The following is a 55,489-nucleotide window of genomic DNA, read 5'->3' on the forward strand; positions in this document are numbered from 1 at the left end:
GCGGGCTACATTCCCGTCGGCTTCGATCATTTCGTGCTGCCGGGCGATCCGCTTGCCGCGGCGGCCAAGGCGGGGCGCGTCAACCGCAATTTCCAGGGCTTCACCGAAGACGACGCCCCCGTCCTCCTCGGCTTCGGGGCGAGCGCGATCAGCCGTTTTCGAGGGTTGATCGTCCAGAATGAAAAGCGCGCCGGCCCCTATCGCGACCTGATCGGCGAAGGGCGGCTTGCCGCCGTGCGCGGCGTCGCGGTAGCCGATGAAGACCGCCTGCGCGGCGCGATCATCAAGGCGATCCTGTGTCAGGGGCGCGCCGCGCTGCCCGCGGCATGGGCCGATGCCGCGCGCCCGGCGCTCGCGGACGTCGCGCAGCGCGGACTGATCCGCTGGGATGGCGACGAACTGGTGCTGGAAGAGGGATCGCAGCCTTATGCCCGCACCATTGCGGCGCGCTTCGACCGCTTCCGCGGCACCATCGCCCCTGCCGATACCGCCGCCATCGCGCGCTGATCGCGCGCCGCGCTTCGCCGGAACAAGAAAGGCCAGCTCTCGGGGCGCGAGAGCTGGCCAGCAGCAGGTTGTTCGGGGCTTCGGGTGCCGGGGTCAGCCCTTGCAAGCCTGCTTGTTCTTGTTGCCGGGAAGGCTGCAATTATAGGTCACGGTCTTGCCGTTCGCCTGCTTCGCCTTGACCATATGGCCGGTGGGGCGGGCTGCGGCGACGCGCTGCGGTGCGGCCTTCGGCTTGGCGGCAGCCTGCTTGAAAGGCTTCGCGGCGGGCTTGACCGCGGTCGTCGCGGGCTTCGCCGTCGTGGTTGCTGCAAAACTCGGGGCGGCGATCATCATCGTCGCGGCCAGGCCGACGCCGATCAGGGAACCAAAACGTGCCATCTCTATTACTCCGGATGTTTCTCTCACACGGCCCTGGTCAACGCGACGGGGTCGGCGGGGAAGCAGGACGTCCAGGGCGGGGTCTGGGTGGACAGGGGGTGATCCCGCCTTGGACAAACCCCTGTTAGACCGGCGAGGCCGACGGGGTGATGGCCGCGACATGACAATATGGTAATTTGCGCGCCAGCATCCGGACGGCCGGTCGTGTGCATATCGGGACCATGCTCGATGGGAGAATCCCCGTGACTGCGCACGCCGACACGGCACCGATCGCAGAACCCGCCGCGCCGGCCGCGCGCCGCCGCAGCATCCCGCGCGGCGTCCGGCTGGCGCTCGCCGGCCTGCTGCTTGCGATGCTCGCGCTCGGCGATTTCTATGTCTGGGCGGGCTATTATCACGGACCGCTCTATCGCGATCTGGCATCGGCTGCGGCCGGGCCGCATCGGCCCGCGATCGTGATGCTGTCGGGCGACATGGGGAACAAGATCGGCATGACCCCGCCGGTGTCGCGGCGGATCAATCGCCGCGGCTATGCGGTGGTGACGGTCAATTCGCTCGCCTATTTCTCGCCGCGCCGCACGCCGCAGGAAGCGGCGACGCTGATCGAGAATGCGATGGCGCGGGCGATGCGGCTCGGCCGCACGCGCCGCGTTGTCCTGATCGGACAATCCTTCGGTGCCGACATGTTGCACGCCGGCCTCGCTGCGATGCCCGCGGCCGACCGGACACCGATCAGCGCCGTCATCCTGATCGTTCCCGGTCATGACATCATCTTCCGCGCCTCGCCGATCGAACTCGCCGGTCTCGAAATCCCCGACCAGCTCGCCTTGCCGACCGCATCGCAGCTCGACTGGGTGCCGCTCACCTGCATCTGGGGCACCAAGGAAAGTGACAGCCTGTGCCCCGAGCTGACCTTTCCCGGCCTACGCAAGATCGCCTTGCCAGGCGGCCACAAGCTGCAATCCGACGACGCGGCGCTCGAAGCCGCAATCTATCCTGCCATTGCGCACGCGACCGACCGGATGCGCGCACCGTCCCCCCGGAGGAACTGATATGAAGGCTCTGGCGATCGCCCTGCTGCTCGGCGCCGCGACCGGCATTCCTGCCGCGCCGCCCGCGGCCAGCCCCCTCGGCGTCTGGCAAAATCCCAAAGGCACCATTTTGGTGCGCACGCGCAATTGCGGTGCAATGCTGTGCGGCAATATTGTCTGGGCGAGCCCCACCGCGCTCTCCGACGCGCGCGACGCCGGTGTCACCGCATTGATCGGCACCGAATTGCTCAGCGACTATCGCGCGACGGGTGCGGGGCGCTGGACCGGGCAGGTCTATGTGCCCGACCAGGGTCGTCGCTTTTATTCGACGATCGAGGTAAGGACTCCGAACAGCTTGCGAATTTCGGGTTGCATCCTGGGCGGGCTGATCTGCAAGCATCAGGAGTGGACGCGTCGATGACGGTTTTCGGGGGCGTACAATCCTGGACCTCGCGGCATCGCCGGACGCTGTCGATCGCAGCGGCGCTGATCGTCGCGGCGCTCGGTTTCACCGCGCTCTATCATTTGCTGCATTCGGTGCGCCCGCACGCGATTCGAGAGGCCTTTCGCGCGGTGTCCAACGCGCAGATCGGATTCGCGCTGCTGCTGACCGCGACCAGCTATCTGCTTCTCACCTTTTACGATACCGGCGCATTGCGCGTCATCGGCCGCAAATTGCCCTGGCGCACGGCCGCCCTCGCCTCCTTCACAAGCTACACGCTCAGTCACAATCTGGGCCTGGCCCTCCTGACCGGCGGCTCGGCGCGCTACCGCGTCTACCGCGCCGCGGGGCTCAGCGGCGGAGAGGTCGGGAGCGTGATCGCGCTCGCCAGCCTGAGCTTCTGGAACGGCGTCGTTCTGCTCGCGGGTCTGGCGGCCATGGCGAGTACCCAGTTGCTGCCGATTTTCGACATCGGCCTGTCGCTGCACTGGCTGCATCTCGGCGGGATGGTCGTCGCGACCCTGTGCCTCATCCCGCTGCTGCTCCGCCATTTCGGGCTGACCGCGCTCGACATCGGCGGATGGCGCACCCCGATCCCGGACCTGAAGACAAGTGCGTCGATGACGCTCGTCGCCGCGCTCGATCTGGCTGCGGCCAGCGCGGCGCTGTTCGTGCTGCTGCCGGCGCCCGACCCCGCCGCCTACCCCGCCTTTTTCCTTGGCTATGCCTTCGCGATCATCGCGGCGCTGATCAGCCATGTGCCCGGCGGGCTCGGCGTGTTCGAGGCGGTAGTGATCGCGATGGTCCCTGGCGACAAGGCGCAGCTCCTCGCCGCGCTGCTCGCCTATCGCGTCATTTATTATCTGCTGCCGCTGCTGCTCGCAGCGCTGCTGCTTGCCTGGCACGAAAGCAAGGCGTGGCACGCCCCGGCGCGCCAGTTCGCCGCGGCGGGCGAATCGCTGCTCCGCGAACTGGCACCCCCGCTGTTCGCCGCACTCGTCTTCGCCGGTGGCCTGATCCTGCTCCTGTCGGGGTCGACCCCCGCCGAAGCGGGGCGGATGCACGATTTGCGGCATATCCTGCCGCTGCCCTTCGTCGAAGCATCGCATATCGCAGCCAGCCTGTCGGGCACGCTGCTGCTCTTTCTCGCGCCCGGTCTTCTGCGCCGCCTCAACGGGGCCTTCGTCGCGACGCGCGCGCTGCTGCTCGCCGCGGCGATCTTTTCGCTGACCAAGGGGTTCGATTATGAGGAGGCAGCGATCCTCCTTGCCATCTGCGCCGCGCTGCAATGGAGCCGCCCCGCCTTTTACCGCAAGACTTCGCTGATCGACGCACCGCTGTCGACCGGCTGGATCGTGGCGGCGCTGATCGCGATCCTGGGGTCGGCCTTCGTCGGTTTCTTTGCTTACAAGCATGTCGATTATACCAGCAGCCTGTGGTGGCAATTCAGCTTGCGCGGCGACGCGCCGCGCTTTCTGCGCGCGAGTTTCGGGATCGCAGTCCTGATCACCGGCCTCGCGCTGTGGCGGCTATTCGCGCCGTCGGCCCGCACGGTGCGCGATACGCCGGTGGGGTTCGATGCGCTCCAAACGGCGCTGGCGCTCAGCGACAGCACCGATGCCTTTCTGGCCTATACCGGCGACAAGCGCTTCCTGCTCGCCGATGAGGGCGACGCCTTCCTGATGTACCGGGTGCAGGGCGGCAACTGGATCGTGATGGGCGATCCGGTCGGCAAAGAGGATCGCTGGGCCGATCTCTTGTGGAAGCTGCGCGAGATGGCCGACGCAGCGCAGGGACGCATCCTGCTCTATCAGATCAGCGCGGCGTGTCTGCCCCAGGCAATCGACCTCGGGCTGTCGATCGTCAAATATGGCGAAGAAGCACGCGTCGAGCTTGCCCGCTTCACCCTTGCCGGACCGCAGGCAAAGACGCTGCGCCACGCCGAGCGCCGCGCAGTGCAGGACCGCGCCGAATTCGCCGTAATCGCCGCCGCCGAGGTTCCCGCGCATCTTGCCGAACTCAAGGCCGTGTCGGACGATTGGCTGCACGCGAAAAAGCAGCGCGAAAAGGCGTTCAGTCTCGGCAGCTTCGATCCCGCCTATATAACGCGCTTTCCCTGCGCGGTGGTACGGATAGACGGGCGGATCGTCGCTTTCGCCAATATATTGGCGACCCCCAATGGCGCCGAAATGTCGGTCGACCTGATGCGCCATGTGAAAGACGTCCCCTATGGCGTTATGGATTTCCTGTTCATTCGCCTGATGCAGCATGCGCAGCAAGCGGGCTATCGCTGGTTCACGCTCGGCATCGCGCCCTTGTCGGGCATCGAGGGACGCAAGCTTGCGCCCGCATGGGCGAAGGGCGCCGCCTTCGTCTTTCGCCATGGCGAGATGCTCTATGGTTTTGAAGGCTTGCGCAGCTACAAGGCGAAATTCGCGACCGATTGGCAGCCGCGTTACATCGCAGGACCCCGCGGCATGGCCTTTGCGCAGGCGATGGCGGCGGTGCACCAGATCGTCTCGCGCGCGCCGGTTCGCAAGGATACCCGCGCGCCCATTGCAGCGACGGCTTGATCGGGGGCAAGATTACCGCAGTTTCATCTACACGCCATCGGGCGGTGGGACGCGGCCTGCTACGCCGGTCCAATGGACCCGCCGCGCATCCGATCCATGCCGCCGACGGCCTTGTTGATCCTGCTGCTGGCGGGGATCGTTTTCCTGTCAGCGCGGCTCTATGCCTCGCCGCATTCGCGTGGCGGGGGACAGGTGGGGGGATTGACCTTCGAAGCGGAGCCTGTCCGGCGCCACCAGCCGATCGCGCTCGTCGTCACCAGCGTCGAGGACGGCGGGCCGGCCGCGAAAGCCGACATTGCGGCGGGCGACCGGATCGACCGGATCGATGGCCGCCCCATCGCGTCGGCGGCTGATGCCGCCGCGCGGCTACGCCGCGACGCGCGCAAGGGGGTGACGCTGCGAATTCGCCGTGGCATCCGGACAAGCTATAAGCATCTTCCCGCGACGCGCGGGCCACAGCCGGGGACAGTGCATGTCGCAGAAAATATTGCTCGTCGAAGATGACCGGACGACCGCCGAATTCATCAGCAAGAGCCTGACCGGCGAAGGCTTCGTTGTCGATCATGCCGCCGACGGCCGCGACGGCCTGTTTCATGCAACCGATGGCAGTTACGACGCGATCATCCTCGACCGCATGCTGCCCGGCATGGACGGCATGGCCCTGCTCGCGGCGATGCGCGCCGCGCAGATCGCGACGCCGGTTATCATCCTGTCGTCGCTAGGCGCGGTCGATGCGCGGGTCGAAGGGCTGACGTCGGGCGCCAATGATTATCTGGTCAAGCCTTTTGCCTTCTCCGAATTGCTGGCCCGGCTCAAGCTGCTCCTCGCCAAGCCCGGCAACGGCCCCCAGGTCGAAACGGCACTGTACTGCGAGGATCTGGAAATGAACCTGCTCAACCGCCGCGTGACGCGCGCTGGCAAGCGGATCGAACTGCAGCCGCGCGAGTTTCGCCTGCTCGAATATCTGCTCCGCCACAAGGAGCAGGTGGTGACGCGCACGATGATGCTGGAGGGGGTCTGGGAATATCATTTCGACCCCGGCACCAATGTCGTCGATGTTCATGTCAGCCGGCTGCGCCGCAAGATCGACGACGGGTTCGCAACGCCGCTGGTCCATACGATCCGCGGCGCGGGCTATATGCTCGGTGACGCGAGCTGACGGCCTGATGCGCGCAGGCTTCTTTCAATCGACGATCGTCCGCCTGACGCTGGCGCTGGTGATCGCGCAGGTCGCGGCGCTGGCGCTCGGTCTGACGATCATCCACCGCTTCACCCAGGCGACGATCATCGACGACGCGCGCATCGCCGCCGAAGTCGCGCGCGACGATTTTGCCGAGACCCAGCGCCAGCAAGGGCCCGAAGCGCTGGTTCAGGCGATCCGCGACCGGCTGACCCGGCGCGACGACCGCAACTTCGTTGTGCTGTTGAAGGCGCCCGACGGCACACGCGTCGTCGGCAATCTCAGCCAATGGCCGGCGACAGTGTCCGACCATGAAGCGTGGCGCGAAATCCGCCTGTTCCGGCAGGATGCGGCCGAGGCCGAACCGATCGGGTTGATTACCACGCCGCTTCCCGGCGGCTATGCCCTGCTGACGGGCGAAGTGCTCGAGGCGCAGGTTCAGCTCGCGCGCGCCAGTCAGGCCGCCTTTCTGTTCGCCCTCGCGGTCGGCATCACGATCGCCGGAATCGTCGCCGCGTTCGTCGCCTGGCTGCTCGGGCGGCGCATCGACGTCTTTTCGCGCGCCGCCTCCGCAATTGTCAGCGGCCGGCTCGACGCGCGGGTGGAGCGCGACCGGACCGGTGACGCCTTCGACCGGCTCGGCGTATCGATCAACGCGATGCTCGACCGGATCGAAACGCTGGTCGGCGAGCTGCGGATGCTCACCGATTCGATGGCGCACGATCTGCGTTCGCCGGTCGCGCGGATGAAGGCGAAGCTGGAACAGGCGCTGGGCCGCGCGCGCGACCCCGAAACGACGGCCGCGCTCGCCGGTGCGATCGACGAGGCCGACAGCCTGCATCGCCTGCTCGACACCGCGCTGGAGATCAGCCGCGCAGAGGCCGGGATCGGCCGCGACCAGTTCACGCGCTTCGCACTCGCGCCGCTGCTCGAAGACATGGCCGAAGTCTATGGCCCGCTCGCCGAGGACGAGGGTTTTGCGATCGCGGTGACGGCACCCGTCGATCTCGACGTGGTCGCGCACCGTGAAATGCTGGTCCGCGCGCTGTCGAACCTGATCGACAATGCCCTGAAATACGCAGCCGGCGGCACCCAGATCCGGCTGACCGCAGTCCGGGAAGCTGGCGATGCAATCGAACTGGCGGTAATCGACGACGGTCCCGGCATCCCCTCCGACCGCATCGCCGAGGCGGCGCGACGCTTCGTCCGGCTCGATCCCGCACGCGGCGGATCGGGTGCCGGGCTGGGATTGTCGCTGGTCGAGACGATCGCGCATATGCACGGCGGCCGAATGACGATTGCCCCGGCCGAGCCCCACGGTACCGTCGTCACGCTTCGTCTGCCGGTCATCGCGCCGGCCGCCTGATCGCCGCCGCCCCGAAGACTTCGAATTGACGCCGAAGCCGAGGCCGAGGCAGCCCTGCTCGGCGGCGGCGGGCACCTCTGGCACCATAGCGGCGGGGCTCGGCAACAAGGCGATCGCGCGGCAGCTCGACGTCAGTCCGAACACCGTCGAGGTGCACCGCGCCAATGTCATGCGCCAGTCGGGCGCGGCGAGCGTCGCCGAGCTGCTACGGCTGCGCTTTTCGGTCTAATTCGCGCGGGGGCCGGAGCGCCAATTCCGTCCATTTCGGAGCTTGAAGTCCGCCCGCCTCCGGACAGCGAGACAGATTGGCCCCTATAAGAGAATCGAACGGTCCGTCGCCTTTGTGTTGGTCCCCAAGGGCGATCCGTTCGACCGCGCGTGCCATCCCCACCTGGCCGCGCATCCCAGCCGGGCCGGCGGAGGATGTTCCACTTCCGTCGGCTCGGCCCCTTCGCCGGACCTCCATAGATAGATGGGCTAGCCCGTGACGAGCGCGCGCTGTTCCGGGCGGCCCATCGACAGCAGGATCGGGTCCGCCGCCTGACGCGACATGAAGTCGGCCTTGCCTGCAATCCCCTGCCATTCGATGCCGATCAATGCCTGCGCGATCGCGCCGCCCAGCGTATCGCCGGGGCCGGGCAGGATGATCACGTCGGGCGCATATTCCTTGACCGCGACCTGCACCGACAGCGCAAAATCATAGGGCGCAAGGATCTGATGCCCGAAGGTATAGTCCCACATGCCCCAGGGATTGCTGGAAAAGCGCCGCCAGATATGACCACGGCCGTCGACCATCGGCAGGTCGGGCATGCCGAACAGTGCCGGAGGCAATTCGACCTTCGCCTTGTCCGAGCTGCCGACCATCAGCGGCGTATGAAAGGGGCCATGTCCCGCCAGCCGCAGCGGATCGCGGCCCGGCGTCGGCGGCGCCTCGGCAAGCAAGGCGGCCAGCCCCTCTTCATTGCCCGCCAAGACAAGCATGCCGGCAAGGTCGATCGAAAGCGCGAGCGCATGACCCGGGCGCGCGGCGATGTCGGCGACGAGCGCCAGCAGGCTGGCGCGCAGCCCCGGCACCGGGCGCCAGTCTTCATCGACGATCTGCACCAATATCTGTCCGCCCGGCCCGTGCGTCTGGCTGTTGAGACCCATGGCGTTGGCGATGCGAAAGCCGTCCTCGACCGACACCGCGCCGCCAAGCGCGAGCGCGCTGTACCAGCCCATCGAATTGCCCGCGACCGCGACAATGTCGTATCGGTCGCGGTCGATGCTGAGCCAGTCGAGCAGGGTCGCGGTGTAGATCAGCGGGGCCGCGACATCGCCGCGCATGTGCGTCGCGACGCTGAAGCGATCGGCGCCGTCGAGTTCGCTGACCGTCGGCTGGCCACGCTCGCGGCGCTGGGCGTCGAAACCGGCGATGATGGCGCCGAAGCGCGCGCCGTGCAGCCGTGCGATGCTGCCAAGCTCGCCCTTGCCATAGGTGCCGCGGCCGGGGGCGACGACAAGCGCAGTCTTCTTCGCCGCCGTCATGCCAGCAGCTCCTTCGCGGCGGCGTGGATCGAATCGCGGCTCGGCAGCGTCACCGTTGCCGCCTTGCCCAGCGGGATGAAACTGTCCTCGGCGGCAATGCGCGCCAGCTTCTTCTCCGGCGTGCGCTCGGTTAACAGCGCCATCAGCGCCTCGCTTTGCGAACCGGTGACCCGGCATTCGTCGACGATCAGGATGCGTTTCGCCTCGCCGACCGCAGCAACGAGCTTGTCGGCATCGACCGGACCGAGCCAGCGCAGGTCGATCACGCGCGCCTTGACGCCGTCGGCGGCGAGCAGCTTTTCGGCCTGCCGCGAGAGATAAGTGCCGTTACCATAGGTCACGATCGCCAGATCGGTTCCGTCGCCATGCACGCCGACATCGCCCAGCCGGATCGGCGTCCCTTCGCCGGGCGCTTCATAGGCGCTCGTCCACAGGCCATCGCCCTCTTCGTGCAGGTCGCGCGTCATATAGAGCGCGATCGGTTCGATGAAGACGACGACGCGCTGCTCCTCGCGCGCCAGCCGCACGCATTCGCGCAGCATCTGCACGGCGTCGCGCCCGTTCGACGGCACCGCCAGGATTACGCCGGGAATGTCGCGGAACACCGCCAGGCTGTTGTCGTTGTGGAAGTGGCCGCCGAACCCCTTCTGATAGCCGAGCCCGGCGATCCGGATCACCATCGGGTTGGTGTACTGGCCGTTCGAAAAGAAGCTCAGGGTCGCCGCCTCGCCGCGGATCTGATCCTCGGCATTGTGGACATAGGCGAGGAACTGGATTTCGGGCATCGGCACGAAGCCGTTGTGCGCCATGCCGATCGCGAGGCCGAGGATCGCCTGTTCGTCGAGCAGCGTGTTGATCACGCGCGCCGAACCGAAGCGCTGATGCAGCTTGGCGGTTACATTGTAGACGCCGCCCTTCGGCCCGACATCCTCGCCCGCGACGACGATCTCGGGATAAGCGAGCATCAGATCGGCGAGCGCCCAGGAGAGCAGCCGCGCCATATGCATCGGCTTGTCCATCTGGTTCGCGTCGCCGGCGAACAGCGCCGCGCGCTCGTCGGTCGAGGGGCGATTGGCCGGCGGGCGGTCGATCTTCGGCGGAACCAGGCTCTCCATTACTGCCGTGGCGGTGGTCAGCTTGGGGCGGCGGATCGCGGCTTCGGCCTGCCGCGCCAGCGTTGCGCCGATCTCTTCATAGGCATCGGCGACTTCGGCGGCGGACATCCATCCCTGTTCGACCATCAGCGCCGCCCCCGCGAGCAGGGGATCGCGCGCCTCGTCGGCTTCGATCAGCGCCTTGGGCAGATAGGCACCCTGCACGTCCGACCCGGCATGTCCGTAGAGCCGCACCGTTCCCATATGGAGAAACACCGGCTTACGCGTGCGGCGCGCGAAGTCGGCGGCCTCTTTTGCGCCCGCGTAGGCCGCGACAAGGTCGGTGCCGTCGCACTGGATATAATGAAGCCCCGCACGGTGGCGGAACTGCGCCTCGATCCACCCCGTCGGGGTGCGTGTCGAGATGCCGATGCCATTGTCTTCGCACAGGAAGATAAGTGGCAAAGGCGTGCCCTGAAAGGCCGACCAGCCCGCGGTATTGAACGCGCCCTGCGCGGTCGAATGATTGGCCGACGCATCGCCGAAACTCGCCAGCACCACCGCGTCTTCGGGCAGCGGGAGGCCGCACATGCCCAGTCGCCGCGCGATACCGATCGAAAAGGCGGCGCCCACTGCCTTGGGCAGATGCGACGCGATCGTCGATGTCTGCGGCGGAATCGCGAGCGGCTTCGACCCGATGACCTTGTGCCGCCCGCCCGAAATCGGGTCCTCGGCCGAAGCGGCGAAGCTCAGCAGCATGTCCCAGTCGGGGGTCTGTCCGGGGAGCTGGCGCGCGCGGTGGAGCTGAAAGGCGTTCGAGCGATAGTGGAGGAACGCCATGTCGGTGACGCGCAGCGCCGCCGCGACCGCGGCATTGCCCTCGTGCCCCGACGATCCGATGGTATAAAAGCCCTCGCCGCGTGCCTGCAGCGTCCGCGACAGCCGGTCCATCTGGCGACTGGTGAGCTGCGACAGGAAAATGTCGGTGGCATCCGACCGCGTCAGCCCGGCATGCGCGGGATCGGGCGCATCGGCGCGGCGAGCGAGCGTTCCGCTCGCCAGCGCGCCGAGAAATTTTTCATGTACCGCCTGTGCCGCGTCCACGCTGTCCTCCTGCCGGTGTTCCGGTTGCCCGTGCAACCATTTGCCGCCGCCTCGCGCAGCTAGAACGCGGGCTGCGGGCGTGCAAGCATCCTCTTGCGTCGGTGCTGCGCCTCGCGCTACCACCGCAGCGCGATGGTGCAGCGGGGCGAGGCCACAATTTCAATATGATGTCGATCTGGATCGCCCAGGCGTCGGCCGCCGCCGCCGCACCCGATCAGGGCTGGCTGCTCGATCCCGAACTCGTCGATCCGGCTTATGGTCAGACGGTTGCCCGCGGCGATATCCAGACGGCCTTTCCCGCGCCGCCGCCGCCGCCCGAGGTTCCCGACTGGCTGAAATCGCTGTTCGAAGCGATCGGCCGATTCTTCGAATGGAGCGCGCCTGCGCTGAAGCCGATGCTGTGGGGCGGCGCAATCTTGCTCGTCCTGCTTATCCTCTATTTCACGGTCCCCGCCTTTGCGCGCTGGGTCAACGCGTTACCCTTCCTGCGCAAGACCGGAGCGGGCGCCGAGGCGGAGGAGGCGGGCGCGGTCGAAGCGGGTGCGGCGCGCGCGCTGCTGGCCGAAGCCGACGCGCTCGCCGCCGAGGGGCGCTTTGCCGAGGCGGTTCATCTGCTGCTCTATCGCAGCGTCGAGGATATCAGCGCGCGGCGGCCGGGGCTGGTGCGGCCGGCGATGACGTCGCGCGAGCTGGCGGAGGCGCAGGATTTGCCGGGGGTCGCGCGCAAGGCATTCAGCCGCATCGCGCGCTCGGTCGAAATCAGCCTGTTCGGCGGACGGTCGATCGACGCGGCGGCGTGGGACGCGTGCCGCGGCGCCTATTCGGAGCTGACGGTACCGAAGAATTGGGCGCGCGCATGACGGGGCGCAGCGACCGCGACAACCCCTTCGACCCGCGGCTGATCGCAGCAGTGGTCGCGGTGGGGGTCGTCGCCTTCATCGCGCTGTGGGCGCTGGTTGCGCTTGGTCCGCAGCTGTCGAGCGGCAATGACGGCGGCGGGCACGCGCTGTCGAAGGCGGCACCCGGCTTCGCGGGCATCGTCGACCTCGCCGAGCGCGCCCGCGCCGATGTCGAGCTGCGCCGCAGCGTCGAGACGGCAACCTATGACGACGACAAGCCCCTGCTCGTCCTGACGCCCGCCGCCGATACCGATGCCGAAGATGTCGCCGATATGCTGGCGAAGCAGGGCAATGGCCCGGTTCTACTCGTCCTGCCCAAGTGGCGGACGATGCCGGGCACCGGCGAGGGTCACAAGCCGGGCTGGGTCGGTTTCGGCGTGCCGCTGCCCGCCCCCACTCGCCTGCTGCCGCAAAGCTATTTCGGGACGGTCGAGATCGCGATGCCGCAGGCGAAGGCGCAGAGCGTCACCGCCGATGTGGCACGGCGCCGCTTTGCCGTGCCGCTGCCGGCCGGTGCCCAGACGGTCAGCGGCGCCAGTCTCGAGACGCTGATCCCCGGCGCGAACGGCGGCGCGGTGCTGGCGCGGACGACCAACCGCGAATTCTATGTTCTCGCCGAGCCCGACCTCCTCAACAATCTGGCCTTTGCGTCGCGCGACAAGGCGCTTGCCGCCGCCATGCTGATCGACGCGGTCGGCGAGGATGCGGAAGCGGCAGGGCTCGCCTTCGACCTGACGCTCAACGGCTTCGGCGGCGGTCGGTCGCTGCTGCGCTTCGCCTTCGTCCCGCCCTTCATCGGGATCACGTTGTGCCTGATCGCCGCCGGCCTGCTCGCGCTGTGGCAGGCGTGGGCGCGCTTGGGCCCCGCGCTGCGTCCGGCGCGCGCGATTCCGATTTCCAAACAGGCGCTGATCGCCAACAGCGCCGATCTGATCCGGCAGGCGCGCCGCGAACTCGATGGTGCCGATGCCTATGTGCGCAGCCAGCGCGGCGCGATCGCACGCCGGTTGCACGCCCCCGGCGGTCTGAGCGCCGAGGAAACCGACGCGTGGATCGATCGCCATCTGAAGGCGGATAGCGCCTCTTTCGCCACTCTCGCGCGCCGTCTCCCGCTGGCGCGCAACACCCATGAATTTCTGGCAGACGCGCAGGCGCTGCACGACATCAGGAAGGAATTATTGCGTGACGGCTGACACTATCGAGGGCGTCCAGGCGCTCGGCGCCGCGATCGAGGGCGAAGTCGCCAAGGTCGTGTTCGGGCAGCAGGATCTGACCCGCATGGTCACGATCGCGTTGCTTGCTGGTGGCCATGTTCTGCTCGAAGGCCCGCCCGGAACCGCCAAGACGCTGCTCGCGCAGGCTTTCGCCCGCGCCGTCGGGCTCGATTTCGGGCGCATCCAGTTCACCCCCGACCTGATGCCCGGCGACATATTGGGATCGAACCTGTTCAACTTCCAGACGTCGAGCTTCACCCTGACCAAGGGTCCGATCTTCACCGAGTTGCTGCTTGCCGACGAGATCAACCGCACCCCGCCCAAGACGCAGGCGGCGCTGCTCGAGGCGATGCAGGAACGGCGCGTGACGATCAACGGCGAGCCGCACCCGATGAGCCCGCGCTTCACCGTACTGGCGACGCAAAATCCGATCGAGCAGCAGGGCGTCTATCCGCTGCCCGAGGCGCAGCTCGACCGCTTCCTGTTCAAGCTGGTCGTCGATTATCCCGACGCCGACGAGGAGCGGCGCATCGTGGCCGAACATGGCGGGCGCTTCAAAAGCCCCGTGGTCTCCGATTTCGGCGTTGGGCAGGTTGCCGACGCCGCGACGATCGGTACCGCGATCGACACGATCGCGACCGTCCGCCTGGCCGACGAGATCGTCGACTATATCGTCCGGCTGGTGCGCGCGACCCGCGAAAGCGCCGACCTCGAATGCGGCGCGAGTCCGCGCGCGGCGAGCCTGCTTGCCCGCGCCGCCTGCGCAGCCGCCGCGCTCGACGGCCGCGACTATGTGATCCCCGACGACGTGCAGCGGCTCGCCGGCGGCGTATTGCGCCACCGCGTGATCCTGTCGGCCGCGGCGGAGATCGAGGGGCGCGGCGTCGAACAGGTCGTCGCTGCGCTGCTCGACCGGGTGGACGTGCCGCGGTGATCTACCCGACGCGGCGCGCGATCTATCTGCTGCTGCTCGGCGCCCCCGTGGCGCTGGCGCTCGGCCTGCTGCGCCCGGACCTTTGGCTCTTCGCGCTCGGCTGGATCGCGCTCGTCGCCCTGGGGCTGCTCCTCGATACGCTGACCGGCGCGGCGCCGCGCAGGCTCGCGCTCGACGCCCGGTTCCCGCTGCAGATCGGGGTCGGCGAGCCGTTCGAAATGATGCTTGCGGCGCGCGCGCCAGCCCTTCCGCGCCGCGCCGAGTTCGCGCTGTCGCTCGACGACCGGCTGGCACCCGGTGGCCGCATCGCGGCGGCTTTCGAAACGGTGGGCGAAGGCGAAGATGCCGCGCTCGCCCATCGGCTAGCGCTCACCGCCTCGCGACGCGGACAGGCGGCGGTCGATGCGCTTTGGGTGCGCTGGGCAGGACCGTTCGGCCTGGTCTGGAAACAGCGTCGCTTCGCGATCGACCGCGCGATCAGCGTCGTGCCCAACATGCGCCTGGTTACTGACGAAGGCCGCCGCCTGTTCCAGCGCAACAGCTGGTTCGGGCTCCGCCAGCAGAAGCTGCGCGGCGAAGGCCATGAATATGAGGCGCTGGCCGAATATCAGCCGGGCATGGATCGGCGCGCGATCGACTGGAATGCATCGGCGCGGCACGTCAAGCTGCTTGCCAAGGAATATCGGGTCGAGCGCGACAACCGCGTCGTGCTGGCGATCGACGCCGGTCGCACGATGGCCGAGCCCGTCGGCGCGATGCCGCGCGTCGATCGCGCGGTATCCGCGGCGCTGCTGCTGGCCTATGCAGGGCTGAAGCTCGGCGACCGGATCAGCCTCTTTTCCTTTGCCGCCAAGCCGATCGGCATGACCCCCGCCTATGTGCACACGCAGGATTTTCCGGCGCTGCAACGCGCGGCGAGCCGCATCGATTATGCGCCGGTCGAGAGCAATTTCACCCTCGCGCTGTCGACTCTCGGCGCCGAACTCAACCGCCGGTCGCTGATTATCCTGTTCACTGAATTCACCGATGCGACGAGCGCCGACCTGATGATCCGTGCGGCGGGCCGGCTGGTCAAGAAGCACCGACTGCTGTTCGTCGTCATCAAGGACGAGGAATTGGAGGACGAGGAACGCCGCCGTCCCGAAAGCGGATCGGACGTCACGCGCGCCAATGTCGCCGCGGCGATGCTGCGCGATCGTCAGCTGGTTATCGCGCGGCTCCAGCGGCTGGGCGCCGACGTCATCGAAGTCCCCGCCGATGCGATGGGCGCACATGTCGTCGAAGCCTATCTGGGCATCAAGCGGCAGGGGAGCCTGTGATGGAAACCGCGCGCGCGAGCGACGCCCCCGGCTTCTCGACCAGTCGTTTTCGCGCTGAGCGCGAGGCCGACTGGATCGCCTTCGACAGGCTGCTCGGCCGTCTCGAGACGCGCGGCGCCAAGGCGCTGTCGAGCGACGAACTGCTGCAGCTCCCGATCCTCTATCGCGCGACGCTGTCGTCGTTATCGATCGCGCGCGCGACGATGCTCGACAAGGCCCTGCTCGACCACCTCGAAGGGTTGGCGATGCGCGGCTATTTCCTGATTTACGGCGTCCGCGAAACGCGGCTCAGCCGCCTGCGCCGCTTCTTCCTTTACGACTGGCCGGCGGCGGTCCGCGCGGTGTGGAAGGAAACGTTGATCATCGCGCTGATCATCACGCTCGGGGCGCTGACAAGCTGGTCGCTCGTCGCGCATAATCCCGAATGGTATTATAATTTCGTCCCCGACGAGATGGCCGGCGGGCGCGACCCGCGCGCGACAGTGGAGTTTCTGCGCTCGACGCTGGGTCACGGCAAGGCGGGGGGCGAGGATGAGGGCGCGCTGCACGTCTTTGCGACCTTCCTGTTTACCCACAACAGCCGCGTTTCGATCATGTCCTTTGCGCTCGGCTTTGCCTTCGGTGTTCCGACGATGATGCTGGAATATTATCAGGGGATCGGGCTGGGCGCGATGCTCGCGGTCTTTTCCGCCAAGGGGCTGGGCGTCGATTTCGGCGGCTGGCTGTTCATCCACGGCACGACCGAATTGTTCGCCGCAGCCCTGTCCGGAGCGGCGGGGCTGCGGATCGGCAGCGCGGTCGTCTTTCCCGGCGCCCGCTCGCGCCTCCAGGCCGCCGCCGAGGCAGGCCGCACCGCGGGCAAGGTGATGGTCGGCGTCATCCTGATGCTGCTCGCCGCCGGCCTGCTCGAAGGGTTCGGGCGCCAGCTCATCACCGATACCGTGATGCGCTATGCGATCGGATCGCTGATGCTTGCCTTCTGGCTCGCCTATTTCTACATCCCGCGCCGCGAGAATGTCGCTTGAGCGCGGCGGGTAATCTGCGGATGCGCGCGGCGCAGGAAAAGAAGCTGCGCGAATTCGTGACGCCCGAAGGAGTCGATCTGCAATTGCGCATCGCAAGCGCGGCGCTCCGGCTCGGCGCGCTGCTGATCGACCTGATCCTTATCGTCCTGACGCTCATTTTGTTCACTCTGCTGATCCTCTGGGCCGGGCTGGCGTCCAATTCGTCGATCGCAGTGACGGTCTGGCTGCTCGGCGCCTTTGTTCTGCGGACCTTCTGGTTCATCGGCTTCGAACTTGGCACGCGTGCGGCGACGCCCGGCAAGCGGCTGATGGGCATTCGCGTCGTCGCGCGCGACGGCGGCCGGCTCACCGCCGATGCAGTGGTCGCGCGCAACCTGATCCGCGAGCTTGAGCTCTTCCTCCCCCTCACCATGATGGGCGTCGGCGCGGCCGAGGATATGGTATCGGGCTGGACCGCGCTCGCTGGGGTCGCCTGGTCGCTGACGCTCAGCCTGTTCCTGCTTTTCAACCGCGACCGGATGCGGATGGGCGACCTGATCGCCGGAACCTGGGTCGTGATGGCGAAGCGCGCGAAGCTTGACCGCGACATCACCGCCGATGGCGGCGGGGTCGACGCGATCCGCTTTACCGACGCCGAACTCGCCGTCTATGGCATCTATGAATTGCAGGAACTGGAGCGCGTGCTGCGCGGCGCCGATCCGCGCGCGATGCGCGATGTCGCCGACACGATCCGCGGCAAAATCGGCCGCCCCGTCGCCGAAGAGGATGACGTGTTCCTGACGAGCTATTATCGGCAGCTCAAGGCCCGGCTCGAACGCGGCTTGCTATTCGGAAAACGCCGAGAGGATAAATATGCCAGCGAATGATGCCCTGTCCGTTGCCGAAGCGTTGCACCGCCGCCGTTCGGTGCGCGCCTTTTCGGACCGCCCGATCGACCGGGCGGTACTGGCACGGATTTTTGCCGACGCGCAGCGCGCACCATCGGGCGGCAATCTGCAGCCGTGGCAGGTGACGGTCGTTACCGGTGAGCGCTGGGAGCGCGTGAAGGCGGCGGTGGCGGCGCGGATCGCGATGGGGCGCGACGGCCAGCAACCCGAATATGACATCTACCCGCGCGGACTGACCGACCCGTGGGAAAGCCGGCGCTTCGGCGTCGGCGAGGCACTCTACGCCTCGCTCGGCATCCCGCGCGAGGACAAACCGGGCCGGCTCGCTCGGTTCATGGAGAATTACCGGGGTTTCGGCGCACCGGTGATGCTTTTCCTTCATTGTTCACGCATCATGGGACCGCCGCAATGGGCCGACATGGGCATGTGGCTCCAGTCGGTGATGCTGTTGCTCGTCGAACATGGCCTTGCAAGCTGTCCGCAGGAATGCTGGGCGATGTACGGCGCGACGATCCGGCACGAACTGGAACTGGGCGACGACCAGATCTTGTTCACCGGGCTGGCGATCGGTCATGCCGATGCGGCGGCACCGGTGAATCAATGGCCGGTTCCGCGCGCCGAACTGGATGAGGTGATCGATTGGCAGGGGTTTTGAGGATGGTTTTGCGCGGCAAGACGGCGGAACTGACGGCTGTGACGGCGACGGGGCTGCTGCTCGCCGGCTGCGCCGCGATTCCGAAAGCGGCGGCACCACCGCCCGCCCCCGCGCCGCAACCGCCCGCCGCAACACCGCCGCCGCCGGCCCCCGCGCCGACGCAAGGGTGGGACGACCGCGCGCTCGATCGCGGCGCTTGGCGCTATGATGCCGGCAGCCGCAGCGCGATCTTCGCACCGACCGCCGGCGCGGCGCCGCTGTTGACCATGGCGTGCAGCGGCGGCGCTATCCGGCTGACTGCCGCGCTCGACGGCACCGTCGCACTGCGCACCAGCGCGGCCACCGACCAGATGCGCTTCGACGGCGGTACGGCGATCGTACCGAGCCGCGATATCCGGCTCGACCGCATCGCCTTCAGTCGCGGCCGCTTTGCGCTCGAAGCCGCGAACGGCCGGGCGCTGACGCTGCCCGTCCAGTCCGAAATCGGCCGCGTGATCGAGGATTGCCGTTAGGCAGCCGCGCTAGGCGCCGAGCCGCACCGTTCCGCCGCGGATCCAGCCCCAGCGGCACGGTCCCTGATATTCGCGCGCGCTGCTGATCGAACGGCCGACGCCGCACATATCCTCGTCGGTGCCGGGGGCCGCGAAGACGATGCCGAACCAAGCGTCGTCATCGGTTGCCTCGCACACCGACACCTTCATCGCGCCGGGCAGCCTGGCCTTCACGGCGCGCGTTTCGCCCGGCGCCCAATAGACGTCGGTGCCGCCGTCCTTGACGCGGCTGATGCTGGAGCAGGCGGGAAGCGTCGGGCCTTCGGTGCCGGTCATGACCGCGCGCGTCGCGAGCGGCGGGCCGGCGACCGCAGGGGCATTGTCAGCGGGCGGTGCGGGCTGCGAGCAGCCGGCGAGCGGCAGCGCGGCAAGCGCGAGGGCGGCAAGGATCGAACGGAGGTTCAGAGGGCTTTTCATCCTTCGAAACTAGCCGCCGCCGCCGCCGTGCGCAACGCCCGTCGGCAGCGTGCCGAGCGGCGCATTTTTGCTTGGGTTTTGCGGCCGCCGACCCTATATAATCGGCATGACAGACACCCCCGCGAGCGGCGCGAGCGAAAGCGCCCCCAAGCAGCCCAATCAGAACAGCTACGGCGCCGATTCGATCAAGGTGCTGAAAGGCCTCGACGCGGTGCGCAAGCGGCCTGGCATGTATATCGGCGACACCGACGACGGGTCGGGTCTGCATCACATGGTGTTCGAAGTCAGCGACAATGCGATCGACGAGGCACTCGCCGGCCACTGCGATCTGGTACTCATCACGCTCAACAGCGACGGATCGGTCAGCGTCGAGGACAATGGACGCGGCATCCCGACCGGCATCCATGCCGAGGAAGGCATTTCGGCGGCCGAGGTCATCATGACCCAGCTTCACGCGGGCGGTAAGTTCGAGAACACGAGCGACGACAATGCCTATAAGGTGTCGGGCGGTCTGCACGGCGTCGGCGTATCGGTCGTCAATGCGCTCAGCGAATGGCTCGAACTGACGATCTGGCGCGATGGCGAGGAGCATTGGATGCGCTTCGAGCATGGCGATTCGGTTGCGCCGCTCAAGGTCAACGGGCCGGCGCCTGCGGGCAAGAAGGGCACCCGTGTCACCTTCATGGCATCGACCGATACCTTCAAGAATGTCACCGAGTTCGATTTCGAAAAGCTGGAACATCGCTATCGCGAGCTCGCCTTTCTCAATTCCGGCGTAAGGATCAAGCTGGTCGATGCCCGCCATGCCGAACATGTCGTCCACGACCTGTTCTACGAGGGCGGGATTGCGGCCTTCGTCAAATATCTCGACCGCAACAAGAATCCGCTGCTGCCCGATCCGATCGCGATCAGCAGCGAGCGCGACGGCATCGGCATCGACGTCGCGCTCGAGTGGAACGACAGCTATTATGAAAATGTCCTCTGCTTCACGAACAATATCCCGCAGCGCGACGGCGGCACCCACCTCGCCGCTTTCCGCGCGGCGCTGACGCGCACGCTCAACGGTTATGGCGAAAAATCGGGCCTGCTGAAGAAGGAAAAGGTCAGCCTGACCGGCGAGGATATGCGCGAAGGCTTGACCGCGATCGTCTCGGTCAAGCTGCCCGATCCGAAATTTTCCTCGCAGACCAAGGACAAGCTTGTCTCGTCGGAAGTACGCCAGCCGCTCGAAAGCCTGATGGCCGACCGGATGACCGAATGGCTCGAGGAAAATCCCGCCTACGCCAAAGCGGTGATCCAGAAGGTGATCGACGCCGCCGCGGCGCGCGAGGCCGCGAAGAAGGCGCGCGAATTGACCCGGCGCAAGGGCGCGATGGATATCGCGAGCCTGCCCGGCAAGCTTGCCGACTGTCAGGAACGCGACCCCAGCAAGTGCGAACTCTTCCTCGTCGAAGGGGATTCGGCAGGCGGCAGCGCCAAGCAGGGCCGCGACCGGCATGTGCAGGCCATTCTGCCGCTGAAGGGCAAGATCTTGAACGTCGAGCGGGCGCGCTTCGACCGCATCATTTCGTCGAAGGAAGTCGGCACGCTGATTCAGGCGCTCGGCACCGGGATCCGCGACGAATTCAACATCGAAAAGCTGCGCTATCACAAGATCGTGATCATGACCGACGCCGACGTCGACGGCGCGCATATCCGCACGCTGCTGCTCACCTTCTTCTACCGCCAGATGCCCGAGATCATCGAGAACGGCCATCTCTACATCGCCCAGCCGCCGCTCTACAAAGTCGCAAAGGGGCGCAGCGAGGTGTATCTGAAGGATGACACCGCGCTTGAAAATTACCTCGTCGATGCCGGGATCGACGCGCTGATGCTCGAGACGTCTGGCGGCGCACGGTCGGGTAACGATTTGCGCGGCCTGATCGAGCATGGCCGACGGCTCCGCGCGCTGATGCGTTACGTCCCCCGCACGCTCGATCATGGGCTGGTCGAGGCACTGGCGCTGGTCGGCGCCCTCGATCCCGCGCTCGATACGGCAGGACGCCACAGCGCTGCGGCAACTGCCGCGAGCTGGCTCAATGCCGCCGAGCGCGCGCTGACCGGCGGCGCCGAAGCGGTGTGGACCGTCGAGGCGGTCGAAGGGGGCGGCTATACGCTCGAACGCCGCTGGCGCGGGGTGAGCGATCATCACGCGATCGACGCCGGTTTCCTCGCGAGCCAGGAGGCGCGCCGCCTTCACAAACTCGCCGCCGAACAGGCCGAAACCTATGGTGGCCCCGGACGGCTGGTGAAAGCCAGCGCCGCTGCGGTCGTCGAGTCCGACAGCGATGCCGAGGGCGAGGATGGCGAGGCACCGACCGCCGCGAGCGCCGCCAAGGCCGCGCCGGTGACGCGCCCGTCCGAATTGCTCGATGCCATCTTCACGCACAGCCGCCGCGGCCTGTCGATCAGCCGGTACAAGGGACTGGGCGAGATGAATGCCGAGCAATTGTGGGAAACCACACTCGATCCCGCCAACCGCTCGCTGCTGCGCGTCGAGGCCGAACAGGCCGATGTCGCGCATGAAATCTTCGAGCGGCTGATGGGCGACGAGGTCGAGCCGCGGCGCGATTTCATCCAGACCAACGCGCTGTCGGTTGCCAATCTGGACGTCTGAGGCACCAAACCACTAGGCGCAGAATCAAACCGGCACGGCGCGGGCAGCTTGCAAGCCGCCCGCGCCGCTGCTTTGAGCGCTCCACCTGAAACGGGGGAGGCTGCGCATGCGGCGCGTGATGGCGATGAGTTTGGCGTTGATGCTGGCGATGCCGGCGGTGGCGCAGGATCAGTTCGGCGGCGGCGAAACCGAAATCGGCAACGGCACGGCAAGCTATTACGGCCGCGAACTAGCGGGCAATCGCACCGCGAGCGGCGAGCGCTTCGACCCCGATCAGATGACCGCAGCGCACCCCACGCTCGCCTTCGGCAGCAAGGTCCGCGTTACCAACCTGTCCAACGGCCAGAGCGTGATCGTCCGCGTCAACGACCGCGGCCCCTTCGGTGGCCGCCGCGTCATCGATATTTCGCAGGCCGCGGCAAAGGAAATCGGCATGCACCGCAGCGGCACCGCCAAGGTCAGCCTGACGCTCGTCGCCGACCAGGATTAATCGAACACCGACCAACCCGCCGCATAGGCGAAATGTTCGAGCGCGAGCGCGCCGACGAGCGATGTTCCGGCTTCGTTGAGGCCCGGCGACCAGACCGCGATCGATCCCTGCCCCGGTGCGATGCACAGGATGCCCCCGCCCACCCCGCTCTTGCCGGGCAGGCCAACGCGAAAGGCGAATTCGCCCGAATTGTCATAATGGCCGCACAGCATCATGATCGCGTTGATGCGCCGCGCGCGGTGCGGGTCGAGAAGCTGTTCGCCGGTGCGCGGGTCGCGGCCCTCGAAGGCCAGGAACAGGCCGGCCTGCGCCAGCTGGCGGCAGCTCATCGACAGCGCGCATTGGCGGAAATAGACCGACAGCACCGTCTCCACCGGATGGCGCAGCGTCCCGAAGGCGTCCATGAAATAGGAAAGGCTGCGGTTGCGCGCGCCCGTGTCATTTTCCGATCCCGCAACGCCGGTGTCGATCACCACACTTGCGTCGCCCGCTCTGGCCCGCATGAAGGCGACGATCTCATCGACCGCCTCGTCGGCCGAGCGACCGTCGATCAGCCGGTCGGTGGTCGCGATCGCCCCGGCGTTGATGAAGGGATTGCGCGGCACTCCCTGCTCGCTTTCGAGCTGGACGATCGAGTTGAAGGCACTGCCCGACGGCTCGCGGCCGACGCTGTCCCATAGCGAGCTGCCGACCCGGCGCAGCGCAAGGGCGAGCGTGAACACCTTCGACACCGACTGGATCGAAAAAGCCTCGTCGGCGTCGCCCGCGGTGTGGACCGTTCCGTCAGGGAGCGCGAGGGCAAAGCCGAAGCGGTCGGGATCGGCCCCGGCGAGGGCGGGGATATAGTCGGCGACCTTGCCCTGGCCGCGGTGCGGCAGCGCAGTCTGATAGGCTTCGGCGACGCAGCGGGCGAGATCGGGCATGCCATTTTCCTAGCGACTTCAGACGGAATTGCACTTAGTTTCGTTTTTTGATAAATATTCGCCATTCTGGAAATAATGAGTCACAAGGAGAGAGACATGACCGAAGCGCACCGCCCCAAGGGGCTATCGAGCGCGATCAGCTATCGCGACAGCAAGGCGGCGTTCCGCTGGCTGGAAGAGGCATTCGGGTTCGAACCGCTGTTCGTGCTGCTCGATGCCGACGGCAAACTCGCGCACAGCGAAATGGGCTATGGCGCCTCGATGGTGATGATCGGCAATGAATGGTCGGACGATCACAAGAGCCCGCAGTCGATCGGCGGCAAGAACACCCAGAGCGTCCATGTCCAGCTCGCCCCCGGCGAGGATATCGACGCACATTGCGCAGCCGCGCGCGCGGCGGGCGCCGCGATCATCGCCGAGCCCGAGACGCAATTTTATGGCGACCGCACCTATCGCGCCAAGGATCCCGAGGGACATATCTGGACCTTCGGCGTCACGGTCGCGGCCAAGACCGCCGCCGAATGGGACGCCGAGGGCGGCTTCACCACCCAGACGCGGCTCGACGATTGAGCGCGGCCGCGGTCGATGCCGTGTTTGCGGCGCTCGCCGACCCGCGGCGGCGGCGCGCGGTCGAACTGCTCGGTCGGCGCCCCTATAGCGCCGGCGAGCTGGCCGACACGCTGGGCCTCGCGCCGCCCGCGATGAGCCGGCACCTCAAGGCGCTGAAGGATGGCGGGCTGGTCGAGGATCATTATCTGCCCTTCGACGCCCGCGTCCGCATCTATCGCCTGAAGGACGGCGCGACCGACGCGCTCAAGGGCTGGCTCGCCGAAACCGAAAGCCTGTGGAGCGAGCAGCTCGCCGCCTTCAAGGCGCATGTCGAGCGCGGCGCGCCATGAGCCGCTCGCCATGAGCGGTGCGGCGGTGATCGTCGCCCTGCGCGTCGCGGCCACCCCGGCGCGCGCCTTCGAGGTGTTCACCCGCGACATCGGCAGCTGGTGGCAAAGCCATCCGCTGTTCGAGCTGGCGCGCGGAGACGACGGCGTGCCGCGCTTCGACCCCGCGGGGCCCGGCGGGCGGCTGGTGACGCGCTTCGCCGACGGCCGCGAATGGGAGATCGGCCGCATCCGTGCGTGGGAGCCGGGCAAGCGGCTTGCCTTCGGCTGGCGCGTTCCCGGCTTTGCCGCCGACCAGACCACCGAAGTCGAGGTGCGCTTCGACGCCGTCGGCCCCGAAACGCGCGTCACCGTCGAGCATCGCGGCTGGGACCATATCCCGCAAAGCCATGCCGCGCGCCACGGATTCGACCTGATGCCGTTCCAGCGCCGCCTCGGCGAACATTGGAACGCGTTACTAGCTGCGATGGGCCGCAATTTGTAAGGCGGGCCGCAGGCTCCTGCGGGTTTAGGCCCTAGTCGCGCTCGCCGAACAGGGCGGTGCCGACGCGGACGTGGGTCGCGCCGAGCATGACCGCTTTTTCATAATCGCCGCTCATTCCCATCGAGCGTAGCGGCAGGCCGTGGCGCTCGGCCAGTTCGTCGAGCAGCGCGAAATAGGGCGCCGGGTCCACATCGGCGGGCGGGATCGCCATCAGGCCGTCGATCGCCAGCCCCGCCGCCTTTGCCTCGGCGAGCAGCGCCGCGAGATCGGCGACGGCGCAGCCGCCCTTCTGGTCCTCGTCGCCGATATTGACCTGAACGAAAAGCTGCGGCCGCTTGCCGAGCTTGTCGCACGCCTTGGCGAGCGCCTGGACGAGCGAACTGCGATCGACCGAGTGAATGGCGTCGAACAGCGCGACCGCCTCTTCGGCCTTGTTCGACTGGAGCTGACCGATCAGGTGCAGCGTCAGATCGGGAGTTTCCCCGCGCAGCGCGGGCCATTTGGCCGCCGCCTCCTGCACGCGATTCTCGCCGAAATGGCGCTGGCCGGCGGCGATCAGCGGGCGGATCGCATCGGCATCATGCGTTTTCGTCACCGCGATCAGGCAGACGTCGCCCGCCTTGCGCCCGGCGCGGCGCGCCGCCTCTGCAATGTTCGTCCCTACCTCGGCCAGCCGGCTTGCCGCATTGCTCATATCGTCATCCTCGAAGGGCGCGTTGCGTGCGCCCGCGACGCGCCTATAGGAAGGGCGATGGTCCGACGCCACCCCCTGCCCGCATGCTGGCTGATGAGCGACGCACGCAGCGCGGCCGGGACGGTGGCGCTCGCCGCGCTGTTGCCGCCGGGAAGCGGCATCGTCCTGCGGCACGACGCGCTGCCGCAAGGCGCGCGCTGGCGCCTCGCGCGCCGCCTCGCGCGTATCGCAAAAGCGCGCGGGCTGACGCTGCTGATCGCGGGATTGCCCGCCGAGGCGCGGCGCTTGGGGGCCGATGGCGTCCATCTGCGGCAGCATGCCGCGCGCCGGGCGGCGCAGGCGCGCGCGAACGGCCTGATCGTCACCATGCCGGTCCATGACCATCGCGAGGCGCACCGCGCCCGGCGGGCGGGCGCCGACGCCGCACTCGTCTCGCCGCTTCACCCGACGCGGTCGCACATCGATGCCGCGCCGCTAAGCCGCGAGGCGTGGCTGCGGCTCGCACGCGCGGCCGGCGGCCAAGCGATCGCGCTGGGCGGGATGACCCCGGCGCGCGCCCGCGCGCTGATCCGCGCCAGCGCCGCAAGCGGCGTCCGGCCCGGCTGGGCCGCCATCGACGCATGGGAGAAAAAGGCAGCGACGCGCAAAGCGCGGCGCGGTCGGGCGCGTTAGTAGCCGACGCTGGGGGCATGATCGTCTATGGGCGGCCTGGCCCGACGATCGGTACAGCTCTTAGAAGCGGAAGGCGGTTCCGACATAGACCGCCTGACTGTCGCGGCGCGCGTCGGTCAGCGGCTGGAAGCGGTCGTCGGCCTTGTAACGGACGCCCGCGGTCACATCGAGGTTCTTGGTCAGGCGATAGCTGCTGACGACATCGACGGTCTGCTCTTCGCCCGGCGCGGTGATGCGGTCGGTTGCGCCGGCCGGATCGGTCGGACGGCTGACCATCTTGGTCGCGAAGCGCGATTTCTTGTTGTCGGCCTGTTCGGGCGCGCGCGCGACCGGCAGGTTGCGCAGGTCAGTGCCGCTGGGCAGCGCCGGGGTCACGAATTTTTCGAACCCGACCGACGCGCCCAGATTATAGGTCACAGGGGCGATCGAGATCGGCGATTTGGTGCGGCCGGCGGCAAGCGCGGCTGTGCGTGCGCTCGACGAATCGTCGCGGGCGCGAATCACGACGGTGATCGCGCGATTCTTATGTCCGTCATCGGGCAACGCGGGCGTGAAGCTGAAGCCGCGGCGCGCCTCTTCCGAGATTTTGATATAGCGGGCGATCAGGCGCGGGTCGCCCGACGCCGGGGTGAATTGGCCAAGCACCGAATTCGAAAGCTGGGTGTCGCGAATCCGGTCGGCGCGTGTCATCGACGCGAGCGCAGGCGGAAGCGCAACGGTAACCGCTGCTACCGCGAACAGGCCTGCTTTCCAAAAATGTCGCGAATTCCGCGCCATTGCTCTGCGACTCCAACCCCAATCGAATCCTGAGATAGGACGACGGGGGCGACAATTCCAGTGATTCCCGACCGATTGATCGCGCGTCGCCGGCTTTTCGCCGAACATGTTGCGCGAACAGCACAGTGGCGGGCAGAGATGAGCCGGGGATGAACGGTCGAAACACCGGAAATGGCGCGCTTGCCGGACGGCGGCAAGGGCGATAGAGACGCTTGCAAATTTCCGCATGCGCGCCCGCCATTTGCTGCCCGCGCGCCCAGAATAAGGTGTTACGGCATGTCCAAGCTTACCCTTCTTGCCTCGCTCGGTCGTCGTCCGGCCGCGCTCGCCCTGATCGGGGTCGCGGCGCTCGGCCTGTCGGCCTGCGGCGGGAAGGACCGGCCGCGCGCCGACCTGGCGGCGAGCCAGGTGACGACGATCGGCGTCAATTCCTATCTGTGGCGCGCGTCGCTCGACGCCCTGTCGTTCATGCCGCTGCTGCAGGCCGACAGCTCGGGCGGGGTCATCATCACCGACTGGTATGCCAACCCCGGCAATCCGAACGAGCGCATGAAGGTGACCGTGTCGATCCTCGACCGCGACCTGCGCGCCGATGCGCTGCGCGTCGCCGCGCTGCGTCAGGTCGCCCAGAACGGCACCTGGGTCGACGCGCCGGTTCAGGCTGCGACGGTGCAGAAGCTGGAAGAAATCATCCTCACCCGCGCTCGCGACCTGCGCCGCAGCGCGATCGAGGGCTGAGTTTCGGATTTCGGTGTTTCCCCGCGAAGGCGGGGATCCATCTCCGGTTGTTCCGGATTTGAACGGCAGGTGATGGGCCCCCGCCTCCAGCCTTTGGCTGAAGTTTATCCTGAGCGCCCGTCCTGCGGGCAGTCGAAGGGTGGGGGCACGCTATTTTGATCGATGGTATTTTGACAAACGGGGTAGCCGAACAAATGACCCGCGAAACGCGCTTTGGCGCCCTCGCCGCCGACGCCCGCTGGCAGGCGGCATGGGACGCCGCGAACAGCTTTGCGACGACCGACAGTTCGAATAAGCCAAAGGCCTATATCCTCGAGATGTTCCCCTATCCCTCGGGGCGCATCCACATGGGGCATGTCCGCAACTATGCGATGGGCGACGTGCTGGCGCGCTTCAAGCGGATGACCGGGCATGACGTGCTGCATCCGATGGGCTGGGACGCCTTTGGCATGCCGGCCGAAAATGCCGCGATGGAAAAGGGCGTCCACCCCGGCGGCTGGACGCGCGACAATATCATCGCGATGCGCGCGCAATTGAAGCGCCTCGGCCTTGCGATCGACTGGAGCCGCGAACTCGCGACATGCGAGCCCGATTATTACGGGCAGGAACAGGCGCTGTTCCTCGACCTGTTCGCGCACGGGCTGGTCACGCGCAAGGAAAGCTACGTCAACTGGGACCCCGTCGACATGACCGTGCTCGCCAACGAGCAGGTCATCGACGGGCGCGGCTGGCGTTCGGGCGCGCTGGTCGAAAAGAAGAAATTGTCGCAGTGGTTCCTGAAGATCACCGACTTCGCAGACGAACTGCTCGATGGCCTCAAGGGCCTCGACCATTGGCCCGACAAGGTGCGGCTGATGCAGGAAAACTGGATCGGCAAGTCGCAGGGCCTGGAATTCAGCTTCAAGCTCGCGGGCGGCGCGCCAGGCTTCGACGTCTTCACGACGCGGCCCGACACGCTGTACGGGGCCAGCTTTGCAGCGATTTCGCCCGACCATCCGCTGGCCGAGTCGCTGGCCAAGGATGCGCCGCGCCTTGCCGCGTTCATCGAGGAGTGTCGCCGTCAGGGGACGTCGGCCGAACAGCTCGAAACCGCGGAGAAGATGGGCTTCGACACCGGCCTGTCGGTGCAACATCCGCTCGACCCCGACTGGCATCTGCCGATCTGGGTCGTGAATTATGTGCTGATGGATTACGGTACCGGCGCGATCTTCGGTTGTCCCGCGCACGATCAGCGCGACCTCGACTTCGCGCGCAAATATGATCTGCCCGTACACCGCGTGATTGCGGACGGCGACGAAACCGGCCAGACCTTCCGCGGCGACGAAGCCTATACCGGCCCCGGCCGCCTCGTGAACAGCCACTTCCTCGACGGGATGAGCATCGACGAAGCGAAGGCCGCGATCATCGCGCGCGCCGAGCATGAAGGCTGGGGCAAGGGCACGACCGTCTGGCGCCTGCGCGACTGGGGCGTCTCGCGCCAGCGTTACTGGGGGACGCCGATCCCCTTCATCCATTGCCCGGCCTGTGGCCTCGTGCCGGTGCCGAAGGACCAATTGCCCGTCGTACTGCCCGACGATGCCGATTTCTCGGTCCCCGGCAATCCGCTCGACCGCCATCCGACGTGGAAGCATGTCGCCTGCCCGACATGCGGCGGCGAAGCGGTGCGCGAGACCGATACGCTCGATACCTTCGTCGATTCGTCGTGGTATTTCCTGCGCTTCGCCTCGGCACCGGCCGACCGGCCGTTCGATCCCGATGTCATCCGTCGCTGGCTGCCCGTCGACCAATATATCGGCGGCATCGAGCATGCGATCCTTCACCTGCTCTACGCGCGCTTCTGGACGCGCGCGCTCAACAAGCTGGGGATGATCGACATCAAGGAGCCCTTCGCCAGCCTGTTCACGCAGGGGATGGTGACGCACGAAACCTACAGCCGTGCGCAGGGCGAGGGCCTCCCTCCCCTCTTCTTCACCCCCGACGAAGTGATGCGCACCGCCGACGGCGCCACGCTCGAGGCCGATGGCGCACCGGTCGAGGTCGGCCGGGTCATCAAGATGTCGAAGTCGAAGAAGAATGTCGTCGATCCCGACGCCATCCTCGACCAATATGGCGCCGACGCCGCGCGCTGGTTCATGCTCTCCGACAGCCCGCCCGAGCGCGATCTGCCGTGGAGCGAGGCGGGGATCGAGGGTGCGTGGCGTTTCGTCCAGCGCTTGTGGCGCCTGTTCGGCGACACCGACAATGTCGGCGACGGCGGCGAAGACAAGGTGCTGGCGCGCAAGCTGCACCAGGCAATCGCCGGCGTTGCCGTCGACATCGAATCGCTCGGCTTCAACAAGGCGGTGGCCAAGATCCACGCGCTCGCCAACGATATCGAAAAGGCGAAGCCCTCGGCGACCCGCGCCGAAGCGTGCCGGACGCTGATCCTGCTCGTCGCGCCGATGATGCCGCATCTGGCCGAAGAGGCCTGGGCGGCGCTGCCCGCGGCGCAGCGGACGACCCCGATGATCGCCGACGCCGCCTGGCCCGCCGCCGACCCGGCGCTTCTCGTCGATGATGAGGTGACGATCGCGATCCAGATCGCCGGCAAGCTGCGCGACACGATGACCGCCGCGAAGGGCGCCGACAAGGCCGCGCTCGAAACCGCGGCGCTCGCCCGCCCGCGGATCGCCGAGCTGCTCGGCGGCGCCGCACCCAAAAAGGTGATTGTCGTTCCCGACCGTCTGGTGAATATCGTTCCCTGACATGAAACGCCTGCTCACCTCCTCGCTCGTCGCCGCTTCGCTGCTTCTTGGCGGCTGCGGGCTCCGGCCGCTCTATGCGAACGGCAGCAAGGGCGCGGTGGCGCAGGTGCTGGCCGACGTCGATGTCGCGCCGATCGAGGGGCATAATGGCTGGCTCGTCCGCAACGCGCTGCGCGACCGGTTGCAGGCGACGCAAGGCGGACATGGTGCGGGCCAGCGGCTGCGGCTCGACGTGCGGCTCGAGGATTCGATCACCGGCCTCGGCGTCCGCTCCGACGATGCCGTGACGCGCGAGCGGCGGACGCTGCGCGCCCGCTATCAGCTCGTCGATGCGGCAAGCGGCGAAGTGCTACTCGACGCGACCGCGGCGCAGGACGGCGGGATCGACGTCGTCGGCAGCGAATATTCGACGATCGCCGCCGAATCGACGACGCTCGAACGGCTCGCATCGGGAATCGCCGACCAGATCGTCGCGCGGCTTGCGGTCTTCGCCGATCGTGGCGGCGGCCAGCCGGCGCCGTCCGCCCCGGCGCCCTGACCGGCATGAAGTCGGTCAAGCCCGGCGAACTCGAACGCCTCAGCCGCCTCGATCCCGCGGTCCGCTTCATCCTGCTGACCGGCCCCGACGACGCGACAATGGAAAGCGTCGCCGCGCATCTTATCGCGCTGGCCGGCAAGGAGGCCGAGCGGGTCGATCTGACATCGGGCCAGATGGCACAGGACGGCGCGCTGCTTGCCGCCGAAGCGGCGTCGATGTCGCTCTTTTCGCCCGCGCGCGTGATCCGGCTCGAGATTTCGGGCGGCGGCGACGATTGCCTCGCCGCCGTCGAGGCGCTGCTCGGCGCGGACAGCGTGCTCAACCCAGTGATCGCGACCGGCGCCTCGGTCACCGCGCGATCGAAACTCGTCAAGCTTGTCGAGGGCGCTGATAATGCCGTCGCCGCCATCTGTTATCAGCCCGACCGCCGTGCGCTCGTAGGCATCGCGATGGAAGCCGCGACGGCGCAAGGATTGCGGGTTGCCAATGCCGAGGCGCAATTGCTCGTCGATCTCGTCTCGGGCGATCAGGCGCTGATGCGTCGCGAGATTGAGAAGATCGCACTCTACCTCGACGCCGGTCCCGACCGGCAGCGGCAGGTCACGCCCGCCGACATCGCCGCGCTGGGCGCCGCGACGCACGAAGAGGATGTCAGCGCGTGCATCAACGTCGCGCTCGGCGGCAAGCTGCGCGACCTGCCCGACATGCTCGCGCAAGCGGCGGCGGTCGGCGTCGCCGAGATCCGCATCATCCGCGCGCTGGCGATCCGCGCGATGCAGCTCGCCAAGCTGCGCGCCGAGGTCGATGCGGGCGCGCACCCGGCGACGGTGGTCGCGGCGAAAAGCAGCGGCGTATTCTGGAAAGAGCGCGATGCGGTGACGGCGCAGCTCCACATCTGGGATTCGGTACGCGTCGCGCGGCTGATGACGCGGCTGCTGGAATGCGAGCGTGCGCTAAAAGCATCGGGCACCGCGGGCGCGGTGCTGTTCCGCAAGCTGATGACCGACATCGCGCATCAGGCCGCGCGCGCGCGCTGACGCCGGACCGTCAGGCTGCCGCGGTCGCCTCCTTCGCCTCGCGGCGCGCCTTCGGGTCGTCGGGCGGAACGAAGGTCCACACCGTATCGCCGGCCTCCACCGTCGGGCGGTGGCGCGTCGAAAAGATCGCGAGGTCGCCCGACGCCTTGACCACCATCAGGCTGTCGCCCCCCGACGCCTTCATCCGCGCGACAAAGTCGGCGTAAGGGAATTTTTCGGTGATTCGCGTGCGGCCGAAGGTCCATCCTGCGTGCAGGCGGTCGAGCTGCGTGTCGATTGTGGTGCCGCCGATGGTGAACACGCGACCGAGCCGCTGGCTCGCGCCGGTCGCCTCGCCCGCCACGCGGCTGACGCGGTCGTGGCCGATCTCGGGCGCCAGCTCGCCGCACACCAGCGCGTTATAGCTGTCATTGTCGGTCGCAGCGATGAGCTGCTGATACTGGCCCATGTCGATCGCGTCCTCGTGCACCTCGTCCAATATGTCGCCGTGATAGACGCGAATGTCGGCGCGCCGCGCGCGGCGTAGCGCGAACTTGCTGGCGTCGGCGATCATCGCGCCGCGATCCTGTTCCTTGACGAACTGCGCGAAGGCAATCGTCCAGCTGTTCGCCCCGACGAGCAGAACGCCGTCACCCTTGCCCTGATCGAGGCCAAGCCAGCGCGCGAAGGTTCCAGCGGTAAAGCCATGCGCAAAGATCGTCGCGATGACGACGCCGAAGCCCAAGGGTACCAGCGCCTCCGCCCCCGGCACGCCATAGTCGGTGAGGCGCAGCGCGAAGAGGCCCGTCACCGCGACCGCGACGATCCCGCGCGGCGCGATCCAGGCGACGAACAGCCGCTCCTTCAGCGGGATACGCGTGAACAGCAGCGCCGTCATGATCGTCAGCGGGCGCACGACGAAAAGCAGCAGAAGGAGGAAGATCAGGAATCGGAACTGGAAATTCTTGACCACGTCCCAGTTGAGCGTCGCCGACAGGATTATGAAGACGCCCGACACCAGAACGACGGTCAGATCCTCCTTGAAGCGCTGCAGCGAGCGGGTCGAATAGGTTTCGCGGTTCGCCATCACGACGCCCATGACGGTGACGGTGATCAGACCAGTTTCGTGCATGATGAGGTCCGAAAGCACGAAGACCGCGATCACCGTCGTCAGCAGCACCGGCGCCTTCAGATATTCGGGCACCCAGCCGCGCGGAAAGGCCCAGGTCAGCAGAAAACCGGCCGCACCGCCGATCAGGATCGCGAGCACGCTCGCCGCGACGACGTCGGTGACGATGCTCACGCTATTCGCATCTGCACCGCCGTGGGTGATGTAGCTGTAGATGCCGACCGCGAGCAGCGCGCCGATCGGATCGTTCACAATACCTTCCCACTTGAGCATATTCTTGACGCGCGGCGCGATGTTGAGCGAGCGGAGCATCGGCGCGATCACCGTCGGCCCCGTCACCACCATTACCCCGCCGAACAGCGCCGCGAGCTCGAACGGCAGGCCCGCGCCATAATAGGCCGCCGCGGTGCCGAGCGCCCAGCCGACGGGCACCCCGATGAAGACGAGCATGAAGACCGCGGTTCCCGCCTGGCGCAGTTCGCGGAACTTGAGGCTCAGGCCGCCTTCGAACAGGATCACCGCGACGGCGAGCTTGATCATCGGTTCGCGCAGGGCGCCGAAATCGCGCACCGGATCGATCAGCCCGAGCACCGGCCCCGCCAATATGCCGGCGACGAGCATCAACGCGATCGCGGGTTTGTTGGTCCGCCACGCCACCCATTGGGCGCCGATGCCGATCACGCCGATCAGCGCGATTTTTACGAGCAGGGAGTCGATTGCGAACATGCCCCCAGCCTATGCAGGGTCGGCGCAAAGGTTCCACAAAAAAGAGCCGCCCGCCTGCCTTTCGGCAAACGGGCGGTCCCTTATTCGGCCGGACAAGCCGGCCGCATGTTACGCGATCAGAACTTGCCGCGCAGCGTCACGCCATAGGTGCGCGGTTCGGCAAGGAACTGCGAGAAGATCTGGCGCCCACCCGGATACTGGGGATCCGAGAATGCGCTGCTCACGCCGCCTTCCTGGAAGGGTGAGTTGAAGGCAACCTGCGCATATTGCTTGTTGAACAGGTTCTGCGCCCAGAATTCGATGCCCCACTTTTCGTCAGGGCCGCGAACGCCGACGCGGGCATTGAAGATCGCATACCCGTCCTGTTCCTTTTGCGGGAAGAGGTCCGAACCCGTGTTGTAATCGCTAGTCATGCGACCATCGATATAGACGAGGCCGGTCAGACCGCTGCTGCCGATTTCGGGCGTCCAGGTCACGCTGCCGGTCGCGACCAGTTCGGGCGCATTCGACAGATTGTTTCCGGGGAGCTGGCGCAGTGCCTGATCGAGCGGAGCGCCCGAAGCATTGCCGACAAGGTTATTGCGATATTTTGTCCGCGCATACGTCAGACCGGCAGTCATACGGAAGTCGCGAGCAGGAACCAGTGAAGCTTCGAGTTCGAAACCCTGCGTACGAACGCCCCAGCCCACATTGTCGGCTGCACACGCACCGGTTGTAGCGGCCGCAGCATTATAGTTCGGCGAACCGGTGAACTTGCTCTGATCGCGATCGGCTCCGTTGAGATCAGCCGAACAGCCGTTGACGTTCTGCACGAGGAACACGCTGCCGTTAAACGTGTTGAGCTGGAAGCTGCTGAAATCCGAACGGAAGAAGGTCAGACCTGCGCTGAACGGCCCGGTCGAATATTTGGCGCCTAGTTCGTAGCTGTCGACCGTTTCCGGGTCGAACTGCAGATTGCCCACGAGCGACTGCGCCCCGCCCGCCTGGGCAAAGGACCAGGTCGGAACGCCGCCAACGATCTGGATCGGATTTTTCAGCGCCGATCGGTCGAGATTGAAGCCGCCGGCTTTGTAACCGCGGGCATAGCTGGCGTAGACCAACAGATCGTCGACCGGCTTGTACGAAAGGATCGCGGTGCCGGTCCACTTGTCTTCGCTGCGCTGATCGTTGATCGAAACACCGTTCAATTCGGCAGTCGAGTTGCCTTGACAGGCAAGCCCGATCAGCCCCGCAGAAACCGGCTGCAACGCAGCGACACCAAGAAAACCGCCGACCAGATTCTGGACGTTGACGCACGCCTGATTGTCGTTGGTAAACGTCGCCGCGAACTTCTTCTTATCGTGGGTATAACGCACGCCCAGCGTCAGATCGAGCTTGTCGGTGATGTGGAAGATATTGTGGGTGAAAAGCGCCCAGTTGGTATCATCCTGGCGGTAGCGATCATTGATGCTGCCCTTGTCGCTGATGCCATCAAGTTGATCGAGTGCCGCATAAATCGCCGGCGAAGCCGCGCCGAAAGCGGCCGGTCGGGCAGCGACACAGCCGGCTGACGTCGGCGAATAGAGACCCGCAAGCGCCCCGCCCGAGATAAGGCGGCACGCGGCGAAGCGGCCATATTGTGTGCCGAAGCGCAGATTGTCGCGAACAGTCAGCTTTTCATTGGCATAGAAACCACCGACGAGCCAGTCGAGTTTGCCATCGAATGCTTCACCCTGCAGACGCACTTCCTGGGTGAACGTGTGGAACTGGCGATAGGCATCGTCGCTCGGCGCGCGATAGAGAATGTCGACAGCGCCATAGTCGAGGTCACCCGCCTGGCCCGAGCGATATTCGCGATAGCCGGTGATCGAAGTCAGCGTAGCGCCACCGAGATCCCAGTCGACCTGGCCCGAGAAGCCATAATCCTTGGTCTTGCCAGCGAAGCTGCGGCCCGCGCTGACCGACAGATCGCGGCTGTAACCTTGGCTGAAGGCGCCGAGCGGCTGACCAAGGTCGCGCAGAACGTTAATAATATTATTGCCATCGGGCTGCGGCACGTTTGGCGGCGTTCCTGTCGCTCCGGTCGACAGCGGCGTCGACGGATTGTTGAGATTGCCGATGTACGGGTTAACGCTGTTGTCGACATAGATCGCGCCGCAGCATTTTTCGTTGCGATAGGTGTAGTCGGCGATCAACCGGATCGACAGCGCGTCGGTCGGTTCGAACAAAAGCTGGCCGCGCAGGAAATAGCGGTCGCGGTTGTTGACGTCGGTATTGTTCGTCGTGTCGCGCAAAAAGCCGTCGCGCTTCACCCAGACGCCGTCGAGGCGCGCCGCGACCTTGTCGGTGATCGGGCCGGTAACGCTGCCGCTCAGGCGCCAATAGTCATAGTTGCCATAGGTTATTTCGCCGCTGGCGCCGAAGTTGAAGTCGGGCTTTTTCGAATAGATGCTGATCAGGCCCGCCGACGAGTTGCGTCCGCCGAGCGTGCCCTGGGGGCCGCGCTGGACTTCGACGCGGTCAATCTCACCCAGTTCGTTGAGGCCGATGCCCGAACGCGAGCGATAGACGCCGTCGATGAAGACCGGAACCGAACTTTCGAGACCCGGGTTGTCGCCGACGGTGCCGATGCCGCGGATACGCGCCGAACCATTGGCTTCCGAGCCCGTCGACGAGACGAGCAGCGACGGCGCGACCTGGTTGAGCTGGCGAATGTCGTTGGCGCCGCTGTTCTGCAGCGTTTCGGCGCTGACCGCCGAAATGGCGACCGGCACGTCCGACAGCAGCTGCGAACGGCCCTGCGCGGTCACGACGATCGCATTGGCGGTGTCTTCGGCGTTATCGGTGGTGGCATCCTGCGCAAAGGCGGGCGCCGAGACGGCCGCGACGGCAATCGACACGCCGAGCGCGGTCGTGCGAAGCAGACGGGCATTCAGTAGGGAAGATGATGTCACTTTGGGCACTCCTCTCAGATAATTTCTTTTTTCGTTGCCCTTATGTCATACCGCAAATGGCGGCCCATTCCAGCGAGACCCCTGCTTTTTCGACGTTTTTGGACAGGTGATGCTTTTTGGCCACAGCCCGGTCAAGGCGCTATACGGCTCCGCAGGCCGCTATCGCGTCGCCGCCCTTTTGCTTGCCGTAGCGTCATCGCGGGTTGCCGCGGTCGAGGGAAAGGCAAGCAACCGCCCCTGCGCATTTAGCGCCGCATGATAGGAACCGGCAAAATTGGCAGCGATCGCCGGGTCGAATACGTCGAGGCCGCCGGTCAGACTGCCAAAAGCAGGCAGGATCAAGCGCTTGGCGTCATGCGCAAAGCAGGGGCGCGACACCGGGCGGCCGCGAAGCTGCAGCCGCAGCTTGGGGTGAAAATGTCCCGATATCTCGGGCCACGCCTCTTTCGGGCAGCATTGGTGGCGCAGCATGATGCCGTCGACGCACAGCGCGTCGGCGATCTTCCCGCCCCACGCCCCGGCGGTCAGCCCGTCGTGATTGCCGGCGACCCAGACAAGTTCGGTCATCGCCCCCAGCGCGCGCAGCCGGTCGGCCGTCGCCGGCGCGATGCGCTCGTCCGCGGTCCGATCATGAAAACTGTCGCCCAGACACCAGACGGCGCGCGCGCCCGTCCGCCGCGCAAGATCGGTCAGCCGGTCGAGCGTATCCTGACTGTCGTAGGGCGGCAGCGGCTGGCCGCGCGCGGCGTACCAGCTCGCCTTTTCGAGATGCAGGTCGGCGACGATCAGCGCCCCGTGCCGGGGCCAGAACAGCGCCCGTTCGGCATGCAGGTGAAAGGTCTGGCCGGCAAAGTCGAAGGCGGGCGCGGGCGGCATCGCGCCGCTATGGCGCGCTACCGCGCCGCGGGCAAGCGCCACGAACCGATCGCTTTGCTAGCTCCCGCTCCTCGCATTGTTGAGCGCGAAACGCTGGCCGGTCTCGCGGTTCGCACCGCTCGGCAAATCGAAGACGACGCGGCGGTTGGGGAAATCGATCTCGATCCGGTCAAACAGTGACATGCTGTCCATCCCCAGCAGCAAGGCCGGCCGATCATCGAGACCCAGCGCGCGAAAGGCTTGGCTGTCAGCGAAGCTAACGGGCAAGTCGTTGAGGTCCAGACCCTTGACCGTAATCCGCTTGATCGCCGTCCGCGTCGCAGAAACCGCCTCGCCGGTCACGGCGCTCAGCATAGTCTCGACAAAGGGCACGCGGTTGGCGCGCTTCGCCGCAACCAGTCGCTGCAACGCCAGATTTCCGACGCTCGTCTGCGCGCCCGTATCGACGATGAGGTCGATGCGCTTTCCATCGAGCCGGGCGTCGGACAGGATAAGGCGGCCCGCGGCATTGCGCGCGGTGACGACGATGGCGTCGTCGTCGCGGATAATCGGTGTAGCACGCTTTCGCGTTGCCAGTATCTCCATGTGCTGCTTGCGAAAGTCGATCAGCACGCGCCGGTCTTCGAGCATATCGACGCCGATCAGGCCTGCGGCCCCGATATGGCGGCCGTAGAAGGCGGGCGCAACCAAGCCGGTCATCTCAAGGTCGGTCATCTGCAGGGCGGCGACCCGAAAGCTGGGGACGGTCGCAGAGCCGCCGATGGTCGCCAGCCGGAGCTGTTCGCCCGGCGCCAGCTTCAGCCGATCCGCCAGTTCGCGCGCGATTACCGTCCGCTCAGCTCCGGTATCGACGAGGAAGGAGAATGGGCCTTGCCTACCAATCATGACATCGACCGCCATGCGCCGCGTCGCATCGAGATCGAAGGGTTGAATGAAGGGAATGAGCGCGCCGGTTGCGGGATCGACAACCATATCGGGAGTTGGCTCCGCGGCGGCCGGGGGAGCAGCAGGTGCTGCGGGCGCTGCCGGCGCGCCGGCAGGCTGGGCCGATCCGATCAACAGCGGTGCGGCGAGCAACAACGCCATCAGCGCGGGGCGATGCACATTATGCTTCATGGCGGCATCCTCTCTTTATTGTTATACGCTTATAATACGCCCCTTCGCGATTTTCAGCAATCGTGCGACCAACCCCGTCATTCGCTCCCCATCGCGGTTGCCGCGAGTGTATCGGCGAGCTCGCCAAGCAGCGCGTCGTCGAGGTCCGAGGCCGCGACATTTTCGCGCCCGATCAGCACCAGCACCGGGATCGCGAGCGGGCTGATGCGATCGAGCCTTTGATGCACCATCGTCCCCGCCGCGCGGTCGAGCAGGTCGCCGAGCCGCGCGACGTCGGTGAGCCGCTCGCGCGCGTCGGCCCAGGCGGCTTCGATCAGCAGATGATCGGGTTCATATTTGCGCAGGACGTCGAAGATGAGGTCGGTCGAAAAGGTCACCTGCTTGCCCGTCTTGCGCTTGCCCGGATGCTGGCGTTCGATCAGCCCGCCGATCACCGCAACCTCGCGGAAGGCGCGCTTCAGGAGGTGCGAATTTTCGACCCATTCGACGAACTCGCCTTCCAATATGGTCGCGTCGAACAGCGCCTCGGGATGCGCGACCGGTTTCAGCGACCAGAGCGCGAGCGCATAGTCGGAGGCGACGAAGCCGAGCGGCTGGAGCCCCGCGCGCTCCATCCGTTTCGACAGCAGCATGCCGAGCGACTGGTGCGCGTTCCACCCCTCGAACGGATAGCAGACGAGATAATGCGCGCCCTCGTGCGGGAAGGTTTCGACGAGCAGCTCGCCGGGGCGCGGCAGCACCGAGCGCAGCGCCTGCATCTCGAGCCAGAAGCGCACATCCTCTGGAAATCGCCGCCAGCTCGCCGGATCGGCCAGGAAAGCGCGCACCCGGTCGGCAAGGCGCGTCGACAGCGCCATCCGCGCCCCGACATAGGAGGGAATACGCGCCGGACGCGTCGTTGCGCGCACGATGAGGTCAGTGTCGCGGATCGTCTCGACCTCGAGGCTGAGGCCGGCGAAGGCGAAGGTGTCGCCCGCGGTCAGCGTGCTCGCGAAATATTCCTCGACGCTGCCGAGGCGCCGTCCGTTCTTGAAGCGCACGTCGAGTGTGGGGGCGTCGACGATGATCCCGGCGTTTAGCCGGTGCTGCGCCGCGAGCCGGGGGTGCGCGATGCGCCAGCCGCCCTGCCCGTCGGGCGCCAGGCGGCGGAAGCGATCATAGCTTTTGAGCGCATAGCCGCCGTCGCGCACAAAACCGAGCAGGCGCGCAAAGAGCGCGGCGTTGATCCAGCGATACGGCTGCGCACCGCGGATTTCGGCGAACAGATCCTCCTCGCGGAAGGGTGCGGCGCACGCGAGGGCCATGACATGCTGCGCCAGCACGTCGAGCGCGCCGGGGCGGAAGCGATCGGCATCACGCTCGCCCGCCTCCACCGCGTCGAGTGCGGCGCGCGCCTCAAGATATTCGAAGCGATTGCCCGGCACGATCAGCGCCCGGCTCGGTTCGTCGAGCCGGTGGTTGGCGCGGCCGATGCGCTGGAGCAGCCGCGACGAACCCTTGGGCGCCCCCATCTGGATCACGCAGTCGACATCGCCCCAGTCGAGCCCGAGATCGAGGCTGGAGGTCGCGACGAGCGCCCGCAATCTCCCCTCGGCCATGGCATTTTCCGCGCGCTGGCGCGCCTCGCGGTCGAGGCTGCCGTGATGGATCGCGATCGGCAGCGACAGGTCGTTGACCTTCCACAATTCCTGGAAAATCAGCTCGGCCAGCCCGCGGGTGTTGCAGAAGATGATCGTCGTGCGGTTCTTCGCGATTTCGCCCATCACCTGATGCACCGCATAGCGTCCCGAATGCCCCGCCCACGGCACCGCCCCTTCAGGCAGCAGGATCGAAATGTCGGGATCGGCGCCGCGCTCGCCCTCGACCAGCGTCACGCGCGCCGGATTGCCCTCGGGCGCGAGCCAGGCGCGATAGGCGTCCGCATCAGCAATCGTCGCCGACAGGCCGACGCGCCGCAGCCCCGGCGCGACGCGTTCGAGGCGCGCGAGCGCGAGGCTGAGCAGATCGCCGCGCTTGCCGGTCGCGAAGGCGTGGATTTCATCGATGGCCACCGTCTTCAGATCGGCGAACATCGCGAAGCTGTCGGGGTAGGAGAGCAGCAGCGACAGCGATTCGGGGGTGGTCAGCAGGATATTGGGCGGCCGACTGCGCTGGCGCGCCTTTTTGTCCGAACTGGTATCGCCGCTCCGGCTCTCAACGCTGATGTCGAGATCCATGTCGGCGATCGGACCGAGCAGGTTGCGCTCGACATCGGCGGCCAGCGCCTTGAGCGGCGAGACATAGAGGGTGTGCAACCGGTCGGACGGGTTGGCCGCAAGGTCGATCAGACTGGGGAGAAAGCCGGCCAATGTCTTGCCGGCGCCGGTCGCCGCCACGAGGAGCGCGCTTTCGCCGCGCTGCGCCGCCGTGAGCATGTCGGCCTGGTGCCGCCGCAGCCGCCACCCGCGGTGCGCGAACCAGCCGGCGAAGGGAGCGGGAAGCGACATGCGCAAGATGTGGCGCCGACGCCGCGCCGCGGCAACCCCTTCGCGCCCGCCCATGGGGCGGGGCGGGCGTGAACCCGCCCCGCGTGCGTCTGGCTTAGAGGCCGTCGAGCCCCTTGCTGACGAGGATATTTACGGCCACGCGGCGATTCTGCGCCTTGCCTTCGACCGTGTCGTTGCTCGCTGCCGGATCGGCTTCCGCCATTCCGGTCGGCGTGAGCATGCGATAGGGCTTCCAGCCGCACGCCTGCTGCAGATAATTCACCACGCGCCCGGCGCGCTTTTCGCTGAGCTGCTGATTGAGTTCCTCGCTGCCGGTCGAATCGGTGTAGCCGACGACGAGCAGCAGGGCATTGTCCATGCTTTCCGCCTGCTGCGCGACCGCGCAGAGATCGGATTTCGCCTGCGGCGACAGGACCGACTGGCCGGTGTCGAAATTCACCGTCGTCGTGGCTTTCACATTATACTGGTCAATGTCGCCCATCCGGCCGCGCAGCGCTTCGGTGGCCGCGGTCTGTTCGGCGAACCGCTGATCGGTCCCGTTGCGGATCATCGAGGCGGTGCGCAGATCCTTACTCTTGAGATCGATCTGGCTGGCGACCAGCCCGCCTTCCCACTGGCGCGTCTCGACCGACACGGGAAGGCCGTTGAGCAGCGCTTCGGCACCGAGCTTGTCGCGGTTCAGGCCCAGGAAGCCGCCGCTCGACTTGATCGTCGTGGCGTCGGCGATGGTGATCACGGTGTTGCTGCCGTCGGCGGTCGTCACCTGCATCCGGTCGCCGCTGCGCGCCGAGATGATGCCTTCGACCTTCGGGCCTTCGGCCATCTGCGCCATATCTGGCGGCGCGGCGCCGGTTACGAGCAAAGACCCGTCGCTTTCGGGTGCATCCTGCGCCTGCACCGCCACTGCGGTGCTGACCGAGCCGGCAAGCATCGCCAGCAACAACAATCGCTTCGATTTCATGGAAACTGCACGCATTACGCTACTCCTTCATTCCGAGCCGCCCCCGCGAGTTCCCGCCGTCCTTTTCTGCACCTGAAATCGTCCGGCAAGGCCGTTGAGCGATCGTGCCGTCCATATGAGCAGATTGTGCGGCGAACCGTTGGTGAGGGCGCACTTTCGCGCAATTCGGGCAGTCAGCGGCCTGCGGTCAGCGCAAACCATATCGCCACCCCGACGATCGCGAGCGCGAGGATACGGCGGACGGTGCGGGTGCGCGCCGGGTCTGAAATCCAGCCGCCGACCCGGCTCCCTGCCACGACGATCGTCAGATGCACCGTAGTCGCGATCGCGATGCTGACGAGCGCGAGCGCGAAAGCGACGCCGAAGCCCGGCACCTGCCCGCCATTGAAGCGCGGGATGACGACGACGTAAAAGAGCATCGCCTTCGGATTGAGCAGATTGACCACCAGCCCCGACAGGAAATGGTGCCGCGACCGGCCCGGCGCGGCGATCAACGCCGGGGAGTTTTCGCCCGCGTCCCGCCAACTTTCCCAGGCAAGCCAGAGGAGGAAGGCAGCGCCGCCCCAGCGCAAGACCTGCCATAGCAGCGGACTGGCCGACACGATGAAGGCGATACCGAGCGCGGCGGCGAACGCATTGACGAACAGGCCGATCGCCACCCCGGCGGTCGCGGCCAGCCCCGCGCGGCGCCCCTCGCCCATCGCCAGCGCGGCGAGCCACGCCATGTTCGGGCCCGGCGTCAGTTCGATCAGCAGCACCGCCAGGCCAAAGCCGATCCAGTCGGCGTCGGTCACGGCAGGCGTTTCGTCGGATAGGGCGTGCCGTCCTTGTGGAAATAGCCGTCGGGCGTGAACAGCATGTCGATATCCGAATAGCCGCCGCCGGTATCGTGCAGCTTGCCGCCGCCCAAGGCGACGAAGACGCAGTCGGCGTCCGTTTCATTGACCAGATGATGGCCGTTGGTGCTGCCCTTCGGCCATACCGCAATGTCGCCCGCGCGCATCGGCCAGCGCCCCGCGTCCTCGACGAGCGTGGCTTCGCCCGAAATCATCACGAGCATCTCGTCCTCGCCGTCGTGCCAGTGGCGCTGCGACGACCAGGCGCCGGGTTTCAGCACGACATGGCTCGCGGCGAAATCGGCAAGGCCGGTGGCGGGCGCGAGGCGGCGGTACCAGCGCCCCTGTACCGGCGCGTCATAGGGGGCGGGATAGCCGGTGACGTTGGTCTGGGGGATGGTGTCGAGATCGAGCTTGGGCATGGCGGTCCTCCGATCTCCCTTTTGCCTTTCGCATCGAGCGAAGTCGAGATGCCCCTCGGCGCAGCGCACGGACGAATGGTGTCTCGACTTCGCTCGACACGAACGGATAAAGGATGCTCATGACCATGACCATCGACCCCGTCGACCTTGCCCGGGCGCTGATCGCCGCGCCGAGCGTCACGCCCGCGACCGGCGCCGTCTTCGACTTGCTGGAGGCGGCGCTCGCCCCGCTCGGGTTCACGGTCGAGCGCTTCATCGATGGGATCGAACCCGACGGGCCGGTCGAAAATCTGCTCGCGGTACGAGCGGGCAGCGGCCCGGTGCATTTCGGCTTTGCCGGGCATCTTGACGTCGTACCCCCGGGCGTCGGCTGGACCGGCGATGCTTTCGCGCCCGAAATTCGCGGCGATCTGCTCTACGGCCGCGGCGCGGTCGACATGAAGGGTTCGATCGCCGCCTTCGTCGCCGCGGCGGCGGCAACCCCCGCCGAGGCGGGAACGATCAGCCTGATCATCACCGGCGACGAGGAAGGCCCGGCGATCTTCGGCACCCGCGCGCTGATGGAGCATATGGATGCGCGCGGGGTGAAGCCCGACATGATCATCGTCGGCGAACCGACATCGGTGAACCGGCTCGGCGACATGGTGAAGATCGGTCGGCGCGGATCGGTCAATATCTGGATCGACGTGCCGGGAACGCAGGGCCATGTCGCCTATCCGCACCTGGCCGACAATCCGATCCCCAAGCTGGTGCGCATCCTGGCGGCGATCGACACGGTGACGCTCGACGAGGGGACCGCCTGGTTCCAGCCGTCGAACATCGAGTTCACCGACCTTGAGGTCGGCAATGGCGCGACCAACGTGATTCCGGCATCGGCGCGCGCGCGGCTGTCGATCCGCTTCAACGACCAGCAGAAGGGCGCCGATCTGGTCGCGATGGTCGAGCGCATCGCGCAGGACGTCGAGCCCGCGGCCAAGGTGATCGGCAAGATTTCGGGCGAGGCCTTTCTGACCCCGCCGGGCGCGCTGTCGTCGCTCGTCGCGGACGCGATCCGGGCCGAGACGGGCATCGAAGCCGACATGTCGACGACCGGCGGCACCTCTGACGCGCGCTTCCTCCATGCGCTGTGCCCGGTGGTCGAATTCGGGCTGACCAATGCGACGATGCACAAGCTCGACGAGGCGGTCGCGGTCGAAGACCTGCACACGCTGACGGCCATCTATCGCGGAATATTGGACCGTGCCCTTCGCTGACGCCTAATCCTCGCGGCTGCGCCGCAGGATGACATAGACCGCGCCCGCGCCGCCATGGCTGATGTGCGCCGGGCGCAGCGCGACGATGCGGTCGGCATGGGGCGACACCGCCAGCCAGTCGGCGAGCGAAGCGCGGATTGCGCCGCGCGGACGCGGTTCGTGCGGCTGCGGCAAGCGGTCGGCGCCCGGCCGCAGGCGCCCCGCGACGACGAGCAGCACGCGCGCGCCGCGCAGCAGCGCCCGCCCGATCGCATCGTCGAGCAGCGCCTGCGCCGAGGCAAGGCTGTGGCCGTGGAGATCGATGCTGAGGTCGGGGCGGACGTGCCCCTTGCGCAGCCGCCGGTCCCAATGGCTGTCGAGCGTTGCCTGCCCATGGATACGGCGCGGCGGGGGGAGCGCGGCGGGCCGGGCCCGCGCCGCGGCGGCAACGGCGATGCCGCGCGGCTCCGGCTTGGGTGGCCGCACCGTCGGCGGCGCCGCCGGTTCGAGCGGCGACGGTGCGCGATGGAGCGGCTTCACCGTGGCCGCGACCCGTTTCCACAGCGCATTTTCTTCGGGAGCGAGGCGGCGCGCCATCGCCAGTCAGCGCGCGGCGACTGTGAGCCGCGCGACCGCGGCGCGCGGCAGCAGGATCAGCGCCGAACCGCGCGCCGCCATGCCACCCGCAATCGCACGTGCCTTTTCCCCGGCGCCCCAGAAGCTGTCGAACCGGTTCGCGCCCTTGATTGCGCCGCCGGTGTCCTGCGCCACCCACAGCCCATTGGGTTCGGCGCGGTCGAGCGAGAGGAAGACCGGGGCGCCGAGCGGCACATATTTGGGATCGGCGGCGACGCTCGCGCGGCCCGTGACCGGCACGCCGAGCGCGCCCAGCGGCCCGGGTCCGGTGAGTTCGCGGAAGAAGACCCAGCTCGGATTTTCATTCATCACTGCGGCGCCGCGAACTGGATCGGCGCGCAGATAATCGAGGATGCCCTGCATCGAGGCCTGCCCCGGCTGGAGCGCGCCGCGGTCGAGCAGCAGCTTGCCGATGCCGACATAATCGCGGCCGTTCTGGCTGTCGTAACCGATCCGCATGACGTCGCCGTCAGGCAAACGCAGCCGCCCCGACCCCTGCACCTGCAGGAAAAAGAATTCGGCCGCATCGGCCGCCCAGGCGATTTCGAGGCCGCGCCCGGCGAGCGCGCCGCGTTCGATCGCGAGACGATCATAATAGGGGATGAAATTGCTGCCATCGACGCGGCCGCGGATCTTCCTGCCCTGCAAATCCTTCGAAAACAGACCAAGGTCTACATCGACCAGATCGGCAGGGCGCCGGTAGATCGGCACGTCATAGCCCGGCCGCCGCGTCCGCGAGGCGGCGATTTCGGGTTCGTAATAGCCGGTGACGAAGGCGGTGCCTGCACCGATCTGCACCGTACCGAAATAGCGGCTGAAGAAATTGCCGGCATCGCGGTCGGCCCAGCCGCTCGCGGCGCTGCAGGCCTCGGCCCATTCGCCGGGCTGCGTCAGCCCGCTTGCATCGGTTCGGCGCTGCACCGAAGGGCAGCTCAGCCGGAAGGCGATCAGCGCGGCGGTCGCCTGTTCGGGAGCAACGCCCAGCGCATTATATTCGGGACCGGCAACGACGCCGCTTTCGACCGCGCTGGTCGCGGTCGCAGGAACCGGCGGCGCGGCAAGCGGCGGATTGGGGGTTGCAGGAATCGGCTTCGCGGCGGCACCCGGCGGCACCGAGGGGCGCGGCTGATAAGGGCGCGGGGCGGCGGTCGTGGGGGCCGGAGTCGGTGTCGGGTTAGTCGCAGGGGCGGGGCGCGGTCCGGCGGCCGCCGGGATCACCGAGGCACAGCCCGACAGCAGCGGAACGGTCAAGAGAAGCGCGAGGCCGACGCAGCGAAGGCGCGGCCTGCGATCCGGCACGGCGTCCCCCCGGAACGTCATGCTGCCGCTCAGGCGACGTCGGCTTCGTCGAGCAGCCAGTTGGGATCGCTGCTGCCGACCTTGCGGCGGAAGGTCCACAGATCGTCGGTCTGCACCCCGTCGGTCATCGATCCGGCGATCAGCTTGCCGTCGGCATCGCGCGTCACCGCGCTGATATCCGCCTGGTAGCGCACGGTGATGCGCGCTTCATTGCGGCCGAGTTCCACCGCGGTGATCTTGGCCGAATCGATCCCGATCAGACGGTTTTCCAGCTTTTCGCCGCGCGCTTCGCGATCCTCGATCGCCGCGATGAAACCTTCGTAGCTGTCGTCGTCGCACAGGTCGCGCAGCGTGTCGCGGTCGCCTTTCCAGAAGGCCTCGAGGATCATGCGATAGGCCGCCTGCGCGCCGTCCATGAAGCGGCCGGCATCGAAGTGGCGGTCGCTCGCCAGCAACTGGCGCAGACCGGCTTCGGCAGAGGGTTCATAGACCAGTCCGCTGTTCACCGGTGCCTGATCACGCGACGAGCCCGCGGCGTCGGCTTCGTCGAGCCGCACCGGCGCCGGCGCGGCGCGGTCGTCGCGGCGCGGCATCACGGGTTCCTGCTCATGCCCCGTCCGCTTGCCGAGCACCGAATAGAGCCGCATGCCGAGGAAGGCGGCAATCATGGCGAGCAGGATGATCGAGAAAGCGGTCACAAGCAAATCCGATACGGACAAAGGGTAAAGACGTCGCCTTTACATAGGCGATGCCGGCACATGTTTCAAATCTCCATGACCGCACCATCGCGGCGGGTCAACGATTCGTCCCTTCGCCGGGCGCCCGGCCGCGGCTCTTGCAGCCATTGTGCTGGCGCGCCGCCGCTGCTAAGCGCCGCCGCAACCATTTGACGCGGGCCTTGCACGGCCTGCGGACGGTGACCCACAGTTCATCCATCGTTTCAACGAAAGCGCATCTGACATGGCCGACGAGACCAGCATCGACATCAATCCCGCACCGCAGGCGAATGGCGAAGACACCAGCCCCGCGATCGGCCTGATTTCGCAATATGTGAAGGATCTGTCGTTCGAAAACCCCAATGCTCCGGCGGTTTTCCAGTGGCAGTCGGCGCCGCAGATGGACGTCCAGTTCAACATCGCCGCCGACGGCGTCGGTGACAATCTGTTCGAAGTGACGCTGAAGATCGACGTCACCGCCAAGCATGACGAAGGCACGGCCTTTGTCATCGAGCTCAAATATGCGGGCCTGTTCGGCGTGCGCAACGTCCCCGACGATCAGCTTCAGCCCTTCTTCCTCGCCGAAGCGCCGCGCATCCTGTTCCCCTTCGCACGCCGCGTCGTTGCCGACGTCGTGCGCGATGGCGGTTTCCAGCCGCTGCTGCTCGACCCGATCGATTTCCACGGCCTGTTCATGCAGCAGGTGCAGGCGCAGGCCGAACAGGCGGGCGACGCCGCGCCGGTCGGCCAGGCCTGATCCCGACAGCGGCGGCCGGCTGATCCGATGAGCAGCCTGGTCAAGAGCGTCGGGACGATCGGCGGGCTGACGCTGCTCAGCCGGATCTTCGGCTTCGCGCGCGACATGCTGCTTGCGCGCGTGCTCGGAGCCGGGCTGGCGGCCGACGCCTTTCAGCTCGCCTTCACCCTGCCCAACACCTTTCGGCGGCTGTTTGCCGAGGGCGCCTTCTCGGTCGCCTTCGTGCCGATGTACAGTCGCGCGCTGCACAGCAGCGAAGGCGACGGCGAAGCGGCGGCGGCGCGCTTCGCCGACGATGTGCTGTCGGTCTTTCTGTGGACGCTGCTCGTCTTTTCGGGCGTCATGATGGCCGTAATGCCGGGAATCGTGTGGATTCTCGCGCGTGATTTTGGCAGCGTTCCCGGCAAGTTCGAGCTGGCGGTCTTCCTCAGCCGCGTCACCTTTCCCTATCTGGCGCTGATCAGCCTCGTCGCGATGCTGTCGGGCCTGCTGAACGCGCGGTCGCGCTTTGCGCCCGGCGCCTTTGCGCCCGTGATCCTCAACATCGTGCTGATCGGCGGGATCATCACCGGCTGGTGGCTGCGCGGCGACAGTCACGACGACCGGATCGTCGCGATCGCGCTCGCGGCAGCGGTCAGCCTCGCGGGGGTTGCCCAGCTTGCCTATCTGTGGTGGGCGGTGCGACGCGCCGGGCTGCGCCTGCATCTGCGGCTGCCGCGGCTGACGCCCGAGGTCCGGCGGCTGGGCATGCTGATCCTTCCCGCGACGTTCGGCGCGGGCATCTACCAGATCAGCCAGTTCGTCGACACCTTCTTCGCCACCTCGCTGCCGCAGGGGTCGCTAACCTTGCTCAAGCTCGCTGACCGGCTCAACCAGTTGCCTCTCGGCATTGTCGGCATTGCGCTCGGCACAGCGATCCTGCCGATGCTGTCGCGCCATATTCACAGCGGCGACGCCGCCGAGGCGCAGCGGTTGCAGAGCAATGCCTTTGAAATGGCGACGCTGCTCACCCTGCCCGCCGCCGCGGCGCTTGCCATTTGCGCGCCCGCCTTCGTCACCGCCTTTTTCGTCGGCGGCAAATTCACCGCGGCCGACGGCGCAATCATGGCCCATATCGTCGTGGCACTGGTCGCGGGGCTGCCGGCCTATGTGATCGTCAAGATATTGAACCCCGGCTTCTTCGCGCGCGAAGACACACGGACGCCGGTGTGGACCGCGCTCGCCGCGCTCACCCTCAATATTGCGATCAACCTCTATGTCGTGGAACGCTATGGCATCGTCGGACTCGCCGGGGCGACCGCAGCGTCGGCAAGCTTCAACTGCCTGCTGCTCTATGCCGTGCTCCACCGCCGCGGCTGGTTCCATTTTACCGCCCGGCTGGCAAGCCGGATCGCACGGCAGATCGTCGCGGTCGCGGCAATGTCGGCGCTGCTCGTCTGGCTGATGCCCGTCGTCGCCCCCTATTATGGCGGCAATGTCGCCGAACGGGTCGGCGCGCTCGCCGCGCTCGTGCTGGCGGGCGGCGCGACCTTTTTCGCCATGGCTTTCCTTGTCGGTGCGCTTGACAAGGATCTGGTCGCCATGCTGACGCGGCGCCGCGGCAAGCCCGCGCCAACACAGGAGTAAGACATGCGGATCGTTTCGGGCATCCAGCCCACCGGAAATTTGCACCTAGGCAATTATCTGGGCGCGATCCGCAACTGGGTGCGGATGCAGGATCAGGTGGCGAGCGAAGGCGGCGACTGCCTGTTCTTTCTGGCCGACCTGCACGCAATCTCGATGCCGCACGTCCCGGCCGATCTGACCGCAAACACCCGCGCGATGACTGCGGCGCTCGTCGCCTGCGGCATCGACCCCGACCGTTCGACCCTGTTCAACCAGGCGCGCGTCCCCGCGCATGCCGAGCTGCAATGGCTGCTCAACGGCACCGCGCGGATCGGCTGGCTGAACCGGATGACGCAGTTCAAGGACAAGTCGGGCAAGAATCGCGAGGGCGCCTCGGCGGCGCTCTACACCTATCCGGTGCTGCAGGCGGCCGACGTGCTGCTCTATCAGGCGACGCACGTTCCCGTCGGCGAGGACCAGAAGCAGCATCTGGAGCTGGCGCGCGACATCGCGCAGAAGTTCAACAATGACTATGCGAGCGCGGAAGACCCGGTCTTCACCCTGCCCGAACCGATCATCCCGCCCGACGCGGCACGGATCATGAGCCTGCGCGACGGGTCGGCCAAGATGTCCAAATCCGATCCGTCGGACATGAGCCGCATCAACCTGACCGACGATGCTGACACGATGATGCAGAAGGTGAAGAAGGCGAAGACCGATCCCGAACCGCTGCCGTCCGAGGCCGCAGGGCTGGAAGGGCGGCCCGAGGCGCGCAATCTGGTGGGGATTTACGCCACGCTTGCCGACTCGAGCACCGACGCGGTGCTGCAACAGTTCGGCGGGCAGGGCTTCGGCGCGTTCAAGCCCGCGCTCGGCGAGCTGCTGGTCGAGCGGCTGGCGCCGATCAACGCGCGCTTCGTCGCGCTCAAGGACGACCAGACGGCGCTCGACGCGATCCTCGACAAGGGCGCCGACAAGGCACGCGCGCTTGCAAAGCCGACGCTCGACACCACATATAAGGTCTTGGGGCTTTGCCGCTAAGTCATTGTCTGTGTGGAACGGAGCTGCGACGAAGCGGGTTAAACCAAGGTTCAGCCGCGCCGGCGTAGTCATGCTATAAACGGTGTGTGCTGTGCGCGCACCGAATCACGGAGCATGATGATGAGCAAGACAATCTTTCGGCGTCTGGGACTCGCCGCCATGACGGGCGCGGCGCTGGTGATGGCCGGCTGTGCCGCCACGCCCTTCCGCGCCGATGTCGCGCGCTTCCAGACCCAGCTTCCTGCACCGCAGGGGCAGAGCTTCGCGATCGAGGCGAATGACCCGGCGCTGCAGGGCGGGATCGAGTTCAATCAATATGCGACGCTCGTCGCGGGTGAACTGACGCGCTATGGCTATCGTCCCGCCGCCCCCGGCGAAAAGGCCGACATGGTCGTGCGCATGGATTATGGCATCGACAAGGGGCGCGAACGCGTCGTCTCCTCGCCCGGCTTCGGCAATCCCTGGTACGGCGGCTATTACGGCCGCGGCTTCTATTCGCCGCCCGTGATAGTGCGCGGCCCCCGCGGGCGCCGCTATATCTACGGCTGGCGCGACCCCTTCATGTGGGGCGGCTTCGGCCCGAGCTGGGGCTATAATGACGTCGAAAGCTTCACCGTCTACACCAGCGACCTCAATCTGCAGATCAGCCGCGCCGCCGACGGCTATCGACTGTTCGAAGGCCATGCACAGGCGCAGTCACGCGATAATGACCTGACGCAGATCGTTCCCAATCTTGTCGAGGCGATGTTCACCAACTTCCCCGGCAATTCGGGCGAACGGGTGCGCATCACCGTGGCGCCGCCCGAAAAGAAGTAACCGCCAAAGGTGGTTTTGTAAAAGCCCGCCTTCAGGCCGAAGGCGGGCTTTTTCGTGCGCGACCTATCGATCAGGCCCCGCCGCTGCGATCGCGGCGAGCGCGCTTTCGAGGCGGGCGTCGCCATCGCCTTCGACCCAGGCCCAGGGCAGGCGGCGGCGGTCGAGTTCAGCGATCGCGACATCCATGAACTGCCGCCGTGCAAGGTCGCTTCCGAACAGCCGTGTGCCGTCCTCGCGCCACGGCAGGTCGAGCGCGGGGACGAGGTAGAAGTCGGCGACATCACTCCAGGCGTCGATTTCGGGCAGGCGCCGGCCGAGCAGCATGATCGCCCACGCCTGCGTCATCAGCGGATCGGTGTCCGAGATCACCCACGCCGGGACTTGCGCGAGGGCAAGCTTCGTCGCGGCAACATGGCCGTGAAAGATGGCGAGCAGGTCGCCGGCATCGAGATCGGTGCCGTTCGCCTCGCAATAGGTGCGACCATATTCGGGGATGACCACGCCGCCCAGACGCGCGGCAAGACGCGGCGCCAGCTTCGACTTGCCGGTCGATTCGGCGCCGTGGAGGCCGATATGGCGCGTCATGCAGGCATCGCTGCGGGCGCTGCGGCGGCGCGGCGCCACTGGATCAGCCCGTCGATCGACAGTCCCAGCAGGACGACATAGACCGCGCTGGTCGCATAAAGGCCGCGCCAAGCGAACAGCGGCACCGCGATCAGATCGACGAGAATCCACAGCCACCAGCTTTCGACCCGGCGCCGCGCGAGCAGCCATTGCGCCGCGATGCTGAGCATCGCGATGCCGCCGTCGATCCACGGCGCCGCGGCGTCGGTGTAGCGGTGCATCGCCGAGCTCCACGCGACCCAGGCTACCCCAACAGCGGCGCCCCATCGCCAGCGATCGCGGCCGGGCATCCATCCGACGGGCACGCCGCTGTCGTCGCGCGCGCGAACCCAGCTGAGCCAGCCGTAAAGATTGAGGACGAAGAAAAATCCCTGGAGCAGCATGTCGCTGTACAGCTTCGCTTCGTAGAAGACGAAGGCATAGAGGGTGACGGCAGCGAGCGCGAAAGGATAGTTCCACACCTTGCGCATCGCGACCAGCGCGACGTTGATCAGGACGAGCGCGGCGGCCAGCCACTCGAGCTGGCTCACTGCGCCGTCTCCGCGCCGCCGGCTATCCGCGGGCGGGTCCACAACCCGTCGCGGGCAATGCGCCGCAGCGGCGGGCGGCGCAGCACCGACCAGCCGGCGCGCGCCACCCAGCCGAATTTCGCGGCGGGCGTCGTCGCGGTGCGATGGTCCCACGCATGATCGCCGCGGCGCCGCACCGCCCGCGCGATGTCGCCATAGATGCCCGCGGCCGCAAGCACCGCCCAGCGGCTGCGCGGCGGCAGCTTGCGCGCCCCCCAGCGCGCCGACGCTTCATATTCTCCGGCCATTTCCGCGAGCCATTTCGCCATCACGGCAAGACGCGGACGAAAGGCGGGATGCATATGCTGACCCGGCGGAATGTCCAGCTCGACCAGCCAGTCGACCGGCAGATAGCAGCGGTCGGCCGCCGCATCTTCGGCAATGTCGCGCGCAATATTGGCGAGCTGGAATGCTATGCCGAGGTCGGACGCACGGTCGAGCGTCGTTTCGTCCGTCGGATCGACCCCCATGACGAGCGCCATCGCGATGCCGACCGCGCCCGCGACATGATAGCAATAGCGCAACAGATCGGCCTCGCTGCGCGGGCGCCAGTCGGCGGCGTCGAGTTCGAAGCCCGCGACGATGTCGTCGATCACCGCGCGCGGGATCGCGACCTCGGTCAGCAACAGGCCAAGCGCGTCGAAGGCGGGGTCACCTGTGGGGTCGCCGGCAAAGGCGCGATCGGTCAGGTCGCGGATGCGCGCGACCGCCGCCACCGGGTCGTGCCCCGCGCGCATGGTGCCGCCATGATCCTGCCCGTCGGTCAGATCGTCGGCGGCGCGGCACCAGGCATAGAGCAGCAGCACCCGTTCGCGTGTCCGCCGGTCGAACAGCCGGCTGGCGAGCGCAAAGCTTTTCGACCCGCGCGCGATGCTGTCGTGCGCAAAGCGGTGCAGGGCCGCCGCATCATAGCCCCCGGCCGCGGTCATTACAGATCGTCGGCCTTCATCGCGAAGATCGGCTCGTGCGGCTGGTAAGCGGCCATCTTGTCGAGCAGTTCGCCGATTCCCGCATCGACAATCATGATCCCGGCGTGCGCGGGCCGGATGAAGCCGACGTCGATCATCCGGCGATTGAAGGCGATCAGATCGTTATAGAAACCCGCCGCGTTGAGCAGCCCGACCGGCTTGGCATGATAGCCGAGTTGCGCCCAGCTGATCGCTTCCCACAATTCGTCCATCGTCCCGACGCCGCCGGGGATGGTCAGAAAGCCGTCCGACAGGTCGGTGAACATCTTCTTGCGTTCGTGCATACCCGAAACGACGTGCAGTTTGGTGCAGCCGCGATGCGCGACCTCGGTCCCGACGAGCGCATCCGGGATCACCCCGATCACCTCGCCGCCCGCTTCGAGGGCGCTGTCGGCGACCGCACCCATCAGCCCGAGCCGGCCCCCGCCATAGACGACCCCGATTCCGCGGCTCGCCAGCGTCCGGCCGACGTGGCGCGCGGTTTCCATATAGATCGGGTCTTCGGGGGTTGCGGACCCACAATAGACGGCAATGCGTTTCATCATTCTTCCAACATCAATTGGGCGGTCGCCTTCGCGCTGCCGACGACACCTGGAATACCGGCGCCCGGATGCGTCCCGGCGCCGACGAAGTAAAGGTTCGAAATCATATCGTCGCGATTATGGGCGCGAAACCACGCGCTCTGCCATAGCACGGGTTCGAGGCTGAAGGCGCTGCCAAGATGCGCCGACAGATCGCGGCCGAAATCGGCGGGCGTATAGTGAAAGCGCGTGACAAGATTGGCGCGGAGTCCGGGCGCGACGCGGCGCTCGACCTCTTCGAGGATCGCGTCGGCAAAACGCGCGCCGAAATCGCCGTCCCAGTCGGCCTTCGCCTTGCCGAGATGCGCGACCGGGGCGAGTGCGTAGAAGGTCGAATGGCCGGGCGGCGCCATGCCGGGATCGGTGATGCTGGGATGATGGAGGTAGAGCGAGAAATCGTCGGGCACCCTCCCGCCATAGATGTCGTCGAGCAGCCCCTTGTAGCGCGGGCCGAAGAGGATGCTGTGGTGCGCGACGTCCGGATAGTCGCCCTTCGCGCCGAAATGGATGACGAAGAGCGATGGCGACCAGCGCTTGCGCGCCAGGCTTTTGGCGACCTTTGCCCCGCGCGAATGGTCGAGAAGATCTCTATAGCTGTGCATCAGGTCGCCGTTGCACGCGACCATATCGGCCGCACCCTGCCAGCCGCCGACGGTCACCACCCCGGTCGCGCGATCGCCCTGCGTCTCGATCCGCGCCACTGGATCGTCCAGCCGCAGCACCCCGCCCAGCCGCTCGAACAATCGCACCATCGCCGCGACCAGCGCGTTGGTGCCGCCGCGCGCGAACCACACGCCGCCGTCCTTTTCGATGGTGTGGATCAGCGCATAGATGCTGCTGGTCGTCATCGGATTACCGCCGACAAGCAGCGTGTGGAACGACAGCGCCTGCCGCAGCCGTTCGTCCTTCACATAAGAGGATACGATCGAATAGACGCTGCGCCATGCCTGATATTTCGCAAGCGCAGGCGCCGCGCGAAGCATCGCGGCGAAATCGAGGAAGGCGACCGAGCCGAGCTTCACATAGCCTTCTTCATAAACCCCGCGCGAATAATCGAGAAAACGCTCGTACCCCGCGACATCGGCGGGATCGAGCTTCGCGATTTCGGCGCGCAGCGCCGCCTCGTCGTTCGAATAGTCGAAGTTGGTGCCGTCGGGCCAGTTCAGCCGATAAAAGGGGGTGACGGGCACAAGATCGACGTCGGCCGCCATGTCCTGACCACTGAGCGCCCAGAGTTCATTGAGGCAGGGCGGGTCGGTGATGACGGTCGGCCCCGCGTCGAACGTGAACCCTTCGCGCTTCCAATGATAGGCGCGCCCGCCGGGCTTGTCGCGCGCTTCGACGACCGTGGTCGCGATGCCCGCCGACTGGAGCCGGATCGCGAGCGCAAGCCCGCCGAACCCCGCACCGATAACGATGGCCCTTCGCG

54 protein-coding genes (2 of these 54 cut by a window edge) are annotated in these 55,489 nt (G+C 66.8%); 31 read left to right on the forward strand and 23 right to left on the reverse strand.

From position 1 onward, the window contains the following. A protein-coding gene (hemN, locus tag ACT17R_RS06660) for an oxygen-independent coproporphyrinogen III oxidase (protein WP_444809169.1) crosses the window boundary here: on the forward strand, positions 1-507 show its end. It extends 819 nt beyond the left edge of the window; only the last 507 of its 1,326 coding nucleotides appear in the window; its start codon lies beyond the left edge, outside the window; its stop codon occupies positions 505-507. A 93-nt stretch (positions 508-600) separates the two neighbouring features. On the opposite strand, the gene ACT17R_RS06665 is transcribed toward hemN, so the two are convergent. After that, the gene (locus tag ACT17R_RS06665; protein ID WP_186402807.1) at positions 601-885 is read right to left on the reverse strand and encodes a hypothetical protein; all 285 of its coding nucleotides are present in this window, start codon (positions 883-885) and stop codon (positions 601-603) included. A 242-nt stretch (positions 886-1,127) separates the two neighbouring features. On the opposite strand from ACT17R_RS06665, the gene ACT17R_RS06670 reads away from it, so the two are divergent. From ACT17R_RS06670 to ACT17R_RS06700, 7 genes are all read left to right on the forward strand, one after another. Then, complete coding sequence (locus tag ACT17R_RS06670; protein ID WP_444809170.1) at positions 1,128-1,937, forward strand: AcvB/VirJ family lysyl-phosphatidylglycerol hydrolase; 810 nt, start codon at positions 1,128-1,130, stop codon at positions 1,935-1,937. Position 1,938: 1 nt separating this feature from the next. Continuing rightward, positions 1,939-2,337 (forward strand): DUF2147 domain-containing protein, encoded by a 399-nt coding sequence (locus ACT17R_RS06675; RefSeq protein WP_186402805.1) that lies wholly within the window; start codon positions 1,939-1,941, stop codon positions 2,335-2,337. Continuing rightward, positions 2,334-4,931 carry a bifunctional lysylphosphatidylglycerol flippase/synthetase MprF gene (mprF, locus tag ACT17R_RS06680; protein ID WP_444809171.1) on the forward strand — a complete coding sequence of 866 codons (2,598 nt, stop codon included), beginning with the start codon at positions 2,334-2,336 and terminating at the stop codon, positions 4,929-4,931. Before ACT17R_RS06675 ends, mprF begins: the two co-directional genes overlap by 4 nt. 96 nt (positions 4,932-5,027) lie before the next feature. Further along, positions 5,028-5,435, forward strand: coding sequence for a PDZ domain-containing protein (locus tag ACT17R_RS06685; RefSeq protein WP_186402803.1), 408 nt, complete (start codon positions 5,028-5,030; stop codon positions 5,433-5,435). After that, positions 5,404-6,090 (forward strand): winged helix-turn-helix domain-containing protein, encoded by a 687-nt coding sequence (locus ACT17R_RS06690; protein ID WP_186402802.1) that lies wholly within the window; start codon positions 5,404-5,406, stop codon positions 6,088-6,090. The genes ACT17R_RS06685 and ACT17R_RS06690 overlap by 32 nt, the downstream gene beginning before the upstream one ends. Next, a complete protein-coding gene (locus ACT17R_RS06695) occupies positions 6,077-7,477 on the forward strand; it encodes an ATP-binding protein (RefSeq protein ID WP_444809172.1) in 1,401 nt (466 codons plus the stop codon). The genes ACT17R_RS06690 and ACT17R_RS06695 overlap by 14 nt, the downstream gene beginning before the upstream one ends. A 25-nt stretch (positions 7,478-7,502) precedes the next feature. Then, the gene (locus ACT17R_RS06700; RefSeq protein ID WP_444809173.1) at positions 7,503-7,706 is read left to right on the forward strand and encodes a LuxR C-terminal-related transcriptional regulator; all 204 of its coding nucleotides are present in this window, start codon (positions 7,503-7,505) and stop codon (positions 7,704-7,706) included. A 248-nt stretch (positions 7,707-7,954) separates the two neighbouring features. Here ACT17R_RS06700 and ACT17R_RS06705 read toward each other — a convergent pair whose 3' ends face one another. After that, a complete protein-coding gene (locus tag ACT17R_RS06705) occupies positions 7,955-9,004 on the reverse strand; it encodes an ACP S-malonyltransferase (RefSeq protein WP_444809174.1) in 1,050 nt (349 codons plus the stop codon). Next, positions 9,001-11,202 (reverse strand): thiamine pyrophosphate-dependent enzyme, encoded by a 2,202-nt coding sequence (locus ACT17R_RS06710; RefSeq protein ID WP_444809175.1) that lies wholly within the window; start codon positions 11,200-11,202, stop codon positions 9,001-9,003. The genes ACT17R_RS06705 and ACT17R_RS06710 overlap by 4 nt, the downstream gene beginning before the upstream one ends. Positions 11,203-11,366: 164 nt before the next feature. Between ACT17R_RS06710 and ACT17R_RS06715 the strand changes: the two genes are divergently transcribed. From ACT17R_RS06715 to ACT17R_RS06750, 8 genes are read left to right on the forward strand one after another with little or no spacing between them, the layout of a single operon-like run. Beyond that, positions 11,367-12,062, forward strand: a complete 696-nt coding sequence (locus tag ACT17R_RS06715) for a DUF4129 domain-containing protein (protein ID WP_062901606.1) — start codon at positions 11,367-11,369, stop codon at positions 12,060-12,062. Continuing rightward, a complete protein-coding gene (locus ACT17R_RS06720) occupies positions 12,059-13,294 on the forward strand; it encodes a DUF4350 domain-containing protein (RefSeq protein ID WP_444809176.1) in 1,236 nt (411 codons plus the stop codon). Before ACT17R_RS06715 ends, ACT17R_RS06720 begins: the two co-directional genes overlap by 4 nt. Then, positions 13,284-14,249, forward strand: a complete 966-nt coding sequence (locus ACT17R_RS06725) for an AAA family ATPase (protein ID WP_062901604.1) — start codon at positions 13,284-13,286, stop codon at positions 14,247-14,249. Before ACT17R_RS06720 ends, ACT17R_RS06725 begins: the two co-directional genes overlap by 11 nt. Further along, positions 14,246-15,568 carry a DUF58 domain-containing protein gene (locus ACT17R_RS06730; RefSeq protein WP_234178458.1) on the forward strand — a complete coding sequence of 441 codons (1,323 nt, stop codon included), beginning with the start codon at positions 14,246-14,248 and terminating at the stop codon, positions 15,566-15,568. The genes ACT17R_RS06725 and ACT17R_RS06730 overlap by 4 nt, the downstream gene beginning before the upstream one ends. Continuing rightward, positions 15,568-16,593 carry a stage II sporulation protein M gene (locus ACT17R_RS06735; protein WP_444809177.1) on the forward strand — a complete coding sequence of 342 codons (1,026 nt, stop codon included), beginning with the start codon at positions 15,568-15,570 and terminating at the stop codon, positions 16,591-16,593. The genes ACT17R_RS06730 and ACT17R_RS06735 overlap by 1 nt, the downstream gene beginning before the upstream one ends. Next, positions 16,590-17,459, forward strand: a complete 870-nt coding sequence (locus ACT17R_RS06740) for an RDD family protein (protein ID WP_186402793.1) — start codon at positions 16,590-16,592, stop codon at positions 17,457-17,459. The genes ACT17R_RS06735 and ACT17R_RS06740 overlap by 4 nt, the downstream gene beginning before the upstream one ends. Next, positions 17,446-18,135 carry a nitroreductase gene (locus tag ACT17R_RS06745; protein WP_186402792.1) on the forward strand — a complete coding sequence of 230 codons (690 nt, stop codon included), beginning with the start codon at positions 17,446-17,448 and terminating at the stop codon, positions 18,133-18,135. The genes ACT17R_RS06740 and ACT17R_RS06745 overlap by 14 nt, the downstream gene beginning before the upstream one ends. A gap of 2 nt (positions 18,136-18,137) precedes the next feature. Beyond that, positions 18,138-18,647 (forward strand): hypothetical protein, encoded by a 510-nt coding sequence (locus tag ACT17R_RS06750; RefSeq protein WP_444809178.1) that lies wholly within the window; start codon positions 18,138-18,140, stop codon positions 18,645-18,647. A gap of 9 nt (positions 18,648-18,656) precedes the next feature. Here ACT17R_RS06750 and ACT17R_RS06755 read toward each other — a convergent pair whose 3' ends face one another. Then, on the reverse strand, positions 18,657-19,103 hold the full coding sequence (locus ACT17R_RS06755; RefSeq protein WP_186402790.1) for a hypothetical protein: 447 nt from the start codon (positions 19,101-19,103) through the stop codon (positions 18,657-18,659). Positions 19,104-19,209: 106 nt separating this feature from the next. Here ACT17R_RS06755 and gyrB point away from each other — a divergent pair, with 106 nt between their 5' ends. Both gyrB and ACT17R_RS06765 read left to right on the forward strand, forming a co-directional pair. Next, the gene (gyrB, locus tag ACT17R_RS06760; protein ID WP_234178455.1) at positions 19,210-21,759 is read left to right on the forward strand and encodes a DNA topoisomerase (ATP-hydrolyzing) subunit B; all 2,550 of its coding nucleotides are present in this window, start codon (positions 19,210-19,212) and stop codon (positions 21,757-21,759) included. 106 nt (positions 21,760-21,865) lie between these two features. Continuing rightward, on the forward strand, positions 21,866-22,249 hold the full coding sequence (locus ACT17R_RS06765; protein WP_062901597.1) for a septal ring lytic transglycosylase RlpA family protein: 384 nt from the start codon (positions 21,866-21,868) through the stop codon (positions 22,247-22,249). Here the strand turns inward: ACT17R_RS06765 and ACT17R_RS06770 are convergent. Continuing rightward, positions 22,246-23,172, reverse strand: coding sequence for a glutaminase (locus tag ACT17R_RS06770; protein WP_234178454.1), 927 nt, complete (start codon positions 23,170-23,172; stop codon positions 22,246-22,248). The genes ACT17R_RS06765 and ACT17R_RS06770 overlap by 4 nt on opposite strands. 96 nt (positions 23,173-23,268) lie before the next feature. Here ACT17R_RS06770 and ACT17R_RS06775 point away from each other — a divergent pair, with 96 nt between their 5' ends. Genes ACT17R_RS06775 through ACT17R_RS06785 form a run of 3 tightly spaced genes read left to right on the forward strand, consistent with a single transcriptional unit; the run spans position 23,269 to position 24,552 of the window. Then, a complete protein-coding gene (locus tag ACT17R_RS06775; RefSeq protein ID WP_234178453.1) occupies positions 23,269-23,742 on the forward strand; it encodes a VOC family protein in 474 nt (157 codons plus the stop codon). Then, on the forward strand, positions 23,739-24,071 hold the full coding sequence (locus ACT17R_RS06780; protein WP_234178452.1) for an ArsR/SmtB family transcription factor: 333 nt from the start codon (positions 23,739-23,741) through the stop codon (positions 24,069-24,071). Before ACT17R_RS06775 ends, ACT17R_RS06780 begins: the two co-directional genes overlap by 4 nt. Then, positions 24,049-24,552, forward strand: coding sequence for an SRPBCC domain-containing protein (locus tag ACT17R_RS06785; RefSeq protein ID WP_444809179.1), 504 nt, complete (start codon positions 24,049-24,051; stop codon positions 24,550-24,552). Before ACT17R_RS06780 ends, ACT17R_RS06785 begins: the two co-directional genes overlap by 23 nt. Before the next feature lie 31 nt (positions 24,553-24,583). Here the strand turns inward: ACT17R_RS06785 and ACT17R_RS06790 are convergent, their stop codons facing one another. Beyond that, positions 24,584-25,246: a YggS family pyridoxal phosphate-dependent enzyme gene (locus ACT17R_RS06790; protein WP_234178448.1), complete on the reverse strand. Its 663-nt coding sequence runs from the start codon at positions 25,244-25,246 to the stop codon at positions 24,584-24,586. 93 nt (positions 25,247-25,339) lie between these two features. Here ACT17R_RS06790 and ACT17R_RS06795 point away from each other — a divergent pair, with 93 nt between their 5' ends. Then, the gene (locus ACT17R_RS06795; RefSeq protein WP_234178446.1) at positions 25,340-25,918 is read left to right on the forward strand and encodes a thiamine phosphate synthase; all 579 of its coding nucleotides are present in this window, start codon (positions 25,340-25,342) and stop codon (positions 25,916-25,918) included. 60 nt (positions 25,919-25,978) lie between these two features. Here the strand turns inward: ACT17R_RS06795 and ACT17R_RS06800 are convergent, their stop codons facing one another. After that, entirely contained in the window at positions 25,979-26,608 is a 630-nt protein-coding gene (locus ACT17R_RS06800; RefSeq protein ID WP_231292868.1) for a hypothetical protein, read from the reverse strand. A gap of 363 nt (positions 26,609-26,971) precedes the next feature. On the opposite strand from ACT17R_RS06800, the gene ACT17R_RS06805 reads away from it, so the two are divergent. The 4 genes from ACT17R_RS06805 to holA all read left to right on the forward strand — a co-directional run bounded on the left by ACT17R_RS06805 (position 26,972) and on the right by holA (position 31,752). Then, entirely contained in the window at positions 26,972-27,433 is a 462-nt protein-coding gene (locus ACT17R_RS06805) for a DUF3576 domain-containing protein (protein ID WP_058812276.1), read from the forward strand. A 194-nt stretch (positions 27,434-27,627) separates the two neighbouring features. Continuing rightward, the gene (gene leuS / locus ACT17R_RS06810) at positions 27,628-30,177 is read left to right on the forward strand and encodes a leucine--tRNA ligase (RefSeq protein ID WP_234178444.1); all 2,550 of its coding nucleotides are present in this window, start codon (positions 27,628-27,630) and stop codon (positions 30,175-30,177) included. Position 30,178: 1 nt separating this feature from the next. Further along, a complete protein-coding gene (gene lptE / locus ACT17R_RS06815; protein ID WP_003041627.1) occupies positions 30,179-30,715 on the forward strand; it encodes an LPS assembly lipoprotein LptE in 537 nt (178 codons plus the stop codon). 5 nt (positions 30,716-30,720) lie between these two features. Next, positions 30,721-31,752 carry a DNA polymerase III subunit delta gene (gene holA, locus ACT17R_RS06820; RefSeq protein WP_186401797.1) on the forward strand — a complete coding sequence of 344 codons (1,032 nt, stop codon included), beginning with the start codon at positions 30,721-30,723 and terminating at the stop codon, positions 31,750-31,752. 10 nt (positions 31,753-31,762) lie between these two features. Here holA and ACT17R_RS06825 read toward each other — a convergent pair whose 3' ends face one another. The 8 genes from ACT17R_RS06825 to ACT17R_RS06860 form a co-directional block, all read right to left on the reverse strand. Beyond that, on the reverse strand, positions 31,763-33,586 hold the full coding sequence (locus ACT17R_RS06825; protein WP_062901588.1) for a cation:proton antiporter: 1,824 nt from the start codon (positions 33,584-33,586) through the stop codon (positions 31,763-31,765). Positions 33,587-33,702: 116 nt separating this feature from the next. Next, entirely contained in the window at positions 33,703-36,519 is a 2,817-nt protein-coding gene (locus ACT17R_RS06830; protein WP_062903099.1) for a TonB-dependent receptor, read from the reverse strand. Between the two features lie 159 nt (positions 36,520-36,678). After that, complete coding sequence (pdeM, locus tag ACT17R_RS06835; protein ID WP_267960474.1) at positions 36,679-37,395, reverse strand: ligase-associated DNA damage response endonuclease PdeM; 717 nt, start codon at positions 37,393-37,395, stop codon at positions 36,679-36,681. A gap of 57 nt (positions 37,396-37,452) precedes the next feature. Beyond that, positions 37,453-38,511, reverse strand: a complete 1,059-nt coding sequence (locus ACT17R_RS06840; RefSeq protein WP_444809180.1) for an aspartyl protease family protein — start codon at positions 38,509-38,511, stop codon at positions 37,453-37,455. A 77-nt stretch (positions 38,512-38,588) separates the two neighbouring features. Then, positions 38,589-40,997 (reverse strand): ligase-associated DNA damage response DEXH box helicase, encoded by a 2,409-nt coding sequence (locus ACT17R_RS06845; RefSeq protein WP_234178438.1) that lies wholly within the window; start codon positions 40,995-40,997, stop codon positions 38,589-38,591. A 94-nt stretch (positions 40,998-41,091) separates the two neighbouring features. Continuing rightward, entirely contained in the window at positions 41,092-41,973 is an 882-nt protein-coding gene (locus ACT17R_RS06850; protein ID WP_062901586.1) for an OmpA family protein, read from the reverse strand. Positions 41,974-42,131: 158 nt separating this feature from the next. Beyond that, a complete protein-coding gene (locus ACT17R_RS06855) occupies positions 42,132-42,752 on the reverse strand; it encodes a LysE family translocator (RefSeq protein WP_186401801.1) in 621 nt (206 codons plus the stop codon). Further along, the gene (locus ACT17R_RS06860; protein ID WP_234178436.1) at positions 42,749-43,216 is read right to left on the reverse strand and encodes a cupin domain-containing protein; all 468 of its coding nucleotides are present in this window, start codon (positions 43,214-43,216) and stop codon (positions 42,749-42,751) included. Before ACT17R_RS06860 ends, ACT17R_RS06855 begins: the two co-directional genes overlap by 4 nt. Positions 43,217-43,335: 119 nt before the next feature. Between ACT17R_RS06860 and dapE the strand changes: the two genes are divergently transcribed. After that, on the forward strand, positions 43,336-44,469 hold the full coding sequence (gene dapE, locus ACT17R_RS06865) for a succinyl-diaminopimelate desuccinylase (protein ID WP_186401803.1): 1,134 nt from the start codon (positions 43,336-43,338) through the stop codon (positions 44,467-44,469). Positions 44,470-44,472: 3 nt separating this feature from the next. Here dapE and ACT17R_RS06870 read toward each other — a convergent pair whose 3' ends face one another. Genes ACT17R_RS06870 through ACT17R_RS06880 form a run of 3 tightly spaced genes read right to left on the reverse strand, consistent with a single transcriptional unit; the run spans position 44,473 to position 47,081 of the window. After that, positions 44,473-45,045, reverse strand: a complete 573-nt coding sequence (locus ACT17R_RS06870) for a Smr/MutS family protein (RefSeq protein ID WP_234178435.1) — start codon at positions 45,043-45,045, stop codon at positions 44,473-44,475. A gap of 6 nt (positions 45,046-45,051) precedes the next feature. Next, positions 45,052-46,404: a murein transglycosylase A gene (mltA, locus tag ACT17R_RS06875; RefSeq protein ID WP_444809181.1), complete on the reverse strand. Its 1,353-nt coding sequence runs from the start codon at positions 46,402-46,404 to the stop codon at positions 45,052-45,054. A gap of 8 nt (positions 46,405-46,412) precedes the next feature. Beyond that, positions 46,413-47,081: a Tim44/TimA family putative adaptor protein gene (locus ACT17R_RS06880; RefSeq protein WP_234178433.1), complete on the reverse strand. Its 669-nt coding sequence runs from the start codon at positions 47,079-47,081 to the stop codon at positions 46,413-46,415. A gap of 262 nt (positions 47,082-47,343) precedes the next feature. Between ACT17R_RS06880 and secB the strand changes: the two genes are divergently transcribed. From secB to ACT17R_RS06900, 4 genes are all read left to right on the forward strand, one after another. After that, positions 47,344-47,856: a protein-export chaperone SecB gene (secB, locus tag ACT17R_RS06885; RefSeq protein WP_003041665.1), complete on the forward strand. Its 513-nt coding sequence runs from the start codon at positions 47,344-47,346 to the stop codon at positions 47,854-47,856. A gap of 27 nt (positions 47,857-47,883) precedes the next feature. Further along, entirely contained in the window at positions 47,884-49,482 is a 1,599-nt protein-coding gene (murJ, locus tag ACT17R_RS06890; RefSeq protein WP_444809182.1) for a murein biosynthesis integral membrane protein MurJ, read from the forward strand. A 3-nt stretch (positions 49,483-49,485) separates the two neighbouring features. After that, positions 49,486-50,502: a tryptophan--tRNA ligase gene (trpS, locus tag ACT17R_RS06895; RefSeq protein ID WP_186401618.1), complete on the forward strand. Its 1,017-nt coding sequence runs from the start codon at positions 49,486-49,488 to the stop codon at positions 50,500-50,502. Positions 50,503-50,616: 114 nt separating this feature from the next. Then, positions 50,617-51,318: a DUF4136 domain-containing protein gene (locus ACT17R_RS06900; protein WP_082813247.1), complete on the forward strand. Its 702-nt coding sequence runs from the start codon at positions 50,617-50,619 to the stop codon at positions 51,316-51,318. A 63-nt stretch (positions 51,319-51,381) separates the two neighbouring features. On the opposite strand, the gene ACT17R_RS06905 is transcribed toward ACT17R_RS06900, so the two are convergent. The 5 genes in view from ACT17R_RS06905 to ACT17R_RS06925 are tightly spaced (each overlapping or abutting the next) and all read right to left on the reverse strand, a layout consistent with a single transcriptional unit that may run on beyond the window. Next, on the reverse strand, positions 51,382-51,903 hold the full coding sequence (locus ACT17R_RS06905; protein WP_234178431.1) for an AAA family ATPase: 522 nt from the start codon (positions 51,901-51,903) through the stop codon (positions 51,382-51,384). Then, complete coding sequence (gene pnuC, locus ACT17R_RS06910; protein ID WP_234178430.1) at positions 51,900-52,472, reverse strand: nicotinamide riboside transporter PnuC; 573 nt, start codon at positions 52,470-52,472, stop codon at positions 51,900-51,902. Before pnuC ends, ACT17R_RS06905 begins: the two co-directional genes overlap by 4 nt. Further along, positions 52,469-53,440: a phytoene/squalene synthase family protein gene (locus ACT17R_RS06915; protein WP_234178429.1), complete on the reverse strand. Its 972-nt coding sequence runs from the start codon at positions 53,438-53,440 to the stop codon at positions 52,469-52,471. Before ACT17R_RS06915 ends, pnuC begins: the two co-directional genes overlap by 4 nt. After that, positions 53,440-54,021 carry an LOG family protein gene (locus ACT17R_RS06920; RefSeq protein WP_234178596.1) on the reverse strand — a complete coding sequence of 194 codons (582 nt, stop codon included), beginning with the start codon at positions 54,019-54,021 and terminating at the stop codon, positions 53,440-53,442. Before ACT17R_RS06920 ends, ACT17R_RS06915 begins: the two co-directional genes overlap by 1 nt. Continuing rightward, a protein-coding gene (locus ACT17R_RS06925) for a phytoene desaturase (RefSeq protein WP_444809183.1) crosses the window boundary here: on the reverse strand, positions 54,021-55,489 show its 3' portion. The gene runs 4 nt beyond the window's last position; the window shows 1,469 of its 1,473 coding nt (coding positions 5-1,473); its start codon lies off the right edge, out of view; it ends in the stop codon at positions 54,021-54,023. Before ACT17R_RS06925 ends, ACT17R_RS06920 begins: the two co-directional genes overlap by 1 nt.

Source organism: Sphingopyxis sp. Q841 (genome assembly GCF_052384365.1).
GTDB lineage: Bacteria > Pseudomonadota > Alphaproteobacteria > Sphingomonadales > Sphingomonadaceae > Sphingopyxis > Sphingopyxis terrae_A.

Excerpts from the sequence above, each read along its gene's own strand:
- ACT17R_RS06665 (WP_186402807.1), bottom strand. The coding sequence starts at position 885 with ATGGCACGTTTTGGTTCCCTGATCGGCGTCGGCCTGGCCGCGACGATG.
- ACT17R_RS06675 (WP_186402805.1), top strand. The coding sequence starts at position 1,939 with ATGAAGGCTCTGGCGATCGCCCTGCTGCTCGGCGCCGCGACCGGCATT.
- mprF (WP_444809171.1), top strand. The coding sequence starts at position 2,334 with ATGACGGTTTTCGGGGGCGTACAATCCTGGACCTCGCGGCATCGCCGG.
- ACT17R_RS06685 (WP_186402803.1), top strand. The coding sequence starts at position 5,028 with ATGCCGCCGACGGCCTTGTTGATCCTGCTGCTGGCGGGGATCGTTTTC.
- ACT17R_RS06690 (WP_186402802.1), top strand. The coding sequence starts at position 5,404 with ATGTCGCAGAAAATATTGCTCGTCGAAGATGACCGGACGACCGCCGAA.
- ACT17R_RS06705 (WP_444809174.1), bottom strand. The coding sequence starts at position 9,004 with ATGACGGCGGCGAAGAAGACTGCGCTTGTCGTCGCCCCCGGCCGCGGC.
- ACT17R_RS06715 (WP_062901606.1), top strand. The coding sequence starts at position 11,367 with ATGATGTCGATCTGGATCGCCCAGGCGTCGGCCGCCGCCGCCGCACCC.
- ACT17R_RS06720 (WP_444809176.1), top strand. The coding sequence starts at position 12,059 with ATGACGGGGCGCAGCGACCGCGACAACCCCTTCGACCCGCGGCTGATC.
- ACT17R_RS06735 (WP_444809177.1), top strand. The coding sequence starts at position 15,568 with ATGGAAACCGCGCGCGCGAGCGACGCCCCCGGCTTCTCGACCAGTCGT.
- ACT17R_RS06745 (WP_186402792.1), top strand. The coding sequence starts at position 17,446 with ATGCCAGCGAATGATGCCCTGTCCGTTGCCGAAGCGTTGCACCGCCGC.
- ACT17R_RS06750 (WP_444809178.1), top strand. The coding sequence starts at position 18,138 with ATGGTTTTGCGCGGCAAGACGGCGGAACTGACGGCTGTGACGGCGACG.
- ACT17R_RS06755 (WP_186402790.1), bottom strand. The coding sequence starts at position 19,103 with ATGAAAAGCCCTCTGAACCTCCGTTCGATCCTTGCCGCCCTCGCGCTT.
- gyrB (WP_234178455.1), top strand. The coding sequence starts at position 19,210 with ATGACAGACACCCCCGCGAGCGGCGCGAGCGAAAGCGCCCCCAAGCAG.
- ACT17R_RS06765 (WP_062901597.1), top strand. The coding sequence starts at position 21,866 with ATGCGGCGCGTGATGGCGATGAGTTTGGCGTTGATGCTGGCGATGCCG.
- ACT17R_RS06770 (WP_234178454.1), bottom strand. The coding sequence starts at position 23,172 with ATGCCCGATCTCGCCCGCTGCGTCGCCGAAGCCTATCAGACTGCGCTG.
- ACT17R_RS06775 (WP_234178453.1), top strand. The coding sequence starts at position 23,269 with ATGACCGAAGCGCACCGCCCCAAGGGGCTATCGAGCGCGATCAGCTAT.
- ACT17R_RS06785 (WP_444809179.1), top strand. The coding sequence starts at position 24,049 with ATGTCGAGCGCGGCGCGCCATGAGCCGCTCGCCATGAGCGGTGCGGCG.
- ACT17R_RS06790 (WP_234178448.1), bottom strand. The coding sequence starts at position 25,246 with ATGAGCAATGCGGCAAGCCGGCTGGCCGAGGTAGGGACGAACATTGCA.
- ACT17R_RS06795 (WP_234178446.1), top strand. The coding sequence starts at position 25,340 with ATGAGCGACGCACGCAGCGCGGCCGGGACGGTGGCGCTCGCCGCGCTG.
- ACT17R_RS06800 (WP_231292868.1), bottom strand. The coding sequence starts at position 26,608 with ATGACACGCGCCGACCGGATTCGCGACACCCAGCTTTCGAATTCGGTG.
- ACT17R_RS06805 (WP_058812276.1), top strand. The coding sequence starts at position 26,972 with ATGTCCAAGCTTACCCTTCTTGCCTCGCTCGGTCGTCGTCCGGCCGCG.
- leuS (WP_234178444.1), top strand. The coding sequence starts at position 27,628 with ATGACCCGCGAAACGCGCTTTGGCGCCCTCGCCGCCGACGCCCGCTGG.
- lptE (WP_003041627.1), top strand. The coding sequence starts at position 30,179 with ATGAAACGCCTGCTCACCTCCTCGCTCGTCGCCGCTTCGCTGCTTCTT.
- holA (WP_186401797.1), top strand. The coding sequence starts at position 30,721 with ATGAAGTCGGTCAAGCCCGGCGAACTCGAACGCCTCAGCCGCCTCGAT.
- ACT17R_RS06825 (WP_062901588.1), bottom strand. The coding sequence starts at position 33,586 with ATGTTCGCAATCGACTCCCTGCTCGTAAAAATCGCGCTGATCGGCGTG.
- pdeM (WP_267960474.1), bottom strand. The coding sequence starts at position 37,395 with ATGCCGCCCGCGCCCGCCTTCGACTTTGCCGGCCAGACCTTTCACCTG.
- ACT17R_RS06840 (WP_444809180.1), bottom strand. The coding sequence starts at position 38,511 with ATGAAGCATAATGTGCATCGCCCCGCGCTGATGGCGTTGTTGCTCGCC.
- ACT17R_RS06845 (WP_234178438.1), bottom strand. The coding sequence starts at position 40,997 with ATGTCGCTTCCCGCTCCCTTCGCCGGCTGGTTCGCGCACCGCGGGTGG.
- ACT17R_RS06850 (WP_062901586.1), bottom strand. The coding sequence starts at position 41,973 with ATGCGTGCAGTTTCCATGAAATCGAAGCGATTGTTGTTGCTGGCGATG.
- ACT17R_RS06860 (WP_234178436.1), bottom strand. The coding sequence starts at position 43,216 with ATGCCCAAGCTCGATCTCGACACCATCCCCCAGACCAACGTCACCGGC.
- dapE (WP_186401803.1), top strand. The coding sequence starts at position 43,336 with ATGACCATGACCATCGACCCCGTCGACCTTGCCCGGGCGCTGATCGCC.
- ACT17R_RS06870 (WP_234178435.1), bottom strand. The coding sequence starts at position 45,045 with ATGGCGCGCCGCCTCGCTCCCGAAGAAAATGCGCTGTGGAAACGGGTC.
- mltA (WP_444809181.1), bottom strand. The coding sequence starts at position 46,404 with ATGACGTTCCGGGGGGACGCCGTGCCGGATCGCAGGCCGCGCCTTCGC.
- secB (WP_003041665.1), top strand. The coding sequence starts at position 47,344 with ATGGCCGACGAGACCAGCATCGACATCAATCCCGCACCGCAGGCGAAT.
- murJ (WP_444809182.1), top strand. The coding sequence starts at position 47,884 with ATGAGCAGCCTGGTCAAGAGCGTCGGGACGATCGGCGGGCTGACGCTG.
- trpS (WP_186401618.1), top strand. The coding sequence starts at position 49,486 with ATGCGGATCGTTTCGGGCATCCAGCCCACCGGAAATTTGCACCTAGGC.
- ACT17R_RS06900 (WP_082813247.1), top strand. The coding sequence starts at position 50,617 with ATGATGATGAGCAAGACAATCTTTCGGCGTCTGGGACTCGCCGCCATG.
- ACT17R_RS06905 (WP_234178431.1), bottom strand. The coding sequence starts at position 51,903 with ATGACGCGCCATATCGGCCTCCACGGCGCCGAATCGACCGGCAAGTCG.
- ACT17R_RS06915 (WP_234178429.1), bottom strand. The coding sequence starts at position 53,440 with ATGACCGCGGCCGGGGGCTATGATGCGGCGGCCCTGCACCGCTTTGCG.
- ACT17R_RS06920 (WP_234178596.1), bottom strand. The coding sequence starts at position 54,021 with ATGAAACGCATTGCCGTCTATTGTGGGTCCGCAACCCCCGAAGACCCG.